The 56,322-nt window shown below is 67.3% G+C and carries 55 protein-coding genes and 2 pseudogenes (1 of these 57 only partly in view); 29 read left to right on the top strand and 28 right to left on the bottom strand.

What is annotated here, in order from left to right:
* Nucleotides 1–1,395, bottom strand: partial view of a hypothetical protein gene (locus ABD743_RS19070; protein WP_344723458.1) — the 5' portion only. Its footprint begins 192 nt before the window's first position; only the first 1,395 of its 1,587 coding nucleotides appear in the window; its start codon is at nt 1,393–1,395; the stop codon falls past the left edge of the window.
* 548 nt (nt 1,396–1,943) lie between these two features.
* Here ABD743_RS19070 and ABD743_RS19065 point away from each other — a divergent pair.
* On the top strand, nt 1,944–2,591 hold the full coding sequence (locus ABD743_RS19065; protein WP_344723457.1) for an FMN-dependent NADH-azoreductase: 648 nt from the start codon (nt 1,944–1,946) through the stop codon (nt 2,589–2,591).
* 28 nt (nt 2,592–2,619) lie between these two features.
* Here the strand turns inward: ABD743_RS19065 and ABD743_RS19060 are convergent, their stop codons facing one another.
* The 15 genes and pseudogenes from ABD743_RS19060 to ABD743_RS18995 all read right to left on the bottom strand — a co-directional run bounded on the left by ABD743_RS19060 (nt 2,620) and on the right by ABD743_RS18995 (nt 20,188).
* Nucleotides 2,620–3,267: a CG0192-related protein gene (locus tag ABD743_RS19060; RefSeq protein WP_344723456.1), complete on the bottom strand. Its 648-nt coding sequence runs from the start codon at nt 3,265–3,267 to the stop codon at nt 2,620–2,622.
* Between the two features lie 129 nt (nt 3,268–3,396).
* Nucleotides 3,397–4,227 carry a TIGR03619 family F420-dependent LLM class oxidoreductase gene (locus tag ABD743_RS19055; RefSeq protein ID WP_344723455.1) on the bottom strand — a complete coding sequence of 277 codons (831 nt, stop codon included), beginning with the start codon at nt 4,225–4,227 and terminating at the stop codon, nt 3,397–3,399.
* A gap of 55 nt (nt 4,228–4,282) precedes the next feature.
* Nucleotides 4,283–5,114: pseudogene (locus ABD743_RS44510) on the bottom strand (helix-turn-helix transcriptional regulator).
* Between the two features lie 621 nt (nt 5,115–5,735).
* Nucleotides 5,736–6,470 (bottom strand): TetR/AcrR family transcriptional regulator, encoded by a 735-nt coding sequence (locus tag ABD743_RS19050; protein ID WP_344723454.1) that lies wholly within the window; start codon nt 6,468–6,470, stop codon nt 5,736–5,738.
* Nucleotides 6,471–6,648: 178 nt separating this feature from the next.
* On the bottom strand, nt 6,649–7,950 hold the full coding sequence (locus ABD743_RS19045) for a cytochrome P450 (RefSeq protein WP_344723453.1): 1,302 nt from the start codon (nt 7,948–7,950) through the stop codon (nt 6,649–6,651).
* Between the two features lie 149 nt (nt 7,951–8,099).
* Complete coding sequence (locus ABD743_RS19040; RefSeq protein WP_344723451.1) at nt 8,100–9,305, bottom strand: metal-dependent hydrolase family protein; 1,206 nt, start codon at nt 9,303–9,305, stop codon at nt 8,100–8,102.
* A gap of 28 nt (nt 9,306–9,333) precedes the next feature.
* Entirely contained in the window at nt 9,334–11,037 is a 1,704-nt protein-coding gene (locus tag ABD743_RS19035) for a DUF885 domain-containing protein (protein ID WP_344723450.1), read from the bottom strand.
* 44 nt (nt 11,038–11,081) lie between these two features.
* Nucleotides 11,082–12,608 carry a S10 family peptidase gene (locus ABD743_RS19030; protein WP_379659497.1) on the bottom strand — a complete coding sequence of 509 codons (1,527 nt, stop codon included), beginning with the start codon at nt 12,606–12,608 and terminating at the stop codon, nt 11,082–11,084.
* Nucleotides 12,609–12,640: 32 nt separating this feature from the next.
* Nucleotides 12,641–13,465, bottom strand: coding sequence for an ATP-binding cassette domain-containing protein (locus ABD743_RS19025; protein ID WP_344723448.1), 825 nt, complete (start codon nt 13,463–13,465; stop codon nt 12,641–12,643).
* A gap of 98 nt (nt 13,466–13,563) precedes the next feature.
* Nucleotides 13,564–14,439, bottom strand: coding sequence for an ABC transporter ATP-binding protein (locus ABD743_RS19020; RefSeq protein WP_344723447.1), 876 nt, complete (start codon nt 14,437–14,439; stop codon nt 13,564–13,566).
* Nucleotides 14,436–15,431, bottom strand: a complete 996-nt coding sequence (locus ABD743_RS19015; protein WP_344723446.1) for an ABC transporter permease — start codon at nt 15,429–15,431, stop codon at nt 14,436–14,438. Before ABD743_RS19015 ends, ABD743_RS19020 begins: the two co-directional genes overlap by 4 nt.
* Complete coding sequence (locus ABD743_RS19010; RefSeq protein WP_344723445.1) at nt 15,431–16,384, bottom strand: ABC transporter permease; 954 nt, start codon at nt 16,382–16,384, stop codon at nt 15,431–15,433. The genes ABD743_RS19015 and ABD743_RS19010 overlap by 1 nt, the downstream gene beginning before the upstream one ends.
* Nucleotides 16,385–16,387: 3 nt before the next feature.
* Entirely contained in the window at nt 16,388–18,130 is a 1,743-nt protein-coding gene (locus tag ABD743_RS19005; protein ID WP_344723444.1) for an ABC transporter substrate-binding protein, read from the bottom strand.
* A 339-nt stretch (nt 18,131–18,469) separates the two neighbouring features.
* Complete coding sequence (locus tag ABD743_RS19000; protein WP_344723443.1) at nt 18,470–19,264, bottom strand: SDR family NAD(P)-dependent oxidoreductase; 795 nt, start codon at nt 19,262–19,264, stop codon at nt 18,470–18,472.
* A gap of 48 nt (nt 19,265–19,312) precedes the next feature.
* A complete protein-coding gene (locus tag ABD743_RS18995; RefSeq protein WP_344723442.1) occupies nt 19,313–20,188 on the bottom strand; it encodes an LLM class flavin-dependent oxidoreductase in 876 nt (291 codons plus the stop codon).
* A 359-nt stretch (nt 20,189–20,547) separates the two neighbouring features.
* On the opposite strand from ABD743_RS18995, the gene ABD743_RS18990 reads away from it, so the two are divergent.
* Complete coding sequence (locus ABD743_RS18990; RefSeq protein ID WP_344723441.1) at nt 20,548–21,279, top strand: PIG-L deacetylase family protein; 732 nt, start codon at nt 20,548–20,550, stop codon at nt 21,277–21,279.
* Between the two features lie 9 nt (nt 21,280–21,288).
* Here the strand turns inward: ABD743_RS18990 and ABD743_RS18985 are convergent, their stop codons facing one another.
* A complete protein-coding gene (locus ABD743_RS18985; RefSeq protein ID WP_344723440.1) occupies nt 21,289–21,789 on the bottom strand; it encodes a Dps family protein in 501 nt (166 codons plus the stop codon).
* Nucleotides 21,790–22,134: 345 nt separating this feature from the next.
* Here ABD743_RS18985 and ABD743_RS18980 point away from each other — a divergent pair, with 345 nt between their 5' ends.
* The 10 genes from ABD743_RS18980 (at nt 22,135) to ABD743_RS18935 (ending at nt 30,707) form a co-directional block, all read left to right on the top strand.
* Nucleotides 22,135–22,479, top strand: a complete 345-nt coding sequence (locus tag ABD743_RS18980) for a helix-turn-helix domain-containing protein (protein WP_344723439.1) — start codon at nt 22,135–22,137, stop codon at nt 22,477–22,479.
* Between the two features lie 100 nt (nt 22,480–22,579).
* Complete coding sequence (locus ABD743_RS18975; protein WP_344723438.1) at nt 22,580–22,879, top strand: hypothetical protein; 300 nt, start codon at nt 22,580–22,582, stop codon at nt 22,877–22,879.
* An 87-nt stretch (nt 22,880–22,966) separates the two neighbouring features.
* Nucleotides 22,967–23,596 carry a TetR/AcrR family transcriptional regulator gene (locus ABD743_RS18970; protein WP_344723437.1) on the top strand — a complete coding sequence of 210 codons (630 nt, stop codon included), beginning with the start codon at nt 22,967–22,969 and terminating at the stop codon, nt 23,594–23,596.
* 441 nt (nt 23,597–24,037) lie between these two features.
* Entirely contained in the window at nt 24,038–24,982 is a 945-nt protein-coding gene (locus ABD743_RS18965; RefSeq protein WP_344723436.1) for a LysR family transcriptional regulator, read from the top strand.
* Complete coding sequence (locus tag ABD743_RS18960; protein WP_344723435.1) at nt 24,979–25,656, top strand: DNA-3-methyladenine glycosylase family protein; 678 nt, start codon at nt 24,979–24,981, stop codon at nt 25,654–25,656. Before ABD743_RS18965 ends, ABD743_RS18960 begins: the two co-directional genes overlap by 4 nt.
* A 60-nt stretch (nt 25,657–25,716) precedes the next feature.
* The gene (locus tag ABD743_RS18955) at nt 25,717–26,409 is read left to right on the top strand and encodes an HAD family hydrolase (protein ID WP_344723434.1); all 693 of its coding nucleotides are present in this window, start codon (nt 25,717–25,719) and stop codon (nt 26,407–26,409) included.
* An 11-nt stretch (nt 26,410–26,420) separates the two neighbouring features.
* Entirely contained in the window at nt 26,421–27,575 is a 1,155-nt protein-coding gene (locus ABD743_RS18950; protein WP_344723433.1) for an alkaline phosphatase family protein, read from the top strand.
* A 248-nt stretch (nt 27,576–27,823) separates the two neighbouring features.
* Nucleotides 27,824–28,726, top strand: coding sequence for an HpcH/HpaI aldolase/citrate lyase family protein (locus ABD743_RS18945; protein ID WP_344723432.1), 903 nt, complete (start codon nt 27,824–27,826; stop codon nt 28,724–28,726).
* A gap of 172 nt (nt 28,727–28,898) precedes the next feature.
* Complete coding sequence (locus tag ABD743_RS18940; protein ID WP_344723431.1) at nt 28,899–29,855, top strand: DUF5996 family protein; 957 nt, start codon at nt 28,899–28,901, stop codon at nt 29,853–29,855.
* A 63-nt stretch (nt 29,856–29,918) separates the two neighbouring features.
* Entirely contained in the window at nt 29,919–30,707 is a 789-nt protein-coding gene (locus ABD743_RS18935) for an oxidoreductase (RefSeq protein WP_344723430.1), read from the top strand.
* A gap of 17 nt (nt 30,708–30,724) precedes the next feature.
* On the opposite strand, the gene ABD743_RS18930 is transcribed toward ABD743_RS18935, so the two are convergent.
* From ABD743_RS18930 to ABD743_RS18920, 3 genes are all read right to left on the bottom strand, one after another.
* Nucleotides 30,725–32,383, bottom strand: coding sequence for a RecQ family ATP-dependent DNA helicase (locus tag ABD743_RS18930; RefSeq protein ID WP_344723429.1), 1,659 nt, complete (start codon nt 32,381–32,383; stop codon nt 30,725–30,727).
* A 172-nt stretch (nt 32,384–32,555) separates the two neighbouring features.
* Complete coding sequence (locus ABD743_RS18925) at nt 32,556–33,011, bottom strand: DUF5709 domain-containing protein (RefSeq protein WP_344723594.1); 456 nt, start codon at nt 33,009–33,011, stop codon at nt 32,556–32,558.
* 241 nt (nt 33,012–33,252) lie between these two features.
* A complete protein-coding gene (locus tag ABD743_RS18920) occupies nt 33,253–34,350 on the bottom strand; it encodes a DNA topoisomerase IB (protein WP_344723428.1) in 1,098 nt (365 codons plus the stop codon).
* 186 nt (nt 34,351–34,536) lie between these two features.
* On the opposite strand from ABD743_RS18920, the gene ABD743_RS18915 reads away from it, so the two are divergent.
* The 7 genes from ABD743_RS18915 to ABD743_RS18885 all read left to right on the top strand — a co-directional run bounded on the left by ABD743_RS18915 (nt 34,537) and on the right by ABD743_RS18885 (nt 39,963).
* Nucleotides 34,537–34,713 (top strand): hypothetical protein, encoded by a 177-nt coding sequence (locus ABD743_RS18915; RefSeq protein WP_344723427.1) that lies wholly within the window; start codon nt 34,537–34,539, stop codon nt 34,711–34,713.
* A gap of 57 nt (nt 34,714–34,770) precedes the next feature.
* Entirely contained in the window at nt 34,771–35,451 is a 681-nt protein-coding gene (locus ABD743_RS18910) for a DNA-3-methyladenine glycosylase family protein (RefSeq protein ID WP_344723426.1), read from the top strand.
* A gap of 66 nt (nt 35,452–35,517) precedes the next feature.
* Nucleotides 35,518–36,348, top strand: a complete 831-nt coding sequence (locus ABD743_RS18905; protein ID WP_344723425.1) for a sigma 54 modulation/S30EA ribosomal C-terminal domain-containing protein — start codon at nt 35,518–35,520, stop codon at nt 36,346–36,348.
* A 97-nt stretch (nt 36,349–36,445) separates the two neighbouring features.
* On the top strand, nt 36,446–37,252 hold the full coding sequence (locus tag ABD743_RS18900) for an SDR family oxidoreductase (RefSeq protein WP_344723424.1): 807 nt from the start codon (nt 36,446–36,448) through the stop codon (nt 37,250–37,252).
* Nucleotides 37,253–37,415: 163 nt separating this feature from the next.
* Nucleotides 37,416–37,793, top strand: a complete 378-nt coding sequence (locus ABD743_RS18895; protein WP_344723423.1) for a DUF6221 family protein — start codon at nt 37,416–37,418, stop codon at nt 37,791–37,793.
* Between the two features lie 306 nt (nt 37,794–38,099).
* Nucleotides 38,100–38,909, top strand: a complete 810-nt coding sequence (locus ABD743_RS18890; RefSeq protein WP_344723422.1) for a mycofactocin-coupled SDR family oxidoreductase — start codon at nt 38,100–38,102, stop codon at nt 38,907–38,909.
* Nucleotides 38,910–38,973: 64 nt separating this feature from the next.
* Nucleotides 38,974–39,963, top strand: coding sequence for a LysR family transcriptional regulator (locus ABD743_RS18885; protein WP_344723421.1), 990 nt, complete (start codon nt 38,974–38,976; stop codon nt 39,961–39,963).
* 26 nt (nt 39,964–39,989) lie between these two features.
* On the opposite strand, the gene ABD743_RS18880 is transcribed toward ABD743_RS18885, so the two are convergent.
* On the bottom strand, nt 39,990–41,771 hold the full coding sequence (locus ABD743_RS18880; protein WP_344723420.1) for an acyclic terpene utilization AtuA family protein: 1,782 nt from the start codon (nt 41,769–41,771) through the stop codon (nt 39,990–39,992).
* Nucleotides 41,772–42,078: 307 nt separating this feature from the next.
* On the opposite strand from ABD743_RS18880, the gene ABD743_RS18875 reads away from it, so the two are divergent.
* Nucleotides 42,079–42,744 carry a maleylpyruvate isomerase N-terminal domain-containing protein gene (locus ABD743_RS18875; RefSeq protein ID WP_344723419.1) on the top strand — a complete coding sequence of 222 codons (666 nt, stop codon included), beginning with the start codon at nt 42,079–42,081 and terminating at the stop codon, nt 42,742–42,744.
* 4 nt (nt 42,745–42,748) lie between these two features.
* On the opposite strand, the gene dmpG is transcribed toward ABD743_RS18875, so the two are convergent.
* Both dmpG and ABD743_RS18865 read right to left on the bottom strand, forming a co-directional pair.
* The gene (gene dmpG, locus ABD743_RS18870) at nt 42,749–43,798 is read right to left on the bottom strand and encodes a 4-hydroxy-2-oxovalerate aldolase (RefSeq protein ID WP_344723417.1); all 1,050 of its coding nucleotides are present in this window, start codon (nt 43,796–43,798) and stop codon (nt 42,749–42,751) included.
* Nucleotide 43,799: 1 nt separating this feature from the next.
* A complete protein-coding gene (locus ABD743_RS18865; protein WP_344723416.1) occupies nt 43,800–44,717 on the bottom strand; it encodes an acetaldehyde dehydrogenase (acetylating) in 918 nt (305 codons plus the stop codon).
* A 39-nt stretch (nt 44,718–44,756) separates the two neighbouring features.
* Between ABD743_RS18865 and ABD743_RS18860 the strand changes: the two genes are divergently transcribed.
* Complete coding sequence (locus tag ABD743_RS18860; protein WP_344723414.1) at nt 44,757–45,533, top strand: IclR family transcriptional regulator; 777 nt, start codon at nt 44,757–44,759, stop codon at nt 45,531–45,533.
* On the opposite strand, the gene ABD743_RS18855 is transcribed toward ABD743_RS18860, so the two are convergent.
* Nucleotides 45,534–46,319 (bottom strand): IclR family transcriptional regulator, encoded by a 786-nt coding sequence (locus ABD743_RS18855; protein WP_344723413.1) that lies wholly within the window; start codon nt 46,317–46,319, stop codon nt 45,534–45,536. It abuts the gene before it with no gap.
* A gap of 104 nt (nt 46,320–46,423) precedes the next feature.
* Here ABD743_RS18855 and ABD743_RS18850 point away from each other — a divergent pair, with 104 nt between their 5' ends.
* From ABD743_RS18850 to ABD743_RS18815, 8 genes are read left to right on the top strand one after another with little or no spacing between them, the layout of a single operon-like run.
* Nucleotides 46,424–47,419: a DODA-type extradiol aromatic ring-opening family dioxygenase gene (locus ABD743_RS18850; RefSeq protein ID WP_344723412.1), complete on the top strand. Its 996-nt coding sequence runs from the start codon at nt 46,424–46,426 to the stop codon at nt 47,417–47,419.
* Nucleotides 47,412–48,245, top strand: coding sequence for a DODA-type extradiol aromatic ring-opening family dioxygenase (locus ABD743_RS18845; protein ID WP_344723411.1), 834 nt, complete (start codon nt 47,412–47,414; stop codon nt 48,243–48,245). Before ABD743_RS18850 ends, ABD743_RS18845 begins: the two co-directional genes overlap by 8 nt.
* Nucleotides 48,245–48,538: a BMC domain-containing protein gene (locus ABD743_RS18840; protein WP_344723410.1), complete on the top strand. Its 294-nt coding sequence runs from the start codon at nt 48,245–48,247 to the stop codon at nt 48,536–48,538. Before ABD743_RS18845 ends, ABD743_RS18840 begins: the two co-directional genes overlap by 1 nt.
* A gap of 10 nt (nt 48,539–48,548) precedes the next feature.
* Complete coding sequence (locus ABD743_RS18835; RefSeq protein ID WP_344723409.1) at nt 48,549–48,884, top strand: BMC domain-containing protein; 336 nt, start codon at nt 48,549–48,551, stop codon at nt 48,882–48,884.
* Nucleotides 48,884–49,129: a EutN/CcmL family microcompartment protein gene (locus tag ABD743_RS18830; RefSeq protein WP_344723593.1), complete on the top strand. Its 246-nt coding sequence runs from the start codon at nt 48,884–48,886 to the stop codon at nt 49,127–49,129. The genes ABD743_RS18835 and ABD743_RS18830 overlap by 1 nt, the downstream gene beginning before the upstream one ends.
* Entirely contained in the window at nt 49,126–49,866 is a 741-nt protein-coding gene (locus ABD743_RS18825; RefSeq protein ID WP_344723408.1) for an HAD-IA family hydrolase, read from the top strand. The genes ABD743_RS18830 and ABD743_RS18825 overlap by 4 nt, the downstream gene beginning before the upstream one ends.
* The gene (locus ABD743_RS18820) at nt 49,863–50,315 is read left to right on the top strand and encodes a RidA family protein (protein WP_344723406.1); all 453 of its coding nucleotides are present in this window, start codon (nt 49,863–49,865) and stop codon (nt 50,313–50,315) included. Before ABD743_RS18825 ends, ABD743_RS18820 begins: the two co-directional genes overlap by 4 nt.
* Before the next feature lie 28 nt (nt 50,316–50,343).
* Entirely contained in the window at nt 50,344–51,099 is a 756-nt protein-coding gene (locus tag ABD743_RS18815) for a histidine phosphatase family protein (protein WP_344723404.1), read from the top strand.
* Here ABD743_RS18815 and ABD743_RS18810 read toward each other — a convergent pair.
* The 4 genes and pseudogenes from ABD743_RS18810 to ABD743_RS18795 form a co-directional block, all read right to left on the bottom strand.
* Nucleotides 51,096–51,379: pseudogene (locus tag ABD743_RS18810) on the bottom strand (6,7-dimethyl-8-ribityllumazine synthase); the annotation flags it as partial. The gene ABD743_RS18815 and the pseudogene ABD743_RS18810 overlap by 4 nt on opposite strands.
* 30 nt (nt 51,380–51,409) lie before the next feature.
* A complete protein-coding gene (locus tag ABD743_RS18805; RefSeq protein WP_344723403.1) occupies nt 51,410–53,233 on the bottom strand; it encodes a PEP-utilizing enzyme in 1,824 nt (607 codons plus the stop codon).
* A gap of 79 nt (nt 53,234–53,312) precedes the next feature.
* On the bottom strand, nt 53,313–54,371 hold the full coding sequence (locus ABD743_RS18800; protein ID WP_344723402.1) for a PEP/pyruvate-binding domain-containing protein: 1,059 nt from the start codon (nt 54,369–54,371) through the stop codon (nt 53,313–53,315).
* Nucleotides 54,372–54,402: 31 nt separating this feature from the next.
* Complete coding sequence (locus tag ABD743_RS18795) at nt 54,403–55,878, bottom strand: 2-hydroxymuconic semialdehyde dehydrogenase (protein ID WP_344723401.1); 1,476 nt, start codon at nt 55,876–55,878, stop codon at nt 54,403–54,405.
* Between the last annotated feature and the right edge of the window lie 444 nt (nt 55,879–56,322).

Below are 56,322 nucleotides of genomic sequence, written 5' to 3'. Positions count from 1 at the left end.
CATCCGACTGAGCATGATCGACTGATCGAGACCCGTAGCATCGTAGTCAATGGCCGCATCGAGGTCCCCGCCATCGAATAGACTGAAGAAAGTCTCCGCATCCTCCCTGAGTTCGTCACGAATCATGGACATCTGCCGCGCACGATCCTCTGCGCTGTCGTACTTGGTAATCTCCGCGCCGCGATCGAAGGGATCGTATGGCACCCCGAAGTTCCGAGCAATATCGAGAGCTTCATGCATTGTATGTGGCGCCAAACCGGTGGAATGATCATAGTTCAGTCGCCAAAAGGCGAAGAAGCTGTGGGCGACAGCCGTCAGGTCGCCAATGGACGCGTCGGCCCATCGTGCAAGATTAAGAGCGTTCGCCGTGGTCCTCGACATCGCAGCCCACATAGGCAGATGATGGCGTCGTGCAAATTTCACAACGTCGGAATGCTCATCGACAGTCGCCTGTCGATGCCTATCCCCAGGGTTACCACCGCTCTCCGACGACGTGATACGCGTACGTCGCACCTCCCCGTTCTCCAGAGTCTCCGCACGCTCTTCGATCGTCACCTGGTAGAGGTCTTCCGAAAGCTGGGGCAGGGTGCCGGCACCCTCGTTCACCGGTGCGTGCGCACGTTGCTGTATAAAGTATTCTTTCAATCCGTGAAGTGCGATGATTTTATCTCGGAACGAGTACCGCTCTGGACTCATCATGACATCCAGAGGACCGTTTTTGACGGCGGTGTACAGTTCCGGCCGGCCTCTCATCTCCGCCATGATGTTCGCGTAGGTGGCATATGCCGAACGCGGTACCGGCCTACGGCCCGGTGCGACTTCAACATAGTCCTCGTCAAGTTCTTCGAGAATCTTATTAACCTTCTCCGATGGAGAGATCTGCCCCCACACGTCCGGCTCCAAATCCATTCGGTGGACCCGGTACAGTATGTTTCGAAGCACCTTGTTCAAGCGCAACTCGACAACGTCACTCGCCACCACGGTGCGAGCGTACACCTTTTCGTCGCGACGCCCCGATTTGGCGGAGGCCCAACCGTACAGGCCAAGCTCGAGATCCTGAACCGTGTCGTACCACCGCTCTTGCCGCTTTCTTCCCCACCGTGGATTCGATCGGCCAGAGGTAGTGTCTCCAGGCTCGACCTCCACCCATTTCTTGAACTGATTCTGCATCACCTGCCGATTTTCCTCATCACGCTGTTTAAACGTGGCCAGGTCCGCGATGGCCCGCCAGTACGAGTCGGCCGACTCTGGTTTTATCTCTTGAGCGTCTTCGCCCACCCCGACCTTGACGGCGCGTTGGACCGTCAGAGGCGCGCTCGGCTTCCGGGCGTCGGAGGTGGAGGTTGCAGTGGGTTCAGCATGCTCAGCGATGTCATTGCCCTGCTCGGGATTCACAGCGCCGGTCCGCATCTGCTGGAGAAGGTGCCCAACAGCCTGATTACCGATGGTTCTCTGTAGTTGCAGGATGTGCGCCGCAACTCCTCCTGGCGGGCATCTGTGCGTTGCTGCAGGGTCGGTGCGATGCTCTTCTCGTTGCTTGCTGGCACGCGCAGGCCGCATACCCGGTGATCGTCCTCGCAAGGTAAATCGTCGTCACCGTGACGACAATCTCTCCACTTCGATCAGGTCGTTCAGGTGTGATCTGCTGGAGCTTTGGTGCGACCACTTCGGATAGCCGATCAAGTGCCTCTCGAGGGTTATTGCCGAGGACGACCCGGGGTTTGTAATAAGCCACATCAGAACCCGAGGACGACGTGCTCAGCCACCTCATGGAGAACCAGCTCTTCTACGGATGCTCTCAGCCGCGACGGGTTGGCGGCCATGCGACAGCTGCTCATCACCGCCGGTCACGACACGACGGCCACAAAGGAGATCCGGGCGGTCTATGGGATGAGTGACCGAAACCGGCGGCACGGCGAGGGTGAGCGGCTAGTGTTCGGACCATGCCGAACCTGCTCCATCTCGACTCGTCGGCCGATCTCCGCACCTCTCGGTCGCGGTCGATCACCGCGACGTTCGCGAACGCATGGACAGCGCTCGGACCCGACCACACCGTCACCCGACGGGACCTGCATCGGGATCCGCTGCCGCATCTCGCCGACGCCGACCTCCACTGGCCCGCACGGCTCCGCCCCGCAGGCGCCGCACCGCCGGCCGAAGCCGAGCAACAGCAGCAGGCTCTGATCGACGAGTTGCTGGCCGCCGACGTCCTCCTTCTCGGAGCGCCGCTCTACAACTACTCGGTGCCCTCCACCCTGAAGGCCTGGATCGACAACATCCACGTCCCCGGCCTCACCGCACCCTTCGACTCCGACACCCAGCCACTCAAGGGCCGGCCCGCCGTCATCGTCACCAGCCGGGGCGGCGCTTACGACACGGGGACGCCCACCGCAGGCTGGGACCACGCCGTCCCGGCGCTGCAGCTCATCCTCGGCTCCTCGCTCGGGATGTCCGTATCGGTGATCACCACGAGCCTCACCCTCGCCGAGACCGTGCCTCGCCTCGCGGACCAGCTCGACCGGAGCCGCAACGAACTCGCCGCCGCACACCGCGAGGCGACAGAGCTCGCGGAAAAGCTGGGGGCCGCCTGACAGCAACGGGAGCCGCCCAAGTTGCCGACTAGCTCGGCAAGCGACGTGCGTACGCCAGTGGGGTCGGCTCGGCGCTCCCCGACCAGACTCCGGTGAGGTTCTCGACATCGTCGTCGGCGCGGGCCGGCCCGCCGAGGACGCGTCGCACCACGAGTTCGAGCCCGGGCGCACCGACCGTCGTGGTGGTGCCGTGGTCCATAACCGACACGGAGGCGACCGAGAAGGCCCCGTCGCTCGGCGTACCAGAGCCGACCACCCGGACCGAGGGCTCCCGGCGCTGACTCGGGCCGTCCACCTGCTCCACCCACTCCTCGGCCTCCTGGCCGCCGGAGAGGATCACCGTCGCGAGGGCGGCGGCATAGACGGGGTCGCCGCACCCGTCATAGACCCATCTGCGCCCGAGCACGGAGTGCTCCGTCGTGCCGACGAGGAAGTCGTCGGCACCTGCCAACGGTGCACCACGGTAGGTCAGCGGCACCTGGAGTACCTGCATGTCACCGGTCCGCACCACGTGCGTCTCGATCCCCACCGCACCGACCGGGTCGTCGAACCGATACGCGCCGATGAGCTCGACCTGGCCCGACACGGCATCCTCGGACCACGGCCGCGTCGGCAGCCATTTCGCGATCAACTCGTGCTTCGTCCGGCTCAACTGCGCGCGGTGGATCAAGGCCATGAAGCGGAAACTACGCCACAGATCGTCCCCGACCTCACTGCCGACCTCGTCCACGACACCGCCCGCCGCGCGTCAGCCGTCGGCGGCGGCTCACTAGCGTCGACACCCGCCCGTGCTGCGACGGCGAAGTCAAACGAGGCCGGTGACGAAGGCAGCCAGTTCGTCGAGGTCGTGCAATGTCTCCGATTCAGGCCGATTCGTCAGGAGGAATAAAACTTCGTCGACCTCGGCCTCGGCGTAATCCGTCAGCATCGCCTCGTCTCGACCCGCTCCCCATATCATCGTCGGCACGGCATCTCGACCGTGATCGGACAACCATTGGCGCACCCGGCGCAACTCCGCCACCGGGGTAGCAGCTTGGGGCAACCAGCCGTCACCGTGCAGGCGCAGCCGATCGAGTGCCGCAGGGCTCTCACCCGCGATGTAGACGGGCGGGTGTGGGTTGTGGACCGGCTTTGGCCAGCTGAACACCGCGGGAAAGTCGACGAACCGGCCGTGGAACTCCGCCTGCTCCTCGGTCCACAACAATTTGGGCGCGGCCACCTGCTCGTTCGCTTTCCGGCCACGGGTCGCCGGATCGGTCCCGTGGTTGCTCATCTCTTCCCGGTTCCAGCCGACTCCGACCCCGAGCACGACCCGGCCACCTGAGATGAGATCCAGGCTCGCGACCTGCTTGGCCGTGTAGATCACGTCTCGCTGTGGCAGCAGAATCACGCTGGTAGTGAGCACGAGTTCGCGTGTCACGGTCGCGGCCACCGAGAGAACGACAAAAGGGTCCAGTGTCCGGTGGTAGACCCGGGGCAGCTCTCCTGCGCCTGGATACGGTGGGGTGTAGTTGACCGGTATATGCGAGTGTTCAGTGACGGCCAAAGAATGGAAGCCGCGTTCTTCGACCGCCACAGCCAGCGCGGCTGCACCGATACCTTCGTCGGTCACGAAGGCCGCTATACCAAACTTCACGTTGTGCTTCCCTCGACTCTGAATTCATTTACCAGATCACCCGAGGCGCCTGTTTTCACTCTTCCAGCATCCGAGAAAGTCGAACTGGTGCATCCGTTGACATCTCGGGCGTCCAGATGGCGATGTGGAGGTCGGGTAGGCCCGCGGGAGTCAATCGGTGGTGCCATAAGTCGAGGTCGCCGGCGACCGGGTGATGGAGTAGCTCTCTGCTGGGAGTGAACGGTTCGATGTCGTGCTCGCTCCAGCACTCGCGGAAGAAGTCGCTCGACGCGAGAAGCCGACCGATCAGCATGGACACCGACGGGGCAGAGGCGGTCTCCGGCAGCAGCCCTGAATGCGGCAGCGAACCGGCGACCGGCGACTTCCCAGTGCTCGATCAACTCGCGCACGTACGGATCGGTGAACATGAGCCAGAGTGCATTGCGGTCGACCTCGGGAACGGTCGCCACGGTCGGGTAGAGCACCTCGAACGCCCTGTTCCATTTCACGATCTGCCAGTCCGGGTCGGCGACGTACGCCGGGAAATCTCCGAGTACGTCGAGCAGCCGCAGCGCATGTGCCGGAACCTCCCGCAGAGGCCGATCCTCCGCGGGCGGACGGGCCACATACCCCGCTAGTGACAGAACGTAGGAATGTTCAGCGCACGTCAGTCGCAGGGTACGTGCGACCGCGTCGAGCACACTCCGAGACGGACGGGCATTGCGACCTTGTTCGAGCGACGTGTACCAGCCGATGCTGATGCCGGACAGGATGGCGACCTCTTCACGACGAAGCCCCGTGAACCGTCCGGCGACCGGTGGGAGGGACGGCTCGTCCCGGGCACGCCGCAACCGGCGGAGCCTGAGGAACTCGCCCAACTGGCGGCGACGCTGCGCCTCGGCGCTCATCCGCCGCCCGCTCATAACGCCCTGGCTTTCGTGGGGCAGATGAGGTGATACCGATGAGCGGGCAAGCCAATATTCGGGCGTGGTCTCGGGTGGTGAGCAGGTTGGGCAGCGGGCCTTCCCACCGGCCGACCGATCGTCTTCGCCGTCATTGCGCATGCCCCGCATTGGTACCGTTTTCCTGACTCGGGTGAGGCCGCGCATTGCGGCGACGGCGCCTCGCCTCCTACTGACACGTCGACTCCTCACCCGACGGGTGTCAGGCGTCTCCACCCGAGCGACAAGTACCCGGGCGTCCGCGGCTCGCAGATAGCGGACAGGGCGTTCGGTCCGGGTGGGCAGCACCTGCCGAACCGCCTTGAGTTCGGGGATCCGCGATGGCGGGCATGAACGTCCTTCCGAGGTCCGGGCGTCGAGTCACCCCAGTTGACCGCACCAGATGCTCAGTGGGGGCGACATTCTCTGCTCAGCTTCGAGACATTTCCTGCCGCGGGCTTGCGGGAGCGGATCGGACGGCCCGAGATTGAGAAACCCGACAGGAGCGGCGATGTCCGGCATTCCGCCGACCGACCGTGGAATGACGTCAGCGGTGGGGAGTTCCGTCGGAGAATAAATCACACGACGTCAGGGATTGTCGGTCGCCGCCCTGATACCGGGCCGGTCCAGCCCCGCTGCGAGTTCGGCGAGCGCCTGGTCGATCTCGCCACGCAAGGCGTCGAGCGGCGGCGCGGTGTCGGGGCCGGTGGCCTGGTCGAGCCAGCGGTCGAGCACCAGCCGCAAGGCGGCGAGCGCGGTTGCGGCGCAGAGCATCGGATAGATGGGAGTGCGCCGGGACATCGCAGAGGGCCCGCCCCCCGACGGGCCGGTATCAGCTGGGCCGAGCCGCTCCGTGATGGCTTCGGCGAGGGCCTTCTCCTGCGTGGCGAGGATGGCGAGCTGGTGAGGAACCAGCGAGGGTGCCGTGCGGATCAGCCGGAGGGCCTTGAGGTGATCGTGGCTGGTCGCGTCGCTGTCGTCCATGACGACGAGCACTGCCCCGCGGAGTGCCTGGAGTACTGATTCGGTGCGAGGACGCGCCCGGAAAGCCGCGATGAGCGCGTCGGCGCCGGCGGCCGAGGCGGCGACAACCGCGTCCTCCTTGCTGGAGAAGTGGTTGAAGAAGGTTCGCAGCGCAATGTCGGCCTCCGCCGCGATCTGTTCGACGGTGACGTTCTCGACCCCGTGCCGGACGGACAGGCGAAGTGCCGCTTCGCGCACCGCGGCCCGGGTGGCGAGCTTCTTCCGCTCCCGACGCCCCAGCACCGGCTCGGCATCGCCACCGACGCGCGGGTGCGTGCCCGCTGGCACGGAAACGGCCATCGTGTCCCTCCTCGTGTCGTCCGGCACGGAGCCGTCCATTCTGCTCGGCCGGCCAACCGCGGGACCGCCCCTACCTGCTGCGTTCGAGTATCGCGGTATGCCTGTGCACCGCGGGGCGGGCGGCCGCCGCTGGTCCACCGGGCGCAGGCGCCCGACCCCGGGTGTCAGTTCATGGTGGTCAGGCCCAGGTCACCGGCAGCGCGTGGACGCCGAAGATCTGCATGTCGTTACGCAGGGGAATCTCCTCGACGGGCACGGCGAGCCGCAGGTTCGGCAGGCGGTTGAAGAGCTCCGCGAACCCGATGCGCATCTCGATGCGCGCCAGCTGCTGGCCGAGGCACTGGTGGATCCCGTGGCCGAACGCGAGATGCGGCGAGCGGGGCCGGTGCACGTCGAGCTGGTCGGGCTCGGGGAAGTGTCGCTGGTCGCGGTTGGCCTCCGGAGTTGCGATCACCACCGTGGTGCCGGCCGGGATGTCGACGCCGCCGACGGTGACGTCCTCGGTGGCGATCCGGGTCACGCCGAGCTGGATGATGCTCAGGTAGCGCAGCAGCTCCTCGACCGTGTTGTCGATCAGGCTCGGGTCGGCTCGCAGGGCGGCCAGCTGGTCGGGGTTGTCCAGCAACGCGAGGGTGCCCAGGCCGAGCATGTTCGCGGTGGTCTCGTGGCCCGCTCCGAGCAGCACCAGAGCGACGTCCACCAGTTGGGCGTTGGTCAACGGCGGCTCGGCGTCGTGGACGAGCCCGGAGAGCAGGTCGTCGGCCGGGTTCTGGCGCTTGTGGTTCACCAGGTGCTGGATGAACCCGTACAGCGCCGCGCGGGCCTTCGCGCGTTCCTCATCGGTGGTGGTGAGGGCGAGCGAGATGTGGGTGTTGTGCTGGAACTCTTCGCGGTCGGCGTAGTCCACGCCGAGCAGCTCGCAGATCATCAGCGACGGGATCGGCAGCGCGTAGGAGGGGACGAGGTCGGCCTCGGTGCCGGCGGCCTGCATGGCCTCGATGTGCTCCACCGCGATCTCCCGCACGCGCGACTCCAGCGCCTTCATCCGCCGGACGGTGAACTGCCCGGTCAGCAGCCGCCGCAGCCGGGTGTGCTCGGGCGGGTCCATGAACACGAACATCCCGTCGGTGCGTTCCTCCACCGCCGCTCGCGCTGGTGTCTCACCCCGCTCGGCCAGCGCGGCCACCTCGTGCGGCTGCAGCTGGGAGGCGTCGGGATAGCGGACCCGGTCGGAACTGAAGCGCTGATCACCCATGACGGCGCGCGCCTCGTCGAACCCGGTCACCATGAAAGCGTGAGCCCCGTTGGCAAGAGTCAGCGGCTGCACAGCTCCGTCACCGCGACGTCGCTCCAGGCCAGGCGCTGGGGCGAACGGGCAACCAGCGGGGCGCTCGGTCATATCCGTGGGCAGGACCCGGCTCATCGACGTCGCGGTCCCGGCCGGGGACTCGTACGACGTCTGCTCGCTCGAGGCACTCATCACATGTCCTTTCCGGGCACGCCGTCGTTCGGCTGCCCGTGGTGGGAGAGCACAACCACCCTAGGACACAAAGATGCACACCGTGCATCGATGCCTGAAGTGCCAGATTTCGCCGGGTCCGGCACCGCGGGGGTGCATCCGGCGGGATCTCACATGACGACCATGCCCCGCTGGATCACAGTGCGAGGCCGGGACTCGTCCCACACGACGGACGGGTCCTCCAACGGGTTCCCGTCGACGAGCAGCAGATCGCCGGCCGCCCCGACACCGATCCGGCCGAGGTCCGGCCGTCGGATGATCTCCGCATTGACGGAGGTCACGGACCGCAGCACCTCGAGCGGGCTCTCGACCTCCAACTGGAGCCGGAGGCCCCGCAGTTGATCGTCCTCCAGTTCGCCCATCAGGTCGCTTCCCCAACCGATCGTCACCCCGGCTGCCCGTGCAACCTCGATCGCGCGCAGTCCTGAATCCAGAACTTCTTTGTTCTTCACCTTCGAAATCGGCGACATGTTGACCTCGTCTCCGCGGCGCTCCATCGCGTCGTAGGCGACGAGCGTGGGAACCAGGTACGCCCCGTGCTCGGCCATCACCCCGGCCGAGCCCTCGTCGAGCAAGTTGCCGTGCTCGACCGTCCGGACGCCGTTGCTCACCGCATGCACGATCGACTCCGGGGAGTAGGCGTGCGCCGCCACGTAGCTGCCGCGCCTGCCCGCCTCCTCGACGACTGCCCGAAGCTCCTCCGGCGAGTACTGAGGGATCCGGATCGGATCGGTCAGCGACACCACCCCGCCCGACGTCATGACCTTGATGGCGTGCGCGCCCGTGCGAAAACGCTCGCGCACTGCGCGCCGGAGATTGTCGACACCGTCCACGACCTCGCACATGTGGCCGCCGGGGCAGCAGAGATCGAAGTCGGCGGGCCGCGCGTCGCCATGCCCTCCCGTCTGGCTCAGCGCGGCCCCCGTGTAGAGGTAACGCGGAGCGACGACGTAGCCCCGCTCGATCGCGTTGGCCAGTCCGATGTCGCCGCCGGCGACGTCGCGTACCGTGGTGAAGCCTCGGCCCAGAGCTGACCGCAGCCGTGCTGCGCCGACCAGCGAGACATAGCTGAGCGACACCGACTCGTTCTCGAGCGCGGACAGGCTCGTGCCGTACGCGTGGAAGTGCGCATCGATCAGGCCTGGCATCACGACCTTGCCGCCGGCGTCGACGACTGTCGCACCAGCGGCCGGGGTCAGGTCGCCCACGGCGGTCACGGTGCCGTCGACGATCTCGATCGCGCCGGGCGTGAGGTCAGGGCTGGAACCGTCGAAGATGAGCGCGTTGACGACCGTCAGGCTGCGTGAATCGATCATGTGTAACTCGTACTCCCGGAGGTCGAACTCAAGACGACATGAAGGGCGAACGGCCGCCCTCAGCGATGAACCGGTCGATCTCCTGCTCGAGCACGGTCAGCGGCACGCTGCCCAAACCGAGCACGGTGTCGTGGAAATTGCGGATGTTGAAAGCCTCGCCGAGCGCTTCCTCGGCACGGCGGCGCAGCTCCCAGATCTTCAGCTGGCCGAGGTGGTAAGCGCACGCCTGACCGGGCCACGCGATGTAGCGGTCGATCTCGGTGGTGATCTCGTGGTCGGCGATCGCCGTGTTGGCCCGCATGAAGTCCTGAGCCTGCTCACGGCTCCACCCGAGTGCGTGCATGCCCGGATCGACGACGAGCCGGACGGCCCGCCACATCTGGAAGCTCAGCATGCCCATCATGTCGAAGGGTGTCTCGTAGATCCCCATCTCGACGCCGAGCCGTTCGGTGTAGAGAGCCCAGCCTTCTCCATAAGCCGAGATATAGACGTGCCGGCGGAACGCAGGGTGATGCTTCTGCTCGTGTGCGAAGGGGATCTGGAACGCGTGGCCGGGAGCGGCCTCGTGCAGCGTGAGCGCGGGAATCGAATAGAGGGGCCGCGCCGGCAGGTTGTAGGTGTTGAGGGTGTAGCGGCCCAGGCCCCCGCGACCGAACGTATAGAAAGGCGCCAGGTCCGGGGGAACCTCCACGATCCCGAAGCGCATCTCCGGCAGCTTCCCGAAGAAACGGTCGACGACCAGGTCGAACTTCTTCGCCTCGTAAGCCGCCACCATCAGCAGCTCCTTGGCGGTCTTCGCGTAGAACCTCGGGTCCGTGCGCATGAACTCCAGCAGGCCAGGCACGTCGCCCGCGAAGCCGACCTGCGCGGCGACCTCCTCCATCTCCGCCCGGATCGCGGCCACCTCGCGCTGCCCGATGACGAAGATCTCCTGCGCGCTCAGCTCCGTCGTCGTGAACTCGCGGAGCTGGGCCTGATAGAAGGCGGCGCCGTCCGGGCCGTCGGCCGCTGCCGTGGCGACCGGGAGTTGTGGGAAGTACTCCTGCTCGACGTAGGTGAGCAGGTCCCGGTAGGCGGGGATCACCGCCGTGGCGATGACCGCGGCGCCCTCCTCCCGCAGGCGTTCGCGAATCTCCTGCGGCAGCCCGTCCGGCAAGGTGCCGAAGGGCTTGAAGAACACCGTCTCCTCAGGCGCGCCGGCCGTCGCGACAGTCCGGATCGTCTCCTGCCGACCCGTCATCGAGACTTGCGGCGGACCGAAACCACGACCGATCCCAGCTCGCATGTTGTCGATGTGCTGGGCGAAGAACCTCGGTACGTCGCCGAGCTGCTTCACATAACGCCGCGCGTCGTCCTCGCTGTCCAACGCCCGGTTGCCGCGTTCGGCGAGCACGCCCCAGAACGAGGTGTCCGCGTTGGCCGGACGCTCGTACATCCGGTGCTGCTGCTGCGCGATCAACGTCGAGATCTGCTGCTCATAGACCGAGTAGTCCTGCTTCGCCGCCGCCGAGAGGCGCTCGAACGGCACTTCCCTCAGCTTGCCGAGCACCGATTCCCAGTAGCGGAGACGCTCCTGCTGAGCGGCCTCACTCACATCCGGCAGGAAGTCGTCGATCCGCCCGCGCGAGGAGAGAGACTGCTCACCGAGCTGCTCCGTCCGCCACCGCCACTCGGACTCGTAGAGATCCCTCAGCAGTTCGTCGGCCTCCTGCAAGGTCTCCGATACCGTCATTCAATTCCCTTCTTCGTCTGATTCTGCTCTCGGCCCGTCCGGCGTCACGGCTGTCCTTCCCTGCCGGCCTCGAGAGCCGGAGCCTCGCCTCCGGTCGCCCACGTGATGAACTCGGCGATGTCTGCGCTCTGCCTGACGCGCGAGGGCTCGTGCAGATACATCATGTGCCCCGCCTCGTAGTAGCGGCGCACGATGTTTCCGTGAGCCTCATCCGGAACGCGCAGGTGCGCGAGGACGTACTCGGCGGCCGCGAAAGGCGTGGCGGCGTCGTAGTACCCGAAGGCCACGTAGACCTTGAGGTCAGGATTCATCCGCATCGCCGACGACAGCGCATCGGCGCTCACGACGTAGCGGTTCTCGAACTCCTTGTACGACCACGGCTGCACTCGGTCGGTCAAGATCTCGTACGTGAAGTCCGACTCGTACTTCAGCTCGGCCCGCAGGTAGTGGTTCACCGCCGCGGTGTAGGGGAAGAAGATCACGAAGTGCGCGGGGTCCTGGTCCTGCTCCGCCAACTCAAGGTCGCCGGGATGGGCGGTGAAGCGAGCGTCGAGGCGACCGGTCATGAGCTCCCGATCGCGCAGGAGCTCGGCGAAGAAGTGCTTGTGCTCGATCCGCAGGTTCGAGCGGAACACGTAGTCGGCGTCCAGCCCGATCAGCTCGGCGACTCGCGTGGCGAGCTCTCGCCGCTCGTCCCTGCTCAGGCGCGTTCCACGGGACAGCGCGTGGGCGTATTCGCCCTCCGCGAAGGCCTCGGCGTCGGCGACGACCTCGCGCAGGGTTCTGCCCTCATGCTTGCCGTGATAGTGCGCGATGGCGGCGTAGGTCGGCAGGAAGTTCACATAGGGAGCATCGTTGCCTTCGTAGAAGCGGATGCTGCCGAAATCGAGGACCGCCGAGATCAGGATGATCCCGTTCATCGCCATTCCGTGACGTGTGGCGAGGTAGCCGGCGAGAGCGGCCGCCCGCGTCGTACCGTACGACTCCCCCGCCAGGAACTTCGGCGAGAGCCATCTCTCGTTGCGAGTCAGCCAGAGCCGGATCGTCTCCCCGACGAGGTCGCGGTCACCGCTGAAGCCATGGAAGTCGGCGGGAGCGCCTCCGACGACAGCGCGGCTGTAGCCCGTGGTGATGGGGTCGATGAAGACGATGTCGGCGTGCGCCAGCAGGGACTCCGCGTTGTCCAGCAGTCCATAAGGCGGCGGGGTCCGGTTGTCGACGTCGCCGGAGTCGACTCGACGCGGCCCGAACAGGCCGAGATGCAACCAGACCGATGAGGAACCGGGGCCACCGTTGAAGGCGAAGACCACGGGCCGCGTCAGCGGGTCCGCACCGTCGGCGGTGTAGGCGGTGACGAATACCTCGGCGGTGGGCATCCTGCCCTTGAAGGTGCCCTCGCTGATGACCTCCTCACTGATCACCATCCGGCCCGCCGTCGCGTGATAGTCGAGGCTCCGCGAACCGAGCCGCATAGTGTGCGTCGTCGTCACCAGGTCGTCGGTCGGCGGGGTGCCGTCATTCCCGTTCCGCTCGCGTGATGCCTCCTCGGGCCGATCGTCCTCGCCCACCATTTCTCCTCAGGCTCGTGCCGTCATTTCTCCGCCTACCGCTCCTGGTCGACCAGTTCACCCTTTTCACCCTGGCCGTCAGGCGCGCCGTTCAGGCGGAGTCGCTCATGCATCAGGCGGGCCCGATCCCATTCCGGGTTGATCCGAGGTATCGCCGCCAAGAGCGTCTTCGTGTAATCGTCTTGAGGGTGGTCGAACACCGCGTCCCGCGGGCCTTGCTCGACGATCTTTCCGCGGCTCATCACCGCGACGCGATGTGAGATCTGGCGGACGACGGCCAGGTCGTGTGCGATGAACAGGTAGCTGAAGCCGCGCTCCCGCTGCAGATCCTTGAGCAGGTCGATGACCTGCGCCTGCACGGTGACGTCGAGGGCCGAGACGGCCTCGTCGCAGATGACGAGCTTCGGGTTCACGACGAGCGCCCGCGCGATGCCGATGCGCTGCGCCTGGCCGCCGGAGAACTGCGCCGGATAACGACGCGAGTGGTCAGGGTTCAGCCCCACCCGCGACATCAGGTCCTTGACGATCCGGGGATACTCCTTCGAGTCCCCGATTCCCTGATAGCGCAGCGGAGCCGAGATGATCTGTTCGACGGTGTGTCTGGGATTGAGGGACGAGAACGGGTCCTGGAACACGACCTGAACATCACTTCGGAACGCTCGGAGCTGTTTCTTGTCGGGCCGTGTCACGTCGACGCCATCGAACTCCAGCGTTCCCGATGTCGGTTCGAGCAGCTTCGCGATGATCCGCGCTGTCGTCGACTTGCCCGAGCCGGATTCGCCCACGATCGACGTGGTCTCGCCGGGGTAGATCTCGAAGCTCACGTCGTCGACGGCACGAAACGTCGACTTGCCGGTCACGGCACCGTCGCCCTTGATCGAGAACACCTTGACGAGCGACCGGGCCCGCAACAGCGGTGCGTCCGAACCACCGTTGACCGTCTCAGGGGTCATGCTGCTCACTGCGCCCCCCTACCGGCCGGCCCGGAGAAGTCGACGGCGTCCTCGATACGTGGCACCGCGGCGAGCAACTCCCGGGTGTACTCGTTCTCCGGCCGGGAGAAGATCTGCTCGGTCGGTCCCGTCTCCATGGTCTTGCCGTTCCGCAGCACGTGGACGGCGTCTGCGATCTGGCTGACCACGGCCAGATCGTGCGTGATGAACAGCATCGCTGCGCCGGTAGCGCTCTGGAGCATCGAGATGAGCTCCAGGATCTGTGCCTGCACGGTGACGTCGAGCGCCGTGGTCGGCTCGTCCGCGATGATCAGGTCGGGTTCACAGGAGAGCGCCATGGCGATCATGACCCGCTGCCGCATGCCGCCCGAGAACTGGTGCGGGTAGTGGTCCGCCCGGCGGTCCGGATCGGGGATCTTCACTCGACGCATCGCATCGATGGCGACCTTGCGGGCGTTCTTCCGCCCACCACCGCGATGCGCCAGGTACGCCTCCTCGATCTGGAGCCCCACGGTGTAGTACGGGTTCAGCGACGACAGGGGGTCCTGGAAGATCATGGCGATCTGGTCGCCACGGATCCGGCGCATCTGCTGCTCGCGGCGGCCGAGCAGCTCCTCCCCCTTGAACATCACAGAACCGCTGGTACGCGCACCCTTCGGCAGCAGGCCGATGATGGCGAGCGACGTCATGGACTTGCCGGAGCCGGACTCCCCCACGACCCCGAGCGTCTTGCCCCTGTCGATGCGGAAGGAGATCCCGTCGACCACGGTCGAGCGCCCCTGCTTGGTGTCGAAACCGACCGACAGGTCTGTCACCTCGAGCAGCGGCGTTCCGTCGGTCCGCTTCTCGTCCTCACCTCGGCCCACCTCGTGCTGAGTCATCGCGTCACCGTTCTGAGTCTCGGGTCGAGGAAGCGGTAGAGCAGGTCGACCACGATGTTCGCGATCACCACGAAGAACGCGGCCAGCAGAGTGACGCCCATGATGACCGGCTGGTCGTTCGAGGCGACCGCGTCGAACGCCAGCTTTCCTACGCCGTTCAGCCCGAACACGGTCTCCGTGATCAGCGCACCCCCGAGCAGCGTCGCGACGTCCATGCCGAACAGCGTCACCAGCGGCGTGAGCGAGGGACGCAGAGCATGCCGACGCAGGATCAGACCGGGCGCAAGTCCCTTGGCCCGCGCCGTGCGCATGAAGTTCTCGCTCAGAGTGTCGAGCACGTTCGTGCGGGTGAGCCGCGCATACAGTGCGACGTAGAGAAATGCGAGCACCATCCACGGCATCAGATACGACTGGAACCAGACGACGGGATCGTCGCCGAAGTCGACCGCGCTGGGGTAGGGAAGCCACTCGAGCTTCGCCACGAGGACGTACTGCAGCACCAGCGCCAAGAAGTAGTTCGGCAGAGCCACGCCGGCCAGCGCGATCACCATGGCCGTCCTGTCCCAGCCCGTTCCGGACTTCAGCGCGCTGACCAAACCGAGCGTGATGCCGAAGAGCAGCCAGAGAACGGACGCGCCGACGGCGAGCGTGATCGACACCGGCAGCCGGCTCAGGATCATGGTCAGGACGTCCTGACCGTTCTGAAAGCTGTGGCCGATACATGGTGCAGCGCAGGCGATTGCCGACGGACCGTCGCCGTAGCTCCTGCCGACGAAGATTCCCTGCAGGAATGTGACGAACTGGGTGAGGAAAGGCTGGTCGATGCCGAGCTGGTGCCGAATGGCGTCGATCCGGTCCGGGGTGCACGTCTGCCCACAGATGGCCACCGCAGGTTCCGGCGAGAGCGCGAAGAACACCAAGAAGGTGAAGAAGGTAACCGCGAGCAAGGTCAGGACTGCCCAGAGGAGTCGCTTCCCTACATAGAGACCCATCAGAGCCGCCCGCCTTCGGCGATCAATTTCTGCGCTCGGTCACCGACGACGGTCGCCGAGAGGACGGTAAGGAAGAGGAAGATTCCGGGGATCAGGAAGTAGCTCGGCACCGCGGTGAACCAGGGCACCGACGCCGAGATCATCTGGCCCCAGGATGCGGTCGGTGGCGTGATACCGACGCCGAGGAACGACAGCCCGGCCTCGACGCCGATGAAGTTCGGCACCGCGAGTGTGGCGATGACGATGATCGAACCGGAGAGATTGGGCAGGATCTCCCGGAATATGATGGCCGCCCGGCTCGCCCCCGAGGCCTGAGCAGCCTCGACGAATTCGCGGCGAGCCAAGGACATCGTCTGACTGCGAATGATGCGGGCCATGTGGACCCAGCCGAAAATGCTCAGAACAGCGATGAGCATGAGCGGCCGATTGATGTGCGGAAGCGCCGACAGCAGGGCAATCATGAAGATCAGGGTGGGAAACGCCATCAGGAAGTCCATGACTCGCGAGATCACCTGATCCACGACGCCACCGAAGAATCCGGCGAGCATCCCGAGCACGACTCCGAGGGTGGCCGTCAACACCGTGGCCGAGATCGCGATGAGCATGGAGACCTGCGCCCCGTAGACGATCCGGGCGAAGATGTCGCGGCCGTTCTGCGGCTCGACCCCGAGCCAGTGCCGGGACCCGATCCCGCCGAAGGATCCCAGCGGAACGCCGCCGGTCGCGGAGTCCACTGCGGTCGGGTCGAAGGTGTACGGGCCCCAGCCGCTGATCTTGGTGATGAGCGGCGCGAAGATCGCCATCAGCAGGACCAGAGCCAAGAAGCCGGTGCTCAAGATCACTGGGACGGTGAACAGTTGTCTGGACAGTCTCACGACGGAGAGCGGTGCGGCGTTCAGCAGCGCCTGCTCGCTCTCGGCGTCCGATACCGTCGCCGGCGTCAGTATGGCCATGGTCTACTTCGTCGGGTCCTTCAACCCGACCGAGGTGTAGTCGATGTACCCTGTGCGGCCGGGGTGCGCGAAGGCGTTCGCCACGTTGGAGCCTGCCATCTGGAGGTTGGTCGCCCAGTCAAGCGGCACCACGGGGGCCTTCTCCATGATCTGCTTGTTGAGCTCGGCATACTCCGCGTTCTGCTGGTCCAGGTCCGTGATCACCGAGATCTCGTCAAGCCGTTTGTTGATCTCGGGATCGTTGATCTGGGAAATGTTCTGGTTGCCGGTCGCGGTGATCTGCCGGCCGTCGAAGAGCGGCTGGAGCAGCGGAATGCCGGACAGCCACGGGGAGCACCACCCGGTGATCGCCATCTCGTGCTGCTTCGCCGGGGTCGCGATGACCTCGTAGTACGTGGAGGCATCGATGACGTTGAGGGTCAGCTTGATGCCGACCCGCTCCAGCGACTGCTGCATGGCCTCGGCCTGCGCCTTCCAGACCGGAATCGACCGGACGTCGATGGTGGCCTCGAAGCCGTTGGGGTATCCGGCTTCGGTGAGCAACTCCTTGGCCTTGGCCACGTCGCCCTGATCCCCCGCGCTCGGGTAGAGGTTGAACGGCACTCGCCCCGGCACCTCAGGAGTGAGCATGTCGTGCGTGATGGTGGCCATCTGCTCGCCGCCGGTGGCGGCCTGGTTGCTCTTGAGATCGACGGCGTAGTTGATCGCCTGACGCACCCGGAGGTCGCCCAGAGGCTGCTTGGTGGTGTTCATCGCCATGTACGTCGTGCAGTTCGGGACGTTTCGCACGGTCCGTGACTTGAACTGCGGCTGCTGGATGCGTGAGAGACTCGCGGCGAGAAGCGGGTTGGTGCTGGACGCTATCGCGTTCTTGTCCTCGCCCTGATCCGAGATCATCCGCTGGTCGATCGTGCTGGGATCCAGGCCGAAGATGAACTTGTAGTTGTCCGGGTATGCCGGGCGGACGTCATCCGTCTCCGGCTTCCAGTTCGGATTCCGGGAGAGCGTGAGCTGCGATCCGCGGGTGTAGCCGTCGATCATGTACGGGCCGGATGCGATCGGGTTCTGGTCGATCGAGGTCGGGCCCGTCACCTTGTCCGCCGGGAAGGGCGTGAAGACGGCCGTGGCCGCGATGTCAGGGAAGCCCGCAAGCGGCTTGCTCAGATGGAACACGATCGTCTTGTCGTCCGGGACCTCGATGGACTTCAGGCCGGCCGGGTCCTTGTAAACACCCTGGTACTGACCGGACGGGTCGAGGTAGGGCCGGTGATAGTTCTGCCCGATCGCGACGGCCGGATCGAATGACCGCTCGATGCTGAACTTGAAGTCCTGCGCCTTGATCGGCGTGCCGTCCTGGTAGAAGATGTTGTCCTTCAGCGTGAAGGTCCACACCGTCTTATCCGCGTTCGGCTGCCCCGTGTCGGTGGCAAGGTCGGGCACAACGGTCGTGCCCTTCCCGGGTTCGTTGGAGTACGTCGTGAGCTGACGGTAGATCAGCCGATAGAAATTGAGGACGTTGCCGTCGTTGCCCATCTCGGGATCCAGGTGGGAGAGATCCACGGCGCCGAGGATGTTGACCGTGCCGCCCTTCTGGGCGGGTCCCGTGTTGAGCGCGAACCCCTGAGCGTCGGTCTCGACATTCGCACCGGCCCCGCTCGCGGAATTGCCGCCGCCCCCACAGCCGGCAAGGAGCAGGCTTCCCGCGGCAACGATGGCGGCGACCAGTCTGAAGCGCCTTCGGTTCAACGTTCTGCCTCCACTGTTAAGGCTCCACAGCAACGCCAAGGCGTCGTTCGCACCAACAACTGCCTGGTCTTCGACGATCGGGTCCGCAATCATGTGGCCGCAGTCGCCGAAGGCCCCTTTTCGTCATAGCGACCGCTACGCCCTCACGGCGCTCAGCATCGGCGCCGGGCTGTGATATGCGACGTGTGACATATTACCGACACGGAAGGGTGTGTCAACGACCAAGATCCGCGCGACCGCGGCCCGCTCCGGGGCCGCCACACAGGTGCGGGCTCCGTCAGCGTGGGGCGGTTCTCGACTCGCCGGCGGTGGAGTCCTAGCCCTCGATCGACGACAGAATCAGCCCGGGGACTGCGCCGAGGTAGTACCGGTCCAATGCAACGGCAGTGCTGGGTTGCCCGCCGAAGATCCCCCGTCCACCCGCAACACCGCACCGGTCGTCCAGGCCGCCTCGGGCGAGGCGAGAAAGAAGACCGCAGCGGCAACGTCGTGCGGTTGCCCGGCCCGGCCCAGCACATTGGTCGACACCGCGGCCGCGTACTCCTCGGTGACGGGGTTGACGTCCTGGCTGCTACCGGCCACGAACCCGGGCGACACAGCGTTCACCCGGATGCTCTGGGCACCGAGCTCGACCGCGCAGGACCGAGTGAGCATCTCGAGCGCCGCCTTGGAGGTGCAGTAGTGGGCCGCGCCAGGCCGCGCTCGGATCGCGGCGCCCGAGGCGATGTTCACCACACTCGCTGGTCGTCCGGCGGCCACTGCCAGCCGCCCCAGCGCCACCGTGGTGAGCATCGGTGCCCTGGTGTTGATGGCCAGCACGTGATCCCACATCGGCGCGGTCATCTCCAGCAGCGGCGTCGCCGGCCAGATCCCCGCCGCGTTCACCAGCACGTCGACCGGTCCGGATCGCTCCCACGCCTCGTCGACCACCGCACCGGCCGCAGGATCACTCAGATCCGCCGTGATCGCGTCGACCGCTACCCCGTGCGCCGTTGCCAGCGCGTCCACTCGGTCACGCAGGGAAGCTTCCCGGGCATCAACACCGGTGATCCGGTCGCCCGCGGCCGCGAACCGCTCCGATATAGCGCTGCCGAGGCCCCCGGCTGCTCCTGTAATCAGGATGTGTCGTGCCACTGACCGTTCCCTCCCTTGTGGACCATCAGCCCGTCGAGTTCGTCCCGATCACAGGTCGGGGAGAACCTGCGCGGCGATGTCCTCCAGGACCTCCTCGCGACCGGCGAAGACACCATCCATCCGCGGCCAGGGCGCCACGACGTCGGTGAAGCCGAGCTCGTCCGCCCGGGCGAGGAAGTCCCGGTAGCACTCGACGGAGGACAGCGCGTACACCGGTGCCGAGTCGAACTGCAGGAAGCGCGGGACCTCTCCCCGATCCCTGCCCTCCTCGGCCAGAACGTCGTCGAACCGATGGGCTGCCGCCGCGACGGAGCTCCACCACTCGTCAAGGCCGGGGGCGGCTCGGGTGCCCATGGTGATCCACCCTTGCCCGAACCGGGCGGCCACCGCCATCGCCCTCGGCCCGTCGGCAGCCACCACGAACGGCAGCCGAGGCTGCTGAACGCAACCGGGCGCCCTGCGCGCCTCCCACGCCTCGTAGAACTCGCCCTTCCAGCTGACCTTGTCGGTGGTCAGCAGCGCATCCAGGAGCTCGACGAACTCAGCGAACCGACGAGTCCTTCCGGACAGGCGCTCGTGGACGCCGAAGACCCGCGAGTCGTAGTCGCCGTCACTCCCCGAGCCCACGCCGAGGATGAACCGTCCGTCGGAGATGTCGTCCAACGCCGTCAGCTCCCGCGCGAACGGAACGGGGTGGCGGATGTTCGGTGATGCGACGAGTGTGCCGAGCCGGATCCGTGTGGTCACCGCCGCGGCGGCGGTGAGCGTCGGCACCGCGCCGAACCACGGGCCGTCCACCAGCGAGCGCCAGCCCAGGTGATCGAAGGTCCACGCGTGGTCGAACCCGTACTCCTCGGCCGCACACCAGCGGCGCTTCGCGTCCGCCCACCGGTACTCGGGAAGGATGACGATCCCGGCCCTCATGTCCACGCCTCGCGCTCAGGCACCGTCGTACTCCATTCCTCCGGCACCGGCCGGCTCCGTGCTGCGTCGGGCCACAGCCCGTCGATCAGCCGCAACGCCGACCGGTGCACGCCTCGTGGCCACTGCCATGATCACGAACGCCAGGAAGAGCGCGCCGGTCGGGTTCCCCGCGCTGTAGCCGTCCCGGAGGCTCTGCCAGGGCTGACGAACTTCTCAACCGGCAGCATTTGCCGATAGCGTCCATGATCCATGCCAGCGACGGAGGGTTCGACCGTGGACGAGAGCGAGTCGGCCCGCCTTCGCGGCCGCAAACGACAGACATTGATCGGCGTGCCGTCGACAAGCCGAGGTGATCGGTGATGGACAAACCTCTCCAGCTACTGGATGAGTCCTTCTCCCGCGTGCTGGCCATCGTCGCGCACCCGGACGACCTCGAGTACGGCACAGCCGCCGCGGTGGCGCGATGGACAGCGCAGGGCAAGCAGGTCGTGTACTGCCTCGCGACGAGCGGCGAGGCAGGGATCGACGGGATCGAGCCGGAACGCTGCGGTCCGTTGCGGGAGGCGGAGGAACGCGCAGGCGCGGCACTGGTCGGCGTGGACACCGTGGAGTTCCTCGGTTACCCCGACGGTGTGCTGGAGTACGGACTCGACCTCCGCCGGGACGTCGCCAGGGTGGTGCGGCGGCACAAACCGGACGCCGTGATCACCGGCAACCATCATGAGACCTGGAGCCCCGGCGTCTACAACCAGGCCGACCACATCGCGCTCGGCCGGGCGGTGATCGACGGCGTGCGGGACGCGGCCAACAGGTGGGTGTTCCGTGAACTCGCCGACGAGGGACTCGCACCCTGGCGCGCCTCGCAGATCCTGGTCCCCTGGAGTCCGGTCGCAACACACGCCGTGGACGTCACCGAGACGTTCGATGCCGGGGTCTCCTCGCTACGGGCCCACTCCGAGTACCTGCGGGGCCTTGGCGGTTCGGACGCCATGAGCGACCCGGAAGAGTTTCTGGCAGCCCTGGCTCGTCCGGTTGGCGCAAGCATCGACACCCGCTATGGCGTCGCCATGGAAGTCATCACGTCCGACTGATCAACCGCATCAGGCGCTGTGATTCTCCGCGCTGATCATCCAGGCGTACTTCTCCAGGTCATCGATGATCGCGTGGAGCAGGTCGGCACTGGACGGGTCGTCCGCATCGACATCGTCGTGAACGGTCCGCATGGTCGCGGTCGCGGCGGCGATGCGGTCGGTGATCAGGTCGACCACCGTGGCGGTGTTCTGTTCGCCGGCAGGAAAGGCCGGCAGGCTGGTGGAGGCGGTCACGGTGTCGGAACGCCCATCAGGGCTCACCTGCAGGGCCCGCAGCCGCTCTGCGATGGTGTCGCTGGCTTCCCGGGCGATGTCAACCAGCTCGTCGAGCTGCAGGTGCAGGTCACGGAAGTTCGTACCGACGACGTTCCAGTGCGCCTGCTTTCCCTGCAGATGCAGTTCGATCAAGTCGACCAGCACGACCTGGAGGTTGTTCGCCAGCCGCGCCGGGGCAACGAAGCGGTCGGCAACGCCGGTCTGCCGCCGGGAGTCGGTGCGTGACGGGGTCATTGCAGTCATCGTGGCATGACCTTTCTTCCGAATCATTTCCTGGTGCGTGAACCAGATGGCGGCTCACATTCCGATCTGATGCGACTCGTCGGCACTGGGGCCGTGGTCGAACAGGAAGTCCCTGAGCCAAGTCGGCGCCGTCGACCTCGAAGCGCTGTGTCGATGCGCCGGTAGTGCTCGGTCGGGCTGTCGCCATGGTACATCGCACCGACGGAGAACAGCTCGGATAACCGCTCGTCAGGGTTCGGTGACCCCGCACGCCGGCCACGTATCCGGAATGTCGATCCTCGTGATCGTTTCGGTCATCGGCTACGCCTTTCCCGTAAAATCTGCTCTACGTCAAGCGTGCTCGCGCCGCAGGTGCCACCGGCAGGCGACCACTCCACCCCGAAGCTCGCGGCGCTCGCCGCGATCAGCCCGCGTCACCTCACCCGCCTGTTCCACGAAGAGCTCGGCACGACGCCCACCACGTACGTCGAGTCGGTGCACTTCGACGGCGCCAAGGCCGCGCTGGAGTCGGGTTTCACGGTTGCCGAGGCCGCCGAACGGGTCGGCTACGGGTGCCCCGAGACGTTACGTCGCGCGTTCGTGACACGACTCGGAGTGTCACCGAGCGCCTACCAGCAACGATTCCGCTCCGCGCAGAGGCGCGACGCAACAGCCGGCACCGGGCCGCCACGGACGCGCTGAACCGCCCGCTGTCTCACGGCCGAATCGACCGCTCCGATCCCAGCCACCTCTCCGCGCAGCTCAGGGCCCCTTCCCTCGTCAACGTCCTTCGTGTGCCGGGGTGACAACCCGGGTACCCGCACCCATGGCGAAGTGGGAGCACCTGCATTTCTCCACCCAGTCGGTGCCCGGTGCCGGTGGACCCGCGGCCGACGCGCGCACACCGGACGGGCAGAGCGCGCTGCGGCTACATGCGGGGATCGCCACCATTGCGTTTGTGCTGTGCACCCTCGTCACCGTGATCTTCTTTCTCGAGGGTGAGACCGTGCTCGGCATCATCTTCGGGGTGATCACGCTGGGCTGCATCGGCGCATTCGGGTGGGCGACCGCCAGCCTGCGGCGGGCACGCCTGAGCCGGTAACCACACCGAACTCTGGCGACGCAGGCACCACCGTGGCGGCACGGCTGATATTGGATCGCTCGTCCCAAAACATGCTACCGTCGAGCCGTGCCCCGCCCCAGGACATTCGACGAGGACCGCGCCGTCGACGCTGCGATGCGAACGTTCTGGGCCAACGGCTACGAGGCCACAACCACGAGGGAGCTGTGCGAAGCGACCGGTCTCGGCCGCAGCAGCATCTACAACACCTTCGCCAGCAAGCACGACCTCTTCGAGCGAGCCCTCGCCCGCTACATCGAGACGACCACCGGCGCTCACCTGGCCATCCTGAACGACCGGCGACTGTCGGCCATGGAACGCATCCATGCCTTGTTCGCCATGATCATCGAGGCCGAGCAGGAAAACCGACGCGACGGGCGCGGTCTCGGTTGCTTGACGGTCAACATGACGGTCGAACTGGCGGGGCGGGACCCTGTGGCGGCCAGGACGCTGGAGCTCGACGTGGAGCGCCGCCTCGAGGCGATGCGAGCGGTGATCACGGCCGGGCAACGCGACGGCGACATCGCCTCCCGTCGCGACCCGGGCACCCTGGCCCTGTACGTCAACACCGTGATCGCCGGGATCCGCGTCGCCGCACAGGGAGGCGCCGCTCGCGACGCTCTCGAGGCGATCGCGGCGACGGCAATGGACGCACTCGCCCACTCAACTGCCGCGAACGGCAGCAATACAGGCATTTAAGGATCATTCATGTACACCGAGTAGCCGACAACCCCGATCGCCGACGCCGCGAGCGCAAACATTCTGCACGCCCGTTCGATTAATCGCAACGATCGATGAGTTGCCTTCAGGCGGGCGATAGAAAGCCATGTACTCTTGACTTCATATCCAAGCGAGTCAGAGTTCCTACCGTAGGTGATTTGCGAGAGTACATGGGCAGTCAAGGCACTGTGCGTCACACCCAGCAGGGACGGACCCGTATTGATGGCACGCCTCGGCGCTTGCCGGGCCGCCGCACTCGGGTCCCGCCGTTCGACTCCATGACTCATCGATGCCCGGCTGAGCCCGAGGCCTCGCCAGGAGAACCGAACGCAGATGATCCGCCTTCGATGAACAATCATTGCAGTCCACACATCGATCGGCTTCACCTTATTGACTCGTATGTGAATCGGAGCGAATGAGTTGCAGCTCAAGCAACTGGAGTACGTGATTGCACTCGCCGAAACTTCCAGCTTCACCAGCGCAGCCAGGCGGTGTGACGTCACCCAATCAGTGCTGAGTTACCAGATTGCACGGCTCGAAGAGGAACTCGGGACGCGACTGTTCGAGCGCACGACGCGAAGTGTGCGAATTACCGAACGAGGGCTCATCCTGCTGGCCCGAGCACGGATGATCATCGATCAGGTGACCGCTATCAAGCACGACGTCGAGTCCTTGACGGGGCTCCGCAGAGGCCGGCTACGGATCGGCACCAGCCCTGCTGCAACTCGCATGTTGGACTGCGTTCGCTTCATCGGTCAGTTTCACAACTCCCATCCCGGGATCCACATCTCCGTGCGGTGCGCAACCGCTTTCGAAAGCATCCGCGCAGTTGCCGGAGACTGTCTCGACGTCGGAATATGCGAGCAACTGCCACAGTACCCCGAGGGGATCACCTTCCACGAGCTGGCGCCCAAGGAAAGGCTCGTGGCAGTGGTCTCGACGTCCCACCCACTGGCCGAGCGAAGTCACGCGAGCCTGGCCGAACTCGCCGAATCAGGATCGTTCATCGAGCCTCGGGCCGGCAGCGTCCTTCGGAGAAGAGTGGACGATGCATTCCACAAGGCGAAGGTCGATCGGACCATCGAGTTGGAGCTCGGCCTGGAGGGAGAAATCGTGCAGTACGTCGCAGAGCATGGCGGCGTCGCGATCGTGCCGCACGCATTCATCAAAACACAGGTCGGTTCCGACCGGCCGGATATCAGTGTGCTTCACCTGGATGGAGCCGAGCTGAGTGTCACCCTTGGCGCATATACCAAGAAGAACGGCCGCTCCGCAGCGGCGGACGCCTTCATTCGCCTGCTCACCGACGAATCGTCTGATCGACCTCGGATTCCGAGGAGCGCAGGCGTACCATCAGACGAATGACGCGGAGCGCGACGACTCCCGAGAACCACTTGCGCCGCGCCGACCCCGTACTGGGCGCAATCATCGACAGGGTCGTGCGCGAGAACGGCGGCACCAGGCTGACACTGCCGCCCGATCCAACGGCGCCGCGCGATCCGAACATCCCGACCGACCACTACAGCATGCTCATACGCGCGATCGTCAGCCAGAACATCTCCATCATCGCGTCGACCGCGATCTACCGGAGACTGAACGAACGCTTCGGCGGCCGCCCGCCGACACCGCAGGAAATCCTCGACGACGACCCCGAGGAGCTGCGCCTCACCGCCGGCCTCTCCAGGGCGAAGACGATATCCCTCCACTCGCTCGCCGAGCACATCGTCTCCGGCGAGCTCGACCTCGAGCAGTTGCACGAGTTGCCCGACGATGCGGTGGTCACACAGCTCGTGGCGGTGAAGGGCATCGGCACGTGGACCGCCCACATCTTCCTGATGTTCCACCTGCACCGCCCGGACGTACTAGCCGTCGGCGACCTCGAGATACGCCGCTGCGTCCAGCACGAGTACGGGCTACCGGAGCGGCCACGCCCTGCCGAACTGGAAGAAATCGCGGAGCCGTGGCGCCCCTACCGAACGCTCGCGTGCATGTACCTCTGGCAGATCGCGCACACCACGCCACAAGTCCAGGTGTACTGACTGGTGGCCGCGTCCGGCACGGTGAGGGCCGGCGGAACACAGGATGACCGAGGAGGTCCGATGTCAGGCGGCATCGTTGAGGCAGTGGTCTTCGACCTCGATGGCGTGCTCGTCGACTCCGAGGAGCTGTGGGACGAGGTGCGCCGCGCGGTGGCGGACGAGGCCGGACGGCCGTGGCCTGCAGACGCGACCCGTGCGATGCAGGGAATGAGCACGGCGGAATGGTCCGCATATCTGACCGAGACGGTGGGCGTCCCGGGGCGGCCCGAAGAGGTCGCGACCACCGTCATCGACCGCATGGCTGCCCGTTACGGCTCAAGGCCGCCCCTGCTTCCCGGCGCGGGCGAGGCCGTGCGGCGGCTGGGCAGCCGGTGGCCGCTCGGTCTCGCGTCCTCCTCTCCGCGGCGATTGATCGACGCTGTGCTCGGGTCGGCGAATTTCAGCAGCTCCTTTCGGGCCACCGTCTCCACCGAGGAGGTCGAGGCGGGCAAGCCCTCCCCTGCCGTCTACCAGGAGGCAGTTCGGCGGCTCGGCGTGTCCGCGGCGCATGCCGTGGCGGTGGAGGACTCGAGCAACGGACTTCGGTCCGCGGCGGCGGCCGGGCTGGGCGTCATCGCCGTGCCGAACGTGGCCTTTCCGCCGGACGACAACGCTCTCGCGCTCGCCGGTGTCGTCGTCCCCTCACTGGCCGAGATCTCCCCGCAACTCGTTGTCACGGCTGCCACAACGCCTGCACGACCCGCCCGGCACTGAGGTCGTGGACGATGAAACCCCTGGTACCGCAGTACGGTGCCGCCGCACTCGCGAACGTCGTTCCGTCGATTCTGGCGGGCCTCGGCGTGCCGGACATGACAGCCGCCCTCGGGCTCCCCGGGGCGCGCAGGGTGTGTCTGCTTCTGGTCGACGGGCTGGGATGGAAGTCGCTGCGCTCCCGCGAGGCCGAGGCGCCGTTCCTGTCGTCGCTGGCCTCCGAGCGTGAACCCATCACCGCAGGCTTTCCCGCGACGACCGCGACCAGCATCGCCGCGCTCGGCACCGGCCTGCCACCCGGCGAGAACGGCTTCGTCGGCTATTCCTTCGCCGCTGCCGACAATGTGATGCTCAATGCTCTGGGATGGCATCTTCATGCCGACGGCCGCCCGGTGGACCTGCGCTCGCGCATCGTTCCGGAGGAGTTCCAACCTCACCGCACCGCGTTCGAACGGGCGGCCCAGGCCGGCGTCGCCGTCAGCATCGTCGCTCCGCGTGACCAGAACGGCAGCGGCCTCAGTCGTGCGGTCCTGCGAGGTGGCCGGTTCGTCAGCGCACACACACTGGGCGACCTCACCAGCAGAACGCTGGAGGCACTGCGCGCTCACGACCGCGCCTTCTGCTACGCCTACCACGGCGACCTTGATGTGCTCGGCCACGTCTACGGACCGAGCAGCGACCCGTGGCGCCACCAACTGGCGTATGTGGATCAACTCGCGGCAAGGATCGCCGACGGACTCCCCCACGGGGCAATGCTCGTGATCACGGCCGACCACGGCATGGTGGAAATCGGGGCTGACGATCGTGTCGACCTGGACGACGAACCGCTGCTACAGGACGGGGTTCGGATGCTGGGCGGCGAGGCACGCGCTCGACACGTCTACACGGAATCGGGCGCAACCGACGACGTGTTCGACGCTTGGCAGAGTCTCCTCGGTGACCGAGCGTGGATCCTGCGCAGGGACGACGCCATCACGGCGGGATGGTTCGGGCCCCAGGTCGACGACCGCGTTCGTCCGCGCATAGGCGACCTCGTCGCTGCGGCGCAGGGAACCCTCGCCATGACTCGTTCGCGAACCGAGGCACGGCTCAGTCGATTCATCGGGCAACACGGGTCACTCACTCCGCACGAACAGCTCGTTCCGCTGCTTGTGTTCCAGAAGGCCTGAACCGGATCATCGAGCATCACATGGGCGCGCGCTCGCTCGTCCCAGTGGCGCGATGCCGACGAACATGTCCCGTTGAATTCATCGTGGCACACGTTCAGTTTCAAGCCGTTTGACGATTAATGGAGAGAAGCGAACATATTGACCCCGAACGTTCCCTTATCTACGGTCGTTACGAGGTGAGGGCATGAGCCCGGTTCCGCTCGGATCGGCCATCCAGGAGAAGGGGAGGATATGAGAGGGGTTCATCGTTGAACAGAATTGGAGGAGTCGACGCTCGTACGTGGTTGCTCGTTCCCGGTGACCGTCCGCACGAGTTCAGCACGACTGAGGGCGCCGAGGCGGACGCGTTGGTTCTCGACCTGTCGTACACCGTCGCGCCCGAGAGCGTGGACCTTGCTCGTAGTGCGGTCGCAGAGCACCTGTCCACGGGAGGTAGCGCGTGGGTGCAGGTGAACGGACCGGGTACGGATCTCTGTCGCGGTGACGTCCGCGCGGTCGCCCGCAGTTCGGGTCTGCGCGGAATCGTGCTACCCAGAACCGAGTCGGCGGAACAGGTTCGAGACGTCAAAGCGCAACTGCGCGCTGGCGTGATGATCGTGGCGCTGGTGGAGACGTCCGCAGGCATCGAGAACGCACGGGCTATCGCTGCTGCATATGGCACTCTGCGACTGGCGTTCGGATCGACGGATCTCGAACGCGAACTGGGGATCATGGGCGAGGCGGCCGCTTTGCTCTATGCACGTTCGCGCCTGGTGATTGCCAGCCGCGCGGCCGGGCTGCCCGGCCCGATCGACGGCCCGACCGTCGACCCGGACGACATGGTCCGGCTCGGTGAGGACCTGAGGCACTCGGCCGGTCTCGGCTTCACCGGCAAGCTGTGCCTTCACCCCCAGCAGGTCCGCATGACCAACTCGGCGTTCGCGCCGGCCCAGAACATGCTCGCGTGGGCACGCCGGGTGCTCGCCGCCAGCCGTGCCTCACCCGCTTCGGCGGTGCGCGTCGACGGCGAGATCGTCGATTGGTGGCACATCGATGCTGCCCGGTACCTCGTGGCTCGAGCCGCCCTCTTCGATCCCACGGAAGCTCGCCCCGAGGGCTCGGTCGTACGTCCGCTACGGACGTGCCCTCGTCGCGACGAAGTCCGGCCCTGACCGAGGATGCGGCGCCTGCTTCGTGCCCACGCAGGTGCGCAAGTGCGCAACGAATGTCACGGGAATGGTCGTCAAGGACTCCGGTCATTGGATCTCGCCACGGTATCCATGGGCGCGGGCGCCGAGTAGCTTCGAGCGTCGGTGACATGCATCGCGAATCGAGGTGGTTATCGTGACACCGCGGGATCCGGTGCCCGCGAGCACTCATCCGGTTACAGAACGCCTGGACGACACCGCCGAATGGCCCATACTGCCGGTTGCGCAATGGCAACCGACCCGAGACACGCTGCACCTCTGGGCCCAGATCATCGGAAAGATCCGGCTCGCGAACTCACCTTTGATCAACCACTGGTGGAACGTTCCGCTCTACGTCACCTCGCGCGGGCTGACCACCTCATTGATCCCGCACGACAGCGGCCGCAACTTCCAAATCGACTTCGACTTCCACACCCACCAGTTGCAGATCACGACGTCCGACGGTCAATTGCGATCGCTGTCCCTCGAGCCGCGAACCGTCGCCGACTTCTACAAGCGAGTTCTGAACCATCTGAATGACCTCGGCCTCGCCACCCGAATCTGGCCCATGCCGGTCGAGATCGAGAACGCCATCCCGTTCGACAAGGACGATACGCACGCCTCCTACGATCGCGATCACGTGCAGCGTTACTGGCGAACACTGGTCCAGACCGACCGGGTCATGCACGAGTTCCGCAGCCGGTTCCTGGGGAAGGCAAGTCCGGTCCACCTGTGGTGGGGCGCGCTCGACCTGGCGACCTCCCGCTTCTCCGGTCGCCCCGCACCTCCGCACCCCAGTAGCGCACCCCACCTCGGTCCACACGTCATGCTGGAGGCCTATTCGTACGAGGTAAGCAGCTGCGGCTACTGGCCGGACGGCGACCAAGGCCTCTTCTACTCCTACATCTACCCCGAACCCGACGGGTTCCGCGACGCTCCGGTCACCGACGGCGCCTACTACAGCCACGAGCTCGGCGAGTTCGTCCTCCCCTACGAACGGATCCGAGAAAGCGCCGACCCGGATAACCTGCTCCTCGATTTCCTGCAATCCACTTATGTGGCCGCGGCAGAGCACGCCGGATGGCAGCGATCATCGCTGGAGCGAAGTACATGACGAAGCGATGGTTTTCCTGTCCCACCACCGAAACACACAGCGACGGAGAGGGAGTGCTGAGCGATGGACATGCACGTTGACGGCAAGACGGCCGTTGTGACAGGGGCCAGCAAAGGCATCGGCCTGGCAATCACCCAGACCCTGGCGGACGCCGGCGCGCACGTGATCGCAGGAGCGCGCACTCAGACAGCAGAACTCAAGGAACTGATCGACGCCGGTACAGCGACGTTCGTGGCGGTAGATCTGACCGACCCTGCCGCGCCCGCCGCACTCGTAGCGGCTGCGGTCGAGCGCGGTGGGCCGGACATCTTGATCAACAATGTCGGGGTGGCGACTCCCCGCCCAGGCGGGTTCACCAGCATCACCGACGACGACTGGGACCTGACGCTGACGCTGGGACTCATGGCGACCGTACGCACGACCCGGGCGGCTGTACCGCCGATGGTGGAACAAGGCAGCGGCGTGATCGTGATGGTGAGCTCGGTGAATGCGTTCCTGCCCGATCCGATGGTGCTGGACTACTCCGCTACCAAGGCCGCCATGACGAACTTCGCGAAGGGCCTCTCGAAAGAGCTGGGACCACGAGGAATCCGGGTCAACTCGGTGAGCCCCGGCCCGGTGACAACCGACCTGTGGCTCGGGCCCGATGGCATAGCCACCACGCTGTCGAGCACGAGCGGCGAGTCACCGGAAGCGATCGCGGCCTCCGCCGTCGCCGCCACGCCCCTCGGGCGGTTCAGCACCCCCCAAGAAGTCGCTGATCTGGTGATGTTTCTGACCAGTGACCATGCAGCGAACATCACCGGCGCGGACATGACCATCGACAGTGGAATGATCAACACGATGCGGTAAGCCTACGTGCGGCTCACTCACCGCCGATGCAGGATCCCGGATGACAGCGTTGACGCGGTCAGGTGTTTGTACCCGACACTATCGAAGTAGACCAGAAGCTCGTGGTCATCCCGGCTCAGCATCTGCCCCTCTCCCCAGAGCCGATGGCGCACCGGAATCCCACCGGTGACCGCCGGACGGGAAGGCGCCGCCGGTTTTGAGAACTGATCATTGTCGCAGTTCTCGCAGGGTGGGGCGTAGCTCTCGCCGAAATATGCGAGAAGTTCCGCCCGACGGCATCGCGTACTCTCCGCGTACTCTCGGGCGGCGTTGAGACGGCTGGACAGCACGGCTTGCCGCCGTTGATCCAGCGCCACCAGTTGGTCGGTCAGATCGACGGGACGTGGTAGATCCTGCTCAGGCTCGACAACGCGCTGGTGACCAGACCCGGCAAGGCTGACGAACCCCAGCTCACTCAGTTCGTTGACCACACGGTCGACAGCGTGTGCATGCACCTCGGAAGACTCGACCAGGTCCGCAACCGCAACTTTCCCGCCGGCGTTCTCGATTGCATCCACGACCCGATGAAGTGTTTCTTCGCCCAGGTGCGTGCGCGCTGCGAGGCTTCGAGGTATTCGGATGGTCCGCGGGTCGTGCACCAGGACCGCAGCAGCCGGCTCTCCGTCGCGGCCGGCTCGCCCGATCTCCTGGTAATAGTCGTCGATGCTTGAAGGGACGCCCGCATGCACCACGGTCCGAATATCGGGCTTGTCTATTCCCAGGCCGAAGGCGCTGGTGGCGACCACGACATCCAGCCGCCCCGAGAAGAATCTGTCCTGGACGTCCGCTCTGGCGCCGGCAGCCAGACCGGCGTGGTAGGGAGCAGTTCGGAAGTCGTCGAGCCGCAGCCGGTCGGCGAGCGACTCGCATCGTGCGTGAGTGAGCGCGTAGACCAGGGCAGGAGTCTCTTGCTGGATCACCACGTCGACACAACGATCGTCGACAGCGCGGGCCTCCGGCTTGCTCGGCTGGGTCTGCCGCATGGCGAGCGATATGTTCGGTCGGTCGAAATCGGCGACTATTACTTCCGGGGACTGCATTCCCAGGCGGCGCGTGATGTCCGCCTGCACGGGCGGGGACGCTGTCGCCGTCAATGCGAGGATCGTCGGTCGGCCGAGTTCGGCGATCGCGTCGACCAGCCTCAGGTACTCCGGCCTGAACTCCTGGCCCCACTCGCTGACGAGATGCGCCTCGTCGACGACGAACAGCCCGACGTCGCGTGCGCCGGCACGTACCGCATCGCGCGTCTCGGGGTTCGTGAGTTGCTCAGGTCCGATGAAGAGAAAGTCGAGGTCGCCCCTGGCCAGACGCGTAAGGGTGTCCTGACGCTCGTGCGCCCTCTGAGAGGAGTTCAGCAACTCGGCTTCGATAGGCCGCTGCGCTCCGTAGGGGCGTCCGGCGATCGACCTGATCTGGTCCCGCTGCAAGGCGATCAGCGGCGAGATCACCAGCGTGAGGCCGCCGAGAGAGAGGCCTGCTACCTGGTAGATGGCGCTCTTTCCGCTGCCTGTCGGCAGCACGGCCAGCGTGTCACGGCCCGCAACGACCGCACCGACCGCCTGATTCTGGGAAGGCCGCAAGCTGAAGTCGAACAGCGCGCTCGCCACCGCGGCAGGCGTAAGGCTGGGGCCGGACATACGTCGACGATACCCAGGAAGTAGCCCGTGACGCTGTGACCTGCATTGACGATCACGCATTTCCACGATCGATCCTATCGCTTTCGACGATCAGATCTCCATCAATCCGGATCAAGGGAAAGAAAGACGGGAATCGGTCGGGTGTGATCGAGCTCGAACCCCCGAGAACGCCTTACGCGTTGGGGTCGGTGAGGTGCACAGCAGCCTCCTCGGCAGACGCTCCCGCGCCGTCCACTCCGACGTCTTGCGCGTCCAGCTCGCCGTCGATATCGCCGTCAGCGACGAGCCGGCCGGCTCGTGCATCGCCGACCTCGTCATCCCTCAGCTCTCCGTCGGTGTCGGAGACATCGCCGAGGTTGTCCCACTCTTCCTCGCTCCCGGAATCAGGCAGTTCGCGAGCCAGCAGGCGGTCCAGGCTCTCCCCCTCCGCTTCCTCCCGCGGCGTGGTTCCCCATTCATCCACCGCCCATGGGCGCTCGGGCGGCGACACTCCCTCGTCCAGCGGATCATCAGGTCCCCCGGAATCCAGGGTGTCCAGCTCGTCGAGCTGCTCGAACACGTCGTCGTCAACCTCGTCAGGGTCCACGTCATCCTCCCTTGGTGGCGGCCCGGCCGGACCAGTTCCCATGTCTTTCCGGCTGATTCTGCCGATCAACGCCTCGGCCCCTCGACGGGCATGTCCTCGTCGGCAGCCGAAATCTACATGCCCACCCGTGGACCGGGAATCGTCGTCACCGACGCCATCCGGACGGCCACCCTCAGCAATGATTGACGGGATCAGCACCGTGAGCCCTCTATGTCGCATTCTCGCATTTTGTCGAATTCGTCATGCCAACGATGGTCGGAGCGGGCACGCTCGCGGTCGGGTGTCACCGGCTGATCAGACCCACCACGGCCCGCTCCACCGTTGCCCGAACAGCGTCGTTGCAACCTTCGGGTCGTGCGGCCGACCAGTTCTCGAGGTTGCGGAGCGCGGGCAGCACTGTGGCGCCCTCATCGAACCGCTCGAGCACTCGCGGGTCGACGTAGGACATGCGCGCTACGGGCGGGGTGTTGCCGAGGTGCTCGGACACCTCCTTGACGGCCTGAGTCACCATCCGCTCACGGGCCCGCTCCTTCTCCGGCACCCCGCCCCGGGCCGTGCATACGGCGAGGGCGACCGCGGCGAGCACGGTGGCGTTCCAGGTCCGCAGATCCTTGGCCGTGTACTGCGGCCCCACCAGCTCCTTGACGGCCACGTTGAGGTCCTCGGCCCGCACGTGGTGCCAACCCCGCGTCGTGCGGAATGCCAGCAGCTCCTCTCCGCCGCCGCGGCGGCGCAGCAGCGAGTCCACCACCTTGTGCAGCAACGGGTCGCGCAGCGAGAGCGTGCGTGGGACATGACCCTTCGCCGGGTAGGAGAACAGCACGGCGCCCCGGTCGAGCCGCACGTGCTCACGCCGGAGTGTGGCGAGGCCGAACGTGCCGTCCTCGTGGTCGTCTCCCGGCGCGTACTCCTCGTCGCCGGAGCGGAACGCGCCGATGTCCAGCATCCGCACGCCCGCAGCGAGCACGCGCTCGCGCCCGAGTCCCGTCTCCTGCAGCCGGACCGACAACTCGCCTCGCATAGCCGGGAGCGCAGTTCCGAGCGTGAGCACTCGGTCGTACTTCTCCCGGTCTCGCAGGCGACGCCACTCGTCGTGGTAACGGTACTGCCGACGGCCCGCGGCGTCGGTGCCCACCGCTTGGATGTGCCCGTTCGGATCGGGGGAGATCCAGACGTCGTGCCAGGCGGGAGGAATCACCAGTGCCGAGATCCGCGCACTGACCGTGGGATCGTCGATCAGTTCGCCTGCCTCGTCGAAATAGCTCCAATCGGGCCCCCGCCTGCGGCGGGACAGACCAGGCGCCGCGGGGTCGACCCGAACCAGGTGGGCAGGTGGTTCGTTCATCAGCATCGCGTACTCCGGTGGTCGCGGCGCGACCATCTCCACATCCCTGGGCCTGATGCTCGCTTATACCATCGTAGCGAGCGTCTCGGCTTCATCGAGGAAGTCGGTTGCGCCTTTGGGCTGGTCAAGCCCGCAACCGTGTGGTCATCCCGACGCACAGGGTGTTCGACCACCAACCCGCAGCCACGTATCGGGCTGCTACCGAGAGGGAGCTCGAACAGAATGGATTCAGAGCAGACCTATCGAATCCACCTCCGCAGCGACGAATTTCAGTTCGAGAGCGAGATCCACGCCACTCAGGTGGACCGGGAAGACGGATGGACGGTGTTCTGGAACGGGAATGATGTTTTCCTGCGCGTCCGAGACGAGCACATCGTGAGTCTCGAGCATCTGGTGTAGTCGGCGCGGTCAATCGGCCGACGCCAGGGTGACCGCACAGCACGAGAGGAAGCCACGATGACGAGTTCTGACCTGTCACAGCTACACCGGGGGACTCCGGAGGAGCACTTGCGGAGCTCCGACCCCGTCCTGCGCACGGTGATCGACGGGATCGTGCGCGATGGCAACCAACCGGCACTGCAACCCGATCCGACGGAGCCACCCGATCCGAACATGCCGACCGACCGCTACGGCGTGCTCGTGCGCGCGATCGTCAGCCAGAACATCTCCAACAGCGCATCGCGCTCGATCTATCGGAGACTGACTGATCGCTTCGGTGGGCATCCGCCGACACCGCGGGAGATCCTCGACGACGATCCCGACAAGCTGTGCCAGGCCGCAGGTCTGTCGAGAGCGAAGACGGCGTCCCTGCGCTCGCTCGCCGAGCACATCGACTCCGGCGGCCTCGACCTCGAACGACTGCACGAACTGCCCGACGAGGACGTGATCGCACAGCTCTCGGCGGTGAAGGGCATCGGCACCTGGACCGCCGACATGTTCCTGATGTTCCATCTGAACCGGCCGGACGTACTGCCGGTCGGCGACCTCGGTCTCCGCCACGCCGTCGAGAAGGCGTACGGGCTGTCAGGACCACCCGGCCCCGCCGAGCTGGAGCGGATCGCTGAGCCATGGCGCCCGTACCGGACGCTGGCGTGTCTCTACCTCTGGCAGATGGCGCAGGCAACGCCGCAGGTCTAGACCCCCAAGCTGACCCCACCACTCGAGTCGTCACTCAACAGCCCTCACTCGCACACGGAGACTCAGATGCACGCATCGAACAGCCCGCCCGTCCCGGTCGAGGTACAGGTGACCGGTGTCCACACCGACGCTCTCGTGGCCGAGGTAACGGAGCGCATGCGCGCCGCCCTGCGCCACGCCGGCCGACCGGTCCTGCACGCCCGCGTACGCATCACCCGGGATGGCGACCCCGAGCGGCCGATCGTCGCTCAGGCCAACATCGATCTCGACGGCCGTCTCGTTCGCGCGCAGGTACACGGCGGGACCGACCGCGACGCGCTCGCACGCCTCGAGGAGCGCCTGCGCAACCGCCTGCAACACGTGAGCCGGACCGCCGGGACCTGGGAAGACCGCCGCGGGCGAAGCGAACCCTCGATGGCCGCGCCGCAGCCCGGCGACGAGCGGACCGAATGGCGCCATGGAGACCTGCCGACCCGCCGCGGGCCCTCCTACCCGCGCCCGCCGGCCGAGCGGCAGATCATCCGGCACAAGTCCTTCTCCGTCGCCGAGTCGGAGATCGACGAGGCCGCGTTCGACATGGAGTCGCTGGACTACGACTTTCACCTGTTCACCGAGCTGGGGAGCGGCCAGGACAGCGTCCTGTACCGCGCCGGCCCCACCGGCTACCGGATCGCCCAGGTGGAGCCGCACCCGGAGTCGTTGGCTCCCCACTCGCTGGAGGTCACCGTGAGCAGACAACCGGCGGCCGACCTGTCGACCGACGAAGCCATCGACCGCATGGCCGCCCTCGACCTGCCCTTCCTGTTCTACCTCGACCGGGAGCGCGGCCGTGGCGCGCTGCTCTACCACCGCTACGACGGGCACTACGGCCTCATCACCCCCGCCGACAGCGACTGAGTCAGGTCAGCCGGATCGCGACGAGCCCGCGGCGCACTCCCGTCGCCCACGACGACTCGCGGGTTCGCTGGTCAAGGCCGTCGGGTACCTCGGCTGTATGAGTGTCCCCGAGGGGTTTCCTGCCACCGCGATCGTCACCGGCTCCGACTCCGGAATCGGCCGCGCCACGGCTGTCGCGCTCGCTGCGGGGGGCTGCGACGTCGGCATCACCTTCCATTCGCACGACGCGGGGGCGCGCAGCACCGCCGAGCAGGTCCGTGCCCACGGACGCAAGGCCGAGATCCGCCGGCTGGACTTCGGCATGCTGCCGGGTGCTGCTGACGTCATCGACGACCTCGCCGACGCGCTCGGCGGCCTCGATGTGCTGGTCAACAGCGCGGGCACGGGCACCAGCACGCCCTTCCTGGACACCGACTACGACACCTGGCGAGAAGTGCTCGCGACCGATCTCGACGGTGCGTTCCTCTGCATGCAGCGCGCGGCCCGCCGGATGATCGCCGCGGGGCGCGGCGGCCGGATCGTGAACATCACGAGCGTGCACGAGTTCCAGCCACGCGTCGCCGCAGGCGCTTACAGCGCTGCGAAGGCCGGGCTCGGGCTGCTCACGAAGGTAGCCGCACTGGAGCTTGCCGAGCATGGGATCACGGTGAACGCGGTTGCGCCGGGCGAGGTCGCGACCCGGATGACCGGGCAGGAGGAGACGGATCCGCACTCGGTCGACCGCCCCGGTGTGCCGCTGGGTCGCCCCGCCGACGCTCGCGAGATCGCCGCGGTCGTCGCATTCCTCGCGTCGCCCGGCGCCTCGTACGTGACCGGTGCCTCGTGGCCCGTGGACGGCGGAATGCTGTTGATGGGACCAACGGCGGGTTCCGACCTCACCTCGAAGGACTGGCGCCCGTCGTAGGCCGCGACCGGATACCCGGAGTCACCTGGACCGGGCGAGGACCGGGCGCGCGGTCGGTGCCAGCGTGTCACGTTCGGGCTCCCGCTTGCGGAACTGGCCGGTGCGAGCGGAAGCGTGAGCGCTAGGAAAAACCACTGAGGCCATACCTGAGAGGACAGCGCCATTGGATGACCTGATCGCCTTCCTGCGGGCACGGCTCGACGAGGACGAGCGCGCTGCCGTCGCAGCGGCCGGGCAACAGACGTACTACGACTGGGAGGTCCACGAGGCAGAACCGCCCGAACAGCCGGAGGTCCGGGTCAAGGACAAGCCCTACCGGGTGGCCGGCGGCGTCGACGACAGCACGGCCATGCACATCGCCCGGCACGACCCAGCGCGTGTGCTGAGCGAGATCGAGTCCAAGCGTCGGCTGATCCAGTGGTGTGAGTGGATGGTCGGGGACTTCCGTGGGAGCGACGTGTGGAAGGACGTGCTCCCCCTGCTCGCCCTTCCCTACGTCGGCCACTCCGACTACCGGGCCGAGTGGCGGCCCGAGGACTAGAAAGAACCACACACTTATCTGATTTCCCGGACACACTTATCTCATCGACCCACCTCAATATCCCGCACTCGAGTTCGCCGACCACGTAGCCGTGACCAGGCAAAACAATCCCGCTTCAACACAGCGGCCCCGTACCGGACCACTCACATGACGGCTGATCTGTGGTTACATCCGTAATTGGGGCCGCGGCGCGGCGAGCCCTTCCCCGGTGCTCGGACGAGGCCCCCTGCATCAGCGTCGAACCTTGCGTCGCCACCGGCCAGAGCACCACGAACGTCGGCCAACCAGGACGAGAAGGAGATCGCCATGCCAGGACGTCTCCAGGGCAAGGTCGCCCTGGTCTCCGGCGCGGCGCGGGGGCAGGGCCGATCGCACGCGGTGCGGCTGGCGCGGGAGGGCGCCGACATCATCGCGTTCGACGTGTGCCGCCGGCTCGACACCGTGCCCTACCCGATGGCGAATTCGGAAGACCTCGAGGCGACGGCCAAGCTCGTCAAGGACCTCGACCGCCGGATCGTGACGCGCGAGGCGGACGTGCGCGACTCGGCAGCCGTGCAGGCCCTGATCGATGTGGGGGTGAGCGAGTTCGGCCGCCTCGACGTGGTGTGTGCCAATGCCGACATCATCGGGTTCGCGGAGAACACCTGGACCATGACCGAGGCCGAGTGGGGCGAGATGATCGCGGTCAACCTCACCGGGGTGTGGAAGACCGTGAAGGCGGCGGCACCCGCGATGATCGAGGCCGGCAACGGCGGCTCGATCGTCATCACCAGCTCGGCGGGCGACATGAAGGGTGTGCCCGGAATCGCGCACTACGTCGCGGCGAAACACAGCGTCGTCGGTCTGATGCGCAGCCTCGCCAACGAGCTGGCCCCACATTCCATCCGGGTCAACACCGTGCACCCCACGGGCGTCAACACGCCGATGACCGCAAACGACGTCACCATGCAGGCGATGTCCGCCGCCGCTGAACTGGTCAACATGCTGAACGCGCTGCCGGTGGAGATGGTCGAGCCGATGGACCTCTCCGACGCCATCGTGTGGCTCGCCTCCGAGGAAGCCCGCGACGTCACGGGCGTGTCACTGCCGGTGAACGCCGGGTTCGTGCAGTGGTGACCACATCAACTCCGCCGACGTGGCCGGCAGATTCATACGACCAGTCTGGTTCTCGCTGTTCCGGATGGACTCCGGCCCGTCGCTGCAGAGTTTCCTCGACAATGGCGCCATGCCCTCGTACTCCTTCAGCTTGGCTCAGATGAACCACTTCGTGGCGACGGCTCGGTCGGGGACCATGACACAGGCCGCCGACCGTTGCGGAGTCTCCGAGCCTGCACTCTCCGTCTCCATCCGTCGCCTCGAGCACCTGCTGGCGACTGACCTGTTCACGCGTCATGCGGGCGCAGGCGTTGAGCTCACAGACACGGGTAGAGCTCTACTACCCCTTGCCGAAGAATTGATTGCCGATGCGGAGCGAGTCAACAACTTCGCCGCCGAGCGGCACGGCACGGCCTCACTCCGGGTGGGCTGCACAGGTTCGATCTACCCATTCGTCGTGCCCATGCTTCAGGCCGATGACCGCAGAATGCCGCTCGCCCACTACCGAAGGCTCGAACCGGTGGTCGCCAAGGATGAGGATCTCCGTCAGATGGTGGCCGGCGGGCGGATCGACATGTGGATCGGAATGAGCGCCGACCCTGATCCCGCAGCGCAGTCCGAAACGTTCCACCGGGCGATCTCCCTCGCCCCCTACGTGATCGGTAGCCCCAGCACGCTGGGCGGCCTCGGCAGCACGATCACGATGCGCGACTTGGCCCAGCATCGGATCTGCGTCCTCGAAGAGCCCGTCAGCGTCCAATACGTCTCGCGGCTGTTCCGCGAGCACGGACAGCGCGTGCCGCCGCTCGTGAGGCTTCAGACGTGGGAGTCGTTGCGGTCGGTAGCGGCCGCCGGGCCCGAACTCGGCATCCTCAGCATCCCTGCCCCGCCCGTGTCGATCTCCGGCGTCCAACTGGTGATCCGCCGGATCGCGGAACCGGTCGCCGACATCCACCTCGGGGTCTTCGCACATCCGGGGCGGGCATCCGGACCCGTGGTCCACCGCGTTGCGGACCTCTGCCGACGCGCGATGCTGGCGAGTCTGGCCGCGGTCCCGGAACTGCGGGTGAGGTGACCGCCGCCACCTCACCCGATCACCGATCACAACTCCCGCGGCCGCGGGTCCGGAACCGGGATCGTGCGCAGATACTCGCCCACGGCCTTGCCGAGGCGATCCACCCGCAACGAGGACGAGCCGCCGGTGCCCAGCAAGCCCTTGAACAGGAAGTGGACCGCGTTGAGGTTCGGGAACTCGTGCCGCTCGACCTCGATCTCCTTCAGCTCGGTGATGCGGGCACGCAACGCCTCGATGCTGAGCACGGCGCGAAGCCACTCGTAGTCGGCAGGGTCCTTCACCCACACGCCCACGTTGTTGACCCCGCCCTTGTCACCGCTCCGCGCGTACGCAAGGTCTCCGAGCCGAACGGTCCGCACGTCCAGGGCCGCAGCGGGCAGCGGCGGTGTCACGTCCTGCGACGGCTGCCCGTCGAACGGAATGCGCTCGGGCAGTCCGACCGGGAACGAACCGCCGTTGACGAACTCCACGCGCTGGTCCAGCACGGACTGGTCGAGCAACCCGGGCCAGTATTCGATGCGCTGACGCACCGGCGAGCGGGCGTCCCCGGTGATCTCGTCGCAGTAGTACCCCGGAACTCCGGAGAGGTACACGCTCGCGAGGTGCGCGCCGATGTTGTAGCGCTCCAACAGCTCGGCCTCGTCCGCCACGGTGATGACTCGCAGGACGACGGTCGCCTCCCACTGCGAGCTCGGGTGCTCCGCGGGCACCCCGATCCTGGTGATGTCGTAGTGGACTCCGGTGCCGGCCAGGAAATCCGCGAGCTGGCTCTCGACGAACGCCGTCTTCTCCGCGACCTGCAGTCCGGTGAGGTAGGCCGTCGAGGCCGACTGATATCCGAGGCCGGCGAAGATCGAGACCTTGGTGGTCTCCGGCGGCGGCGAGCCCTTGGCGCCGCTCACCCGCACCCGGTCCTCCCCCACCTGCTCGAGGTGGACACTGCGCACATCCAGCGTGACATCGTTGTTCAGGTAGTACGGGCCCTGGATCTCATACAGCAGTTGGGCAGTCACGGTGTCGACCGTGACCTTCCCGTTCTGCCCCGAGTGCTTGCCGATCACGGCGCTGCCGTCCTCATGGATCTCGGCGATCGGGAAACTGAGCCGACGGACGTCCCCCAGGGTGTCGAACCCGGAGAAGTTGCCACCGACCGCCTGCGGCCCGCACTCGGTGATGTGCGCTGCGGCCAGGGCGCCGGCCAGCTTGTCCAACTCGTCGTCACGCCAGCCGTGGAACCACGCCGCGGAACCGACGACCAGAGAGGCGTCCGCGACCCGACCGGTGACGACGATCTGAGCACCTTCGGCCAGCGCCTTCGCGATGCCCCAGCCGCCGAGATAGGCATCCACCGAGATCGGGTCGAAGTCCGACGCATTCGTGATCTTCTTGCCGGTGTCCATATTGGTGAAGTGGTGACCGGCGGCGACCAGATCCGGAAAGCAGTCCAGCAGGTTGTCACCGAGCACGTAGGCCACCGACAGCTCGACACCGCGACCGGACGCGTACTCGTGGATGTCCTCGGCGAGCGCCTGCGGATTGAATCCCCCGGCGTTGGTGACGATTCGCGTACCGCTCGACACGACTGCGTCGAAAGAGTCCTTGAACTGCTCGAAGAACCTTGCCACGTAGCCACGTGAGGCATCCTTGTCGAGACGCGTCACGAGCGAGGCCAGCGTGATCTCAGCCAGATAGTCGCCGAACGCGACGTCGAGCGGATCGCCGGAGAGTACATCGGCCAACGCGCTCCACCGGTCGGCCTCGTACCCGGAAAAATTCCCGATCCGTAACGGACGAGAACTCAACTCCATCATCTTCTCTCACTGTTGTCCTGGAGTCCGATCCCCCACCGACTCCACTCACGGTGAACAGCCTCCAGCGAACCCGGCGCACGAACCATAAAAAAGCCGCATAATGCCATAAGCCCAGGTTATGAAGTGGCGTTTGATGCACGTCCCCGCAGCTCGCCACGACGACACCGAGTCAGGCGGGTCGGTCGACCCCCGGCTACTTTCACTTATCGCACATCGAGCTCGCATGAACACTTATCACAACCTGCCGGCGCCGAGCCGAAGGTAAGATCGGCTCCAAGTACACCGGCCAGGAGGATCACTCAGCATGTACGAAAGCACGGTCCGGACGCTCTCGGAAGAACTGAACAGCCTCGACCGAATCTTCGACGGGCTCACGAGTGAAGAGTGGGCCACGTCGACAAGATTGATACCCGTCGACGAGGATCTGCCGCACTGGACGATCCTCGAGCTGGCCGGACATCTCGAGTTCGCCATGACCATGGTCGACACGCTGATCGACGGAGAGAGCGACGAGGAGCCGCAACTGGATCCGGCCGGCTTCTACCTGGTCCGACGCTCCGATGTTGCACCTATCGCCTATCAGCACGCATACCAGACCGTCGGACGCAGGAGCGCGAGTCAGATGCGCGAAAGCTTCTCGACAACCTGCTCCGCAACACTGAAACGAGTAGAAGACGCGAGCCCCGACCTTGTCGGTCCAGCATTTTTCGGACCCATGCGCCTCGACGACTTCCTGGTGACGAGGGTGGTGGAGGCGGTGGTTCACGGACTCGACCTGACACAAGCGCTCGGGCGGGAGCCGGTCGCTGCTCCTTCCGGAATCGCAGCGACCGCCGCCGTCTTGGACGAACTGCTTGTTCGGCGTGCCACCGGGCAACGCCCCGCTGACCTGTCGGACGATCGGCACTGGGTCGAAGCCGCCGCGGGCAGGGTCCCGCACGCTGATCAGCGGCTGCCCCTCCTCGGTTAGATCGTCACCTTTCCTGCTCGGCGGCCAGCTGGATGGCCACGTCGATGATCATGTCTTCCTGTCCGCCGACGTACCCCAGCTCGCCGCAGCGCCGCAGAATCTCGTGCGTCGGCACCTTGTACCGCTCCCCCGCCCGCTCGGCGTGCAGCAGGAACGAGGAGTACACCCCCGCCCAGCCCTGCACGATCGCGTTGCGGTCCAGCTTCGGCCACCGGCGCAGGTAGGGACGCACCACCTCCTCCGCGGCGTCGAGCAACGCACCGACATCCAGCCCCGTGTCCACACCCAGCCGGTCGAACACAGCCGCCAGCACCTCCGTCGGCGAGTTGCCCGAACCCGCTCCGAGCGCGCACAGCGAGCCGTCGATGTACCGGACACCCGCCTCGTACGCCAGCACCGAGTTGGCCACACCGAGCGACAGGTTCTGGTGGCCGTGATATCCGACCCACGCCTCGTCGCCGATCTCCCCGAGCAGCGCCTCGAACCGCGCCGTGGCCTCGTGCATGAGCAGGGCACCCGCGGAGTCGGTGACGTAGACGGTCTGGCAGCCGGCGTCGACCATGATCCGGGCCTGCTTCGCCAGGTCCTCCGGCGGCGTCCGGTGCGCCATCATCAGGAATCCGACGGTCTCCATCCCCAGTTCCCGGGCCACCCCGAAATGCTGCGGCGACACGTCGGCCTCGGTGCAGTGGGTCGCGACCCGCACCATCCGCGCACCGGCGTCGTGCGCCCGGCGCAGGTCGTCGGCGGTCCCGATCCCCGGGACGAGGAGCACCGCGATCATCGCCTGCCGGGCCTCGTCCCTCGCCGCGGCGATCAACGCCATCTCGTCGGTGCGCGAGAAGCCGTAGTTGAACGACGACCCGCCGACCCCGTCGCCGTGCGAGACCTCGATGACCTCGACGCCGGCCCGGTCCAGCGCCCGGACCGTGTCGCGCACCTGCGTCTCGGTGAACTGGTGTGCCATGGCGTGGCTGCCGTCGCGCAGCGTCGTGTCGGTGATCCGCACGTCGTGCCGGAGTGCGGGCCGATCGGTTCCGGTGATGCCGTTCATGTCAGGACCGTCCCTTCGCGGCCGCCATCAGCTCGCCCACCTGGGCGGCCGCGGCGGTCATGATGTCGAGGTTGCCGGCGTAGTCGGGCAGGTAGTCGCCGTTGCCCTTGACCTCGAGGAAGATCGCCACGCGGGCCAGTGGGCCGTCCGGGCCGTCCCAGCCGGGCTGCGGATCGTCGAACTGCGGCTCGGCTCGGAGCGTGTAGCCGGGCACGTACTCCTGCACCGCGGCGACCATCTCGTGGATCGACGCCGTGATCGCGTTTCGGTCGGCGTCCGGGGAGATCGCGCAGAACACGGTGTCGCGCATGATCATCGGTGGCTCGACCGGGTTCAGGATGATCACGGCCTTGCCCCGGCGGGCGCCGCCGACCTCCTCGACCGCCCGCGCGGTGGTCTGCGTGAACTCGTCGATGTTCGCCCGGGTGCCGGGGCCGGCGCTGCGGGAGGCGACCGAGGCGACGATCTCCGCGTACAGGACCGGGGTGGTCCGGGAGACCGCGTGCACCATCGGGATCGTCGCCTGGCCACCGCACGTGATCATCGAGACGTTCGGCGCGTCCAGGTGCGCCGCCCCGTTCACCGGCGGCGACACCATCGGCCCCAGGTGCGCGGGCGTGAGGTCGACGGCCTGGATCCCCGCCTCGGCGTAGCGCGGGGCGTTCGCGATATGCGCCTTCGCGGAGGTCGCCTCGAACACCAGCTGCGGGAGCGGGTCCTGCCGCAGCAGCCAGTCGACCCCCTCGGCCGAGGCCGCAACGCCCTGCGCGCGGGCCCGGGCCAGGCCGTCGGACTCCACCACGCCGACGACGTACGCGACCTCGATCGCCCGGCTGCGCTGCAGCTTGGCCAACAGGTCCGTGCCGATGTTCCCGGGTCCGACGATCGCCGCCGTCACCTTCGAACTCACCTCAACCATTCCCGGACCTTCGCACCGAATCTGGGCGACGATGAAGCCGTGCGTTCCATTCAGCGAGACGGCGGACCGAACTCCGTCCTCGGCCGTGCACTGACGCTGCTGACGGCGTTCCACCCCGGCGATGGCGACCTGAGCCTCGCCGAGCTGTGCCTGCGCACCGGGGTCAGCAAAGCGACCGCACACCGGCTCCTGCAGGAGCTCGCTGTGTGGGACATCGTCGAGCGCACGGCGCACGGCTACCGCCTGGGCATGCGCCTGTTCGAACTCGGACAGCTCGCTCCCGGCCAGCGCAGCCTCCGCGAGACCGCGGCCCCGTTCCTCGCCGACCTCTTCGAGGCCACACACGAGACCGTCCACCTCGCGGTTCCCGATGACACCGAGGTCGTGTACGTCCACAAGATCGACGGCCGCCACGGGCCCACCGTCGCCTCCCGCATCGGGGGGCGGATGCCCGCCTACTGCACCGGCGTGGGAAAGGCGCTGCTCGCGTTCGCCCCGCCCGGACGGCTCGCGGCCGTTGTCGCCGCGGGCCTGCCCCGGCGGACACCGCGAACGGTCATCGCCCCCGGCCTGCTGGAGAAGGAGCTCGCCCGGGTGCGCGAACGCGGCGTGGCCGAGGAGCACGAGGAGTCGACCGTCGGGATCGCCTGCGTCGCGGCACCCGTCCTCGACGCCGATGGCACGGCTGTGGCGGCCGTGTCGATCACGGGTTGGGCCAACCGCCTCGACACCAGGCGGCTCGCACCTGCGGTGCGGACGGCGGTGCTGGGGATCTCCCGATCACTCATGCCCGATCGGACGGCCCCGCTCGATTGATCACGCCGGAACGTTCGGGGTGGGCAGGCGCGGCACCGCCATCAGGCTGCGACGGCTCTGCAACCTGCGGCTCACGATCTCGGCACTGTCCGACACGGCTCGGCCCAGGTCTCCCAGCCGCGACGGGGCGAAGGTGGAGCTGGGCCCGGCGATCGACAGGGCGCCGGCCGGTTGCCCGTCGGCACCGATGACCGCTGCCGCCACCGACGTGCGGCCGGGCTGGAACGACCGGCACACGAGGTAGCCGCGGACGCGCGCCTTCGCGAACTCCTCCGCGAGAGCGCCCATGTCGGGGAGCGCGATCTGCTCCTGCTTGCACACGCGACGCACCCGCAGGTCGGCGTCCGCCGGGTCGAGTGCCGCCAACGCGCTCTTGCCGCACCCGGACATGAACGCCGGCGCCCGCATACCGACCCGGTTCGACATCGTGACCCGCCTGGGCCCGGACTCCCGATGCACGTAGACGATCCATCCCTCGACCATCTGCCCCACGTGCAGTTCCTGGCCCGGGGTGCGCTGCAGGGCGGCGGTGCTGCCCTCGACCGCGTCGACGAGGCCGGTACGGTCGATGATGAGCCCGCCGAGCTCCAGCAGCAGGGGACCGAGGCGGTACCCGGCGCGGGGCACCGCCTCCAGCAAACCCTCCGCCACCAGGGTCCGGCACAGCAGGTGGACGGTCGAACGCGGAAGTCCGGTGCGCTCCGCCAACGAGCGCAGTGACAGCACGTCCAACGTCGGGCGGAACGCCCGGAGGATCAGAGCCGCCTTTCCGACAGATGCGCTCATGACCGGAGTCTGCTTCGGGTGCCCGATCGTGTCCAGGCACAGTGTCCAGCACAGTTGGACACACTCCTGGCTGACTCGAATCAGACAGATCAGGATCGCTGACCATGAGCCGCGTCTTCCAGGTGCAGGCCGGCAGCCCCGCCTCACGGTCGCGCCGGCCGGGACCATCACCGCCTTCGCAGCGGTCACCGTGGAGCGAGCGATCCGACGACTCCGCGAATCGGGGCCGGATCGTCGCGGGGTACCTGTCTCCGCACCCGCCCCACCTCATCTACGCCGAGAACCCGCCCCAGAATGAGCCGCGGTCCCACGGGGGCTGGGACGTGATGCGCTGGGGGTACGAGGAGCTGCGCCGCCGCATGAGCGCGCGGGCCCGGCCCGATGTCCTCATCGTGCACGCGCCCCACTGGATCACGATGGTGGGACATCACGTGAACTGCGTGCCCAATCCCCGCGGGATCTCGGTCGAGCCGATCTTCCCCAACCTGTTCCGCTACCACTACGACTTCCGGACCGACGTCGAGCTTGCCGAGGCGATCCTCGGCGAGGCCGACGGCCTCGGGCTCGTCACGAGCGCGATGCGCGAGCCGGACGTCCGCGTCGACTACGCGACCATCGGGGCCCTTCACCTCGTCAATCCCGCGTGGGACATCCCGGTCGTGTCGATCTCCGCGAACAACAACCCCTACTTCTACTCCGACGCCTCCCTCGACGAGATGGAGGTGCTGGGCGAAGCGACCCGCCGAGCCGTGGAGCGCACCGGACGCCGCGCGGTGCTCTTGGCCTCGAACTCCCTCTCGCACCTGCACTGGGACGTCGAGCCGGACCTGCCCGAGGACATGTCCCGTGAGCACCCGTACAACCAGCACCAGTACGAGTGGGACATGCGGCTCCTGCAGGCGGTCCGGGAGGGCCCCACGAGCCGGCTGCGCACCCTGATCGGCGAGCACATCGAGCAGACGGAGTCGGAGACGAAGGCCGGCAGCCTCACGTGGCTGCTTTCCGCCATGGGCTGGCCCGACCTCGCGGGTGACGTGCTCGCCTACGGCACGGTCATCGGTACGGGGAACGCCGTCGTCGAATGGATGCCCCGTGGCTGAGGAACTGGTGGCGGCCGCGATCGTGCCGGGGATGCCGCACCTGCTGGCGACCACCGACGCGGCTCCGAGCTGGGCACGGTTGGCGGCGGCGGTGCGGACGACCGGGGACCGGATCCGGGCCGCGGGCGCCGAGGTCGTCGTGATGGTGTCGACGCAGTGGTTCACGGTGCTCGGCCACCAGGTGCAGCTCGACCCGCACCTGGTCGGCGAGCACTGCGACGAGAACTGGTACCGCTACCCGTTCGGGCGCCAGCGCTACGACCTGCGGGTCGACACCGAGCTCTCGAGCGCGTGGGCGGACGAGATCGACCGGGCAGGCCTGCAGTCCAGGCGGACGCACTACGACGGCTTCCCGATCGACACCGGGACGATGACGGCGATGAACCTGCTCGACCCGGAGCATCGGCTGCGGCTCGCGCTGGTGTCGTGCAACCTCTACGCGGGCCCCGAGGCGATGGCGACCGTCGGCGCGGCCGCCACCGCAGCCGCGCGCAGGCACGGCAGGCGTGTCGCCGTGGTCGCGGTGACAGGGTTGTCCTCCGCGCTGATCCAGCGCTGGATCTCCCCCGCCGACGACCTCGTGGCCGATCCCGGCCACGAGGAGTGGGACCGCCGGATGCTCGACCTCGTCGTCGCCGGTAAGCAGACGGAGGCGCTGGCGCAGCGTGAGGAGTACGCCACCCGGGCTCAGGCCGACAGTCAGTTCCGGGCCTACCCGTTCCTGACAGGCGCCGGGCTCGAACGGCTCGGAACCGGAGAGCTGCTCGCCTACGGACCGATCTGGGGCACCGGCGCGGCGGTCGTGAATTGGACGCAGGAGGAATGATGGCTCGGACTGCTGTGGGATTCATCGAGGCCGAGGGCTTCGTGCCCGTCTTCGACGCGGTCGATGCGATGACGAAGTCGACGGAGGTCGACGTCCGCGGCGTCGTCCGCCTCGGCGGCGGCCTCGTCGCCGTCGCCGTATCCGGTGACCTCGCCACGGTCGAGGAGGCCGTGGAGATCGGTGAGGAGACGGCCCGGGCCATCTCGGGACGGGGCGTGAAGTCCGTCGTGTTCGCCAGCCCGGCCGAGCCGATCGTCGCGCTCGCCGGTGACATCACTCTGATCGGAAGCTGAGGACCAGAGCATGCCAACCTCCGAGCGTGCCATCGGGATCATCGAGACCCGCGGCGTCGTCGCCCTGACCGCCGGCATCGAGGCGATGATGAAGACCGCCGACGTCCGCACCATCGCCGTCGAGCGGGTGAGCAGCGGCTATCTCGCCGCAGCGGTGCAGGGCACGCTCGCGGCGGTGCGCTCCGCCGTCGACGCCGGCGCCGCCGCCGTGAAGCAGTACGGGGAGCTCCGCGCCGCCCAGGTCTACCCCAAGCCGCACCAGCAGGCCGGCGCCCTGCTCGAGGGCGCCCCGAACCAGCGCCTGCGCACCGCGATCGCAGCACTCGAGCCGGGCGCGACGCCGTGATGCTCGGCACGGTGGTGGGCCGGGTGTGGGCCGACCGCCAGCTGCCGGGCCTCACCGGCCGCCGGCTGGTCCTCGTCGCGGTGATCGGGTCCGACCGCCGGGAGGTGGCGATCGACCTCGTGGACGCCTCTCCCGGCGTGGCCGTGCTGGTCGCGACGGATGAGGCGGCGGCAGCAGCGGCCGGTGACCCCACCGTCGACGCCGCGGTGGTCGCGCTGGTCGAGAACTGGGACGCGGAGCGGTGACCAAGCGATTCGATGGGCCGGCCGAAACGCGGATCCCCGTCACCTCGGCGCCGGACGCGCCGCTCGCCCGGCGCCGGCACGCGCTGCGCCGGACCAGGGGGGCATCGGTCTCCACGCTCGTGCTCGACGTCGGCGGGGTGGTGATCCCGACGCTCTTCGAGACCGTGACCAGGCGGGGCCTTCCCAGCGGCCCGTTCTCGACGTCCGCTGCGCCGGACCCGGAGTATCCGCTGGTGGAGAACGGCCAGCTGGCCGAGCGCGACTACTGGGACCGGCTCGCGGAACGGCGGCCGGACCTCGACATCGGGGCGCTCTGGCGCAGTTGTTCGGTGGTCCGTGCGGAGATGACGGGCCTGGTCGAACGGATCGACGGACGGGTCCGGCTGGCCGCGTTCACCAACGACATGGCGCACTGGTTCGGCTCCGACTGGGAGGTGAAGTTCCCGATCATGCGCTGGTTCGACACGATCGTCGAGGCTGCCGCGCTCGGCGTGTTCAAGCCCGAGCCGGAGGCGTTCCGGATGGCTGCGGACGCCCTCGGCGAGGATCCGCGGCGCTGCCTGTTCGTCGACGACCTCGCGGCCAACCTGGGCGGTGCCGCAGCGGTCGGGATGCGCACGGAGCTGTTCGACGTGCGGGACCCGGCCGGGTCGATGGACCGCATCGCGGCCGCCCTGGCCCTTCCCCCACTCCAGCGGCCCCGCCGCGTCTTCGCGCTGTCGCAGGTGCAGGGTTGAGCACCGACGTGGAGCTGCAGCGACTCGCCGAGCTCGGCCTGTCGCTGCCGGAGCTGCGCGCGAAGGCCGGCAACTACCTCGGCTGGGTGCGGGCGGGGGACCTTTTGTTCCTTTCGGGCCAAGGCGCCGACGGGTGGACCGGCCGCGTCGGGGAGACGCTCACGGTCGAGCAGGGCTACCAGGCCGCCCGGTCCTGTGGTCTGAACCTCCTGGCGCAGGTGCGCGACGCCGTGGGAGGGCTCGCGGCGGTCCGGCAGGTCGTGCAGGTGCGGGGGTTCGTGTGCTGCACGGACGACCTCCAGGAGATCCCGCAGGTCGTGAACGGCGCATCGGACCTGTTCGTCGTGGTGTTCGGGGAGCGGGGCCGGCACGCGCGTACCGCGCTCGGCGTGCGAGCCCTTCCGCTCGGGTTCGCTGTCGAGATCGACATGGTGGTCCAGCTCGGGTGACCGAGTCACGACCGGGGAAGGCTGAGGCATGACCACTGGTACGCCCACATCGGGCTCGCTGACCGTCCACCTGGTCCGCCACGGCCAGACCGCGAGCTACGCCGAGGACGCCGGGCTCACGGAGCTCGGCCGCAAGCAGGCGACCGACCGGGGCACGGCACTCGGCGCCACGGTGGCCGACGGCGAGCACGTCACGTTCGGTTTCGCCCCGACGCTGCGGGCCCGCGAGACGGCGGAGTTGCTCCGCGCAGCTCTGCTCGAGCAGACGGCGGAGCGCGGAATCGCGATCACCGGTACCGAGATCCGGGTCGAGCCCGGATACCGCAACCTCCAGGTGTGGGCGGACGGCCGCCTTGCCGACCCGACCCAGGCCCGACGGCGGGCCGCCGAGCTTGCCGCCGGGCCCGGAGTCCCGCCCGGATGGGTCACCGAGGCCGCGCGGTTCTGGAACACCCACGAGACGGGCGACGCGATGGGGTTCTGGCTGTCCACCCCGCTGCTCTGGCACGAGCCCCCGGCGTCTGTCGTCTACCGGCTGGTCCGCACCAGCCTCGACCGCGTCGTGGACGGCGCCGATCGGCGGCTCGTGATCGGCTCCCACTCGGGATGTCTGCGCGCGATGGTGATGTGGGCAGCCGGAGTGGATCCCGGCGAGCCCGGCAACGGCGAGGACGTCGTTCTCCGCGTGACCGCGGGCAGCGACGTCGTGAGCGTGGCCTACGCCGACCTGGGATGGGAAGCCCGGGTGCCGGCCGCCCGGCTCGACTGGTCCTCGGACTCCTAGCACCCGACGCGGGCGCGGCGCTGGTTCGCCGCTCCCGCGAAACGGGCCTTCTCACCGGTCGTTCCGCAACCCGCCGAGCGGAGCGCGGTCTGCAAGGCCGCCAGGCACGCCTTGGCCCCCTCGTCCTCGCCGGAGCCGGGAGGCCCGGAGCGGTCCACGGCCTGCTGCTTGGTGTCCAGGTGAGCACGCCGTTGCCCACCCGGGTGCGCGCGTCGCGCGCCACCCGCGTGAGCCCTGCCGTCACGGAGTCACAGACGTACTCGGAGTGCGGCGTGCCGCCGCCATCACCGCGCCCCTGGTGGCCGGCGAACTAGTCAAGGATGGAGACCACACCGGTGTGGCCGTCGACGCGCACGCGCTGACCGGTCTTGATCGCGGCGACGGCGTTGCCGGTGCCGACGACTGCAGGCATGCCGTACTCGCGGCAGACGATTGCGGTGTGGCTCATGATCCCACCGACGTCGGACACCGTCGCCACGATCCGTGTGAAGATCGGCGCCCAGGCCGGAGAGGTCGCCGGGCACACCAGCACCTCCCCCGGCTCGACCGAGCCCAGCTCACTGACGTGCCGAAGGACCCGGGCGGGCCCCTCGGCGACACCGGGTGACGCCCCGAGCCCACGCAGGGTCGCCGGCCCTTCGCCGTCGGTGTCGGCCAGCCAGTCCGTCACCGCGGAGGTCGTGATTCCCCAGAGCATCACCGTGAAGGGCTCGTTGATCTCGGTGGGCGGCGGTCCGAGCGCCGGAGGGGGCTCCCACGCCTGCAGTGCCGTGAAGACCCGCCTGCGCTCCGCGACGATCGGACGCCAGTAGCTCGCACCCCGCGACTGCGTGCCGACCGACCACCCGATGACCGCGTCGTAGATCAGCTCGCTGACCTCGGTGCGCCGCAGGAAGAACATGTCCTCGGGGTCGTCGAGAGCGCCCATCGCGGCGAGCGCACGCGACAGCTCCTTCGATTTCGCCCAGAATGCCGCCCACATCCAGTGCTCGATGTAGAGAACGTGCTCCTCGATGTAGGTGAACACCAGGCGGGCCAGCTCGACGGCCTGGTCGAATCCGGCGTGATCCTCGGAAGCCAGGAGCTCGCGGTACTCACCCGTGATCCGGTCGCGCTCACGCAGCACACCGGCCGTGTCGCGATCGATGTCCTCGCCGGCCCGCAGCCGCCGCAGGTACTCGCGCACGGAGACGAGCGGGATATCCGGATCATCCGCCCACGTGTCGTACGTGTGGTAGCCACCGGGGTGACCCGGGTCGGTGTTGATGACGAACCACGGGTCGGCGGTGGTCTGCCAGTCCGCGACCCAGGACGCGCCGGCCGGGTCGTCGACGAGCGAGGCGAACAGCTCGGCGGCCGCGCCGTCGGCCAGCACCGCGTCACCGATGCCGAGTCGCTGGGCCTCCTTGGCGAGCCTGCGCAGCTCGTCGTCGGGCCGGTAGAGATCGACGCGCAGGCCACCGACCATGCGCGCGATCGACTGGTCGCCGATTCCGGGGAAAGCGGTCTTGCAGAGCTGGAAGAAATTCAGGTAGGCGGCGTAACCAATGTTGAGCAGCTCGAAGTGGTACTGGTACGTCTCGTACATCGACAGCACGAGCTGCTCGAAATCACGAATCAACCGGTAGCCCGCCGAGTGCCCCACGTGCTCGTGGATCGTCTCGATCGGTTCGAGATCCGGGAGCGGTTCGAAGGTCAGGAAGCGGATCTCGGTGAGCTTCGCCAAGACCTTCTTCTTCCACTCCCCGTAGATCTCGTCCCAGTTCTCGTAGTAGTGGCTCGCCCGGCTCGCGAACTCGGCGGCGCGTTCCGCGATCTGTTCCGGCGGCGCCGGCACCGGCGTGACATAGAGCCGCCCGTTCAGGATGCGCTGGTCGACGCCGAACGCGGGCGGCATCGAGAAAACACGGGTGTTGAAGGCGCCGAGCGCCTGCCACCAGCACTCGCACATGATTTCGTCGTACGGGTGAATGACCTCGGGGTGGTGCAGACGGTCGGCGAACCAGAACCGCTCCTCGTCTTGCTTCTGCCGATCGGCCGAGAACAGGTGGTACCAGTTGTACATCCGCTCCCAGCCCTCGGCGCCGTCAGGCGTGGGAATCGTGAACGGACTGGGGAACTTCGCATCTGCCATGTCGCGCTCCTGAGTCGGGGGAACAGCAGGCGGACCGGCCGCGAGGAGTGGGCCGCCGGAGATTCGGGAATGTGGTGGGTCAGGCCTGGCGGGCGGACCCGGGGACCAGGTGCGAGAGGATCGAGTCGATCACCGATCCCTCGCGGGTGGCCCGGCTCGGCGACGTGCGCGACCAGACCGTCTCCGGTCGCGACTGCACGAGGTAGACGTTCTCCGCGCCCTCATCGGAGCCGATCACGAACTCGCCGTCCTGGGGAACGCCGAACTGGCGCTCCACCAGCTTCGCAAGCCGCAGAAGCTCGGTCAGCTCCTCCGCGGTTACCGACGGGGCCTCGCGCAGCTCCGGCTCGACCTGCGCGCTCGTGGTGCCTTGACCGGAAGCGGCCCGCACGAGCCGCACGTCCTTCACGACCAGGTCCCGCCGGACGATCTCACCGGTGACCTTGTCGAGGTAGAAGCGGTCGGGGGTCACCGAGCCCGACACGACTGGCTCGCCGAGCCCCCAGACCGACTCGCACACGACCTTCGAGCGGTCGCCGTTCTCGGGGTTGAGCGTCATGAAGACCCCTGCGGCGCGGGCCGGCACCATGACCTGCACGACCACGGCCATCGACGCTCCGGCGCTGCTCAGCCCGGCCTTGCGGCGATAGTCCATCGCTCGCGCGGTGAACAGGCTCGCCCAGCAATCCCGGATGCGGTTGATCAGCTCGGCCTCACCGCTCACCCATAGGTAGGTGTCGTGCTCCCCCGCAAAGCTGTGGTCAGCAGAGTCCTCCGCGGCCGAGCTGGAGCGCACGGCGACGGCAGCGTCGTGGCCGAGCGCCGCGTACGCCTTGGCCACCGCGCCGGTGAGTGTGTCGCCGAGCGCAACACCCCCGATGAGCTCGCGGACCTCGGCGCCGACGGCCTCGAGGTCCTCGGCCGCGGCGTCGGGTGCCACGCCGCCTGCCATGGTGTCGATCTCCGCCAAGAGGTCGGCGCCGACGGCCGCACGGAAGGCCGCCGTCGAGACCACGAACGCGGGGGGCACACGGACCCCTGCCTCGGTCAGCCGGGCCAGGCCTGCGCCCTTCCCGCCGAGCAGGTCGCTGCCCGCGGCATCGGAGCGGTGGATCCAGACGATGTGCGGGGCGTTCACGTGCGGCTCCTTGTAGGGATGTGCGGGCAGGTCACGACCGGTGGATCTCGATACAGACGTTGGTGGGCCGGCTGTAGAAGTCGACGGCCGCGTGGCCGCCCTCGCGGCCCACGCCCGACCGGCCGTTGCCGCCGAACGGGCTGCGGAGGTCGCGCAGCCACCACGAGTTGACCCAGGCGAGGCCGACGTCGAGGCGTGGGGCCACCCTGTGAGCGCGGTCGACGTCACCGGTCCAGACGGTGGCGGCGAGGCCGTACGCGGTGTCGTTCGCGAGCGCCACCGCCTCGTCCTCGGTGTCGAACGGCGCCACGTGGCAGACCGGCCCGAACACCTCCTCCGTCGTCACCTGGGCGTGCTGGTCCAGCCCGGTCCAGATCGTCGGCGCGAAGTACGCCCCGCCGTCCAGCGCGTCGCCGAAGGAGACCGGCCCGCCGCCGGAGTGGACAGTGGCACCCTCCTTGACCGCGATGTCGCAGTAGGACTGCACCTTCTCCCGGTGCTCGCGGGAGATCAGCGGCCCCAGACTGGTCCGCGGGTCGTCCGGACGCCCCGCCACCAGGTCGGCGGCCTGCTCCGCAAGCCCGGCGACGAACTCGTCGAAGATCGGCCGCTCGACGTAGACCCGCTCGGTGCACAGGCACACCTGGCCCGCGTTGGTGAACACCGATCGGGCAGTGCCACTGACGGCGCGCTCGAGGTCGGTGTCGGCGAATACCAGCGCGGCGTTCTTCCCGCCGAGCTCGAAGGAGACCGGCGTGAGGTTCGGCGCGGCGGCAGCCATGATCGCCGACCCGGTCGCCGACTCCCCGGTGAACGTGATCGCGTCGACGCCGGGGTGGGTCGTCAGGAACTCACCGGCGGACGCCGGCCCGAGCCCGTGCACGACGTTGTAGACGCCGTCCGGGATGCCCGCGTCGGCGATCACCTCGGCCAGCAGGGTCGCCGACGAGGGGGTGAACTCCGACGGTTTCACGACGACCGTGTTGCCGGCCGCGAGCGCGGGCGCGACCTTCCACGTGAGCAGCAGCAGCGGCAGATTCCACGGGACGATGACGGCCACGACGCCAACCGGTTTGCGGTAGGCGTAGTTGAGGGCGCGGCGGCCGTCGGCGGTCTCGGTGGAGTAGCTGTCCTGGTTCCCGGCCCCGTAGAGGAAGTCGGCCCCGTGGTCGAAGTTCGCGGAGGCACGGGCGACGTCGAGGCTGCGTGCGAGTGCGAGTGGCTTGCCCGTGTCGCGCACCTCGGCGGCAACGAACTCATCGGCCCTCTCCTCGAGCAGGCGGGCCACCTGCCGCAGGAGTGCGGAACGCCCCGCGGGCCGCGTACGGCCCCACGGGCCGGCCAGCGCGTCACCCGCCGCCCGCACGGCCGCGTCGACCACGGAACGGCTCGCTTCGTGGACCTCGGCGACGACGCTTCCGTCGACCGGGCTCGTCCTCACGAACGTCCGAACACCGTCGACGGTGCGGCCGGCGATCACGTTGAACAGCGCAGGAGGGTTGGCCATGGATTCTCCGATTGCCGCCGACCTGTGAGGCCGGCGGGCGGTCATGGTTTGCTCTGGAGGCCCGTCGTGCGGGACGGGTGCGGTGGGGGTACAGATCAGCAGCCACGGAGTCGCCGGTCCAGACCGGTGTCTTGCACTGCTGGACATCGGTAACTCCCGGTGGCCGAGCCGTCGCGCTGACGTGCATCGATGTACGGCGTGCGCGTGCCGGACGACCGCACGTGGTCGTCATCGTCGACCGATTCGGCGACGTCACCCGCGGGCCGGCCCGGCATTCCGGACAACCGGGGGCCTCGTTGTGAGCCATACATGGTACGCCCCGGGGCTTCTCTCGACCCCTACGTCGCGAAGCTGCAATCAGTAGGGGTTGGCGACGAAGAGCTCCTGCGCCGGGAAGAGCGTGATGACCTGAGGCGGGCCGTCCGGAACGATGACGACCTCCTC

The sequence above is a fragment of the Pseudonocardia yunnanensis genome (assembly GCF_039534065.1).
Lineage (GTDB): Bacteria > Actinomycetota > Actinomycetes > Mycobacteriales > Pseudonocardiaceae > Pseudonocardia > Pseudonocardia yunnanensis.
The sequence above is the reverse complement of the archived record's forward strand: the minus strand, read 5'-3'. Positions and strand labels throughout refer to the sequence as shown.

What these genes read in the sequence shown, in the direction of transcription:
- ABD743_RS18875 (WP_344723419.1), top strand. Translation starts at nt 42,079, where the DNA reads ATGTACGAAAGCACGGTCCGGACGCTCTCGGAAGAACTGAACAGCCTC.
- ABD743_RS18985 (WP_344723440.1), bottom strand. Translation starts at nt 21,789, where the DNA reads ATGACCCCGTCACGCACCGACTCCCGGCGGCAGACCGGCGTTGCCGAC.
- ABD743_RS18925 (WP_344723594.1), bottom strand. Translation starts at nt 33,011, where the DNA reads ATGGGAACTGGTCCGGCCGGGCCGCCACCAAGGGAGGATGACGTGGAC.
- ABD743_RS19040 (WP_344723451.1), bottom strand. Translation starts at nt 9,305, where the DNA reads ATGATCGATTCACGCAGCCTGACGGTCGTCAACGCGCTCATCTTCGAC.
- ABD743_RS19015 (WP_344723446.1), bottom strand. Translation starts at nt 15,431, where the DNA reads ATGGGTCTCTATGTAGGGAAGCGACTCCTCTGGGCAGTCCTGACCTTG.
- ABD743_RS18890 (WP_344723422.1), top strand. Translation starts at nt 38,100, where the DNA reads ATGCCAGGACGTCTCCAGGGCAAGGTCGCCCTGGTCTCCGGCGCGGCG.
- ABD743_RS18795 (WP_344723401.1), bottom strand. Translation starts at nt 55,878, where the DNA reads ATGGCCAACCCTCCTGCGCTGTTCAACGTGATCGCCGGCCGCACCGTC.
- ABD743_RS18995 (WP_344723442.1), bottom strand. Translation starts at nt 20,188, where the DNA reads ATGAGGGCCGGGATCGTCATCCTTCCCGAGTACCGGTGGGCGGACGCG.
- ABD743_RS19045 (WP_344723453.1), bottom strand. Translation starts at nt 7,950, where the DNA reads ATGAGTGCCTCGAGCGAGCAGACGTCGTACGAGTCCCCGGCCGGGACC.
- ABD743_RS18900 (WP_344723424.1), top strand. Translation starts at nt 36,446, where the DNA reads ATGAGTGTCCCCGAGGGGTTTCCTGCCACCGCGATCGTCACCGGCTCC.
- ABD743_RS18935 (WP_344723430.1), top strand. Translation starts at nt 29,919, where the DNA reads ATGGACATGCACGTTGACGGCAAGACGGCCGTTGTGACAGGGGCCAGC.
- ABD743_RS19030 (WP_379659497.1), bottom strand. Translation starts at nt 12,608, where the DNA reads ATGGTGGGCGAGGACGATCGGCCCGAGGAGGCATCACGCGAGCGGAAC.
- ABD743_RS18955 (WP_344723434.1), top strand. Translation starts at nt 25,717, where the DNA reads ATGTCAGGCGGCATCGTTGAGGCAGTGGTCTTCGACCTCGATGGCGTG.
- ABD743_RS18960 (WP_344723435.1), top strand. Translation starts at nt 24,979, where the DNA reads ATGACGCGGAGCGCGACGACTCCCGAGAACCACTTGCGCCGCGCCGAC.
- ABD743_RS18915 (WP_344723427.1), top strand. Translation starts at nt 34,537, where the DNA reads ATGGATTCAGAGCAGACCTATCGAATCCACCTCCGCAGCGACGAATTT.
- ABD743_RS18920 (WP_344723428.1), bottom strand. Translation starts at nt 34,350, where the DNA reads ATGGTCGCGCCGCGACCACCGGAGTACGCGATGCTGATGAACGAACCA.
- ABD743_RS18880 (WP_344723420.1), bottom strand. Translation starts at nt 41,771, where the DNA reads ATGGAGTTGAGTTCTCGTCCGTTACGGATCGGGAATTTTTCCGGGTAC.
- ABD743_RS18910 (WP_344723426.1), top strand. Translation starts at nt 34,771, where the DNA reads ATGACGAGTTCTGACCTGTCACAGCTACACCGGGGGACTCCGGAGGAG.
- ABD743_RS18830 (WP_344723593.1), top strand. Translation starts at nt 48,884, where the DNA reads ATGCTCGGCACGGTGGTGGGCCGGGTGTGGGCCGACCGCCAGCTGCCG.
- ABD743_RS18840 (WP_344723410.1), top strand. Translation starts at nt 48,245, where the DNA reads ATGGCTCGGACTGCTGTGGGATTCATCGAGGCCGAGGGCTTCGTGCCC.
- ABD743_RS18850 (WP_344723412.1), top strand. Translation starts at nt 46,424, where the DNA reads ATGAGCCGCGTCTTCCAGGTGCAGGCCGGCAGCCCCGCCTCACGGTCG.
- ABD743_RS19060 (WP_344723456.1), bottom strand. Translation starts at nt 3,267, where the DNA reads ATGGCCTTGATCCACCGCGCGCAGTTGAGCCGGACGAAGCACGAGTTG.
- ABD743_RS19035 (WP_344723450.1), bottom strand. Translation starts at nt 11,037, where the DNA reads ATGACGGTATCGGAGACCTTGCAGGAGGCCGACGAACTGCTGAGGGAT.
- ABD743_RS19020 (WP_344723447.1), bottom strand. Translation starts at nt 14,439, where the DNA reads ATGACTCAGCACGAGGTGGGCCGAGGTGAGGACGAGAAGCGGACCGAC.
- ABD743_RS18865 (WP_344723416.1), bottom strand. Translation starts at nt 44,717, where the DNA reads ATGGTTGAGGTGAGTTCGAAGGTGACGGCGGCGATCGTCGGACCCGGG.
- ABD743_RS18990 (WP_344723441.1), top strand. Translation starts at nt 20,548, where the DNA reads ATGGACAAACCTCTCCAGCTACTGGATGAGTCCTTCTCCCGCGTGCTG.
- ABD743_RS19065 (WP_344723457.1), top strand. Translation starts at nt 1,944, where the DNA reads ATGCCGAACCTGCTCCATCTCGACTCGTCGGCCGATCTCCGCACCTCT.
- ABD743_RS18885 (WP_344723421.1), top strand. Translation starts at nt 38,974, where the DNA reads ATGGACTCCGGCCCGTCGCTGCAGAGTTTCCTCGACAATGGCGCCATG.
- ABD743_RS18905 (WP_344723425.1), top strand. Translation starts at nt 35,518, where the DNA reads ATGCACGCATCGAACAGCCCGCCCGTCCCGGTCGAGGTACAGGTGACC.
- ABD743_RS18930 (WP_344723429.1), bottom strand. Translation starts at nt 32,383, where the DNA reads ATGTCCGGCCCCAGCCTTACGCCTGCCGCGGTGGCGAGCGCGCTGTTC.
- ABD743_RS19050 (WP_344723454.1), bottom strand. Translation starts at nt 6,470, where the DNA reads ATGGCCGTTTCCGTGCCAGCGGGCACGCACCCGCGCGTCGGTGGCGAT.
- ABD743_RS18815 (WP_344723404.1), top strand. Translation starts at nt 50,344, where the DNA reads ATGACCACTGGTACGCCCACATCGGGCTCGCTGACCGTCCACCTGGTC.
- ABD743_RS18855 (WP_344723413.1), bottom strand. Translation starts at nt 46,319, where the DNA reads ATGAGCGCATCTGTCGGAAAGGCGGCTCTGATCCTCCGGGCGTTCCGC.
- dmpG (WP_344723417.1), bottom strand. Translation starts at nt 43,798, where the DNA reads ATGAACGGCATCACCGGAACCGATCGGCCCGCACTCCGGCACGACGTG.
- ABD743_RS18950 (WP_344723433.1), top strand. Translation starts at nt 26,421, where the DNA reads ATGAAACCCCTGGTACCGCAGTACGGTGCCGCCGCACTCGCGAACGTC.
- ABD743_RS18835 (WP_344723409.1), top strand. Translation starts at nt 48,549, where the DNA reads ATGCCAACCTCCGAGCGTGCCATCGGGATCATCGAGACCCGCGGCGTC.
- ABD743_RS18805 (WP_344723403.1), bottom strand. Translation starts at nt 53,233, where the DNA reads ATGGCAGATGCGAAGTTCCCCAGTCCGTTCACGATTCCCACGCCTGAC.
- ABD743_RS19010 (WP_344723445.1), bottom strand. Translation starts at nt 16,384, where the DNA reads ATGGCCATACTGACGCCGGCGACGGTATCGGACGCCGAGAGCGAGCAG.